53 protein-coding genes, 1 tRNA gene and 3 pseudogenes (1 of these 57 cut by a window edge) are annotated in these 56,263 nt (G+C 61.0%); 26 read left to right on the top strand and 31 right to left on the bottom strand.

What is annotated here, in order from left to right; translation table 11 throughout:
* The 3 genes from cynS to NT26_RS22200 all read left to right on the top strand — a co-directional run.
* Window positions 1-305, top strand: the 3' portion of a protein-coding gene (gene cynS / locus NT26_RS15320; RefSeq protein WP_197570709.1) for a cyanase. Its footprint begins 136 nt before the window's first position; only the last 305 of its 441 coding nucleotides appear in the window; its start codon lies beyond the left edge, outside the window; it ends in the stop codon at window positions 303-305.
* A 43-nt stretch (window positions 306-348) separates the two neighbouring features.
* On the top strand, window positions 349-1,848 hold the full coding sequence (cysG, locus tag NT26_RS15315) for a siroheme synthase CysG (protein WP_052639987.1): 1,500 nt from the start codon (window positions 349-351) through the stop codon (window positions 1,846-1,848).
* A 279-nt stretch (window positions 1,849-2,127) separates the two neighbouring features.
* Complete coding sequence (locus NT26_RS22200; RefSeq protein ID WP_065814546.1) at window positions 2,128-3,336, top strand: IS1595-like element ISRhtr1 family transposase; 1,209 nt, start codon at window positions 2,128-2,130, stop codon at window positions 3,334-3,336.
* An 8-nt stretch (window positions 3,337-3,344) separates the two neighbouring features.
* Here the strand turns inward: NT26_RS22200 and NT26_RS15305 are convergent, their stop codons facing one another.
* Both NT26_RS15305 and NT26_RS15300 read right to left on the bottom strand, forming a co-directional pair.
* Window positions 3,345-3,707, bottom strand: coding sequence for a type II toxin-antitoxin system RelE/ParE family toxin (locus NT26_RS15305; protein ID WP_052639984.1), 363 nt, complete (start codon window positions 3,705-3,707; stop codon window positions 3,345-3,347).
* Entirely contained in the window at window positions 3,707-3,985 is a 279-nt protein-coding gene (locus NT26_RS15300; protein WP_052639982.1) for a CopG family ribbon-helix-helix protein, read from the bottom strand. Before NT26_RS15300 ends, NT26_RS15305 begins: the two co-directional genes overlap by 1 nt.
* A 378-nt stretch (window positions 3,986-4,363) precedes the next feature.
* Between NT26_RS15300 and proV the strand changes: the two genes are divergently transcribed.
* The 7 genes from proV to NT26_RS15265 all read left to right on the top strand — a co-directional run bounded on the left by proV (window position 4,364) and on the right by NT26_RS15265 (window position 12,285).
* Window positions 4,364-5,611 carry a glycine betaine/L-proline ABC transporter ATP-binding protein ProV gene (proV, locus tag NT26_RS15295; protein WP_052639980.1) on the top strand — a complete coding sequence of 416 codons (1,248 nt, stop codon included), beginning with the start codon at window positions 4,364-4,366 and terminating at the stop codon, window positions 5,609-5,611.
* A 24-nt stretch (window positions 5,612-5,635) separates the two neighbouring features.
* Window positions 5,636-6,517, top strand: coding sequence for an ABC transporter permease (locus NT26_RS15290; protein ID WP_052639978.1), 882 nt, complete (start codon window positions 5,636-5,638; stop codon window positions 6,515-6,517).
* Window positions 6,518-6,578: 61 nt separating this feature from the next.
* Entirely contained in the window at window positions 6,579-7,448 is an 870-nt protein-coding gene (locus NT26_RS15285; RefSeq protein WP_052639976.1) for a glycine betaine ABC transporter substrate-binding protein, read from the top strand.
* Window positions 7,449-7,790: 342 nt separating this feature from the next.
* A complete protein-coding gene (locus NT26_RS15280; protein ID WP_052639974.1) occupies window positions 7,791-8,051 on the top strand; it encodes a DUF4212 domain-containing protein in 261 nt (86 codons plus the stop codon).
* Between the two features lie 15 nt (window positions 8,052-8,066).
* Complete coding sequence (locus tag NT26_RS15275; protein WP_052639972.1) at window positions 8,067-9,833, top strand: sodium:solute symporter family protein; 1,767 nt, start codon at window positions 8,067-8,069, stop codon at window positions 9,831-9,833.
* Between the two features lie 85 nt (window positions 9,834-9,918).
* Entirely contained in the window at window positions 9,919-11,745 is a 1,827-nt protein-coding gene (locus tag NT26_RS15270; protein WP_052639970.1) for a DUF294 nucleotidyltransferase-like domain-containing protein, read from the top strand.
* A 15-nt stretch (window positions 11,746-11,760) separates the two neighbouring features.
* Window positions 11,761-12,285 carry a hypothetical protein gene (locus NT26_RS15265; RefSeq protein WP_052639968.1) on the top strand — a complete coding sequence of 175 codons (525 nt, stop codon included), beginning with the start codon at window positions 11,761-11,763 and terminating at the stop codon, window positions 12,283-12,285.
* 108 nt (window positions 12,286-12,393) lie between these two features.
* On the opposite strand, the gene NT26_RS15260 is transcribed toward NT26_RS15265, so the two are convergent.
* From NT26_RS15260 to NT26_RS15235, 6 genes are all read right to left on the bottom strand, one after another.
* Window positions 12,394-13,701, bottom strand: a complete 1,308-nt coding sequence (locus NT26_RS15260) for a TRAP transporter large permease (protein WP_052639966.1) — start codon at window positions 13,699-13,701, stop codon at window positions 12,394-12,396.
* Window positions 13,698-14,213 carry a TRAP transporter small permease gene (locus tag NT26_RS15255; RefSeq protein ID WP_052639964.1) on the bottom strand — a complete coding sequence of 172 codons (516 nt, stop codon included), beginning with the start codon at window positions 14,211-14,213 and terminating at the stop codon, window positions 13,698-13,700. The genes NT26_RS15260 and NT26_RS15255 overlap by 4 nt, the downstream gene beginning before the upstream one ends.
* Window positions 14,214-14,277: 64 nt before the next feature.
* Window positions 14,278-15,393: a C4-dicarboxylate TRAP transporter substrate-binding protein gene (locus NT26_RS15250; RefSeq protein ID WP_052639962.1), complete on the bottom strand. Its 1,116-nt coding sequence runs from the start codon at window positions 15,391-15,393 to the stop codon at window positions 14,278-14,280.
* A gap of 41 nt (window positions 15,394-15,434) precedes the next feature.
* On the bottom strand, window positions 15,435-16,310 hold the full coding sequence (locus NT26_RS15245; RefSeq protein WP_052639960.1) for an amidohydrolase family protein: 876 nt from the start codon (window positions 16,308-16,310) through the stop codon (window positions 15,435-15,437).
* Window positions 16,307-16,777 carry a MarR family winged helix-turn-helix transcriptional regulator gene (locus NT26_RS15240; RefSeq protein ID WP_052639958.1) on the bottom strand — a complete coding sequence of 157 codons (471 nt, stop codon included), beginning with the start codon at window positions 16,775-16,777 and terminating at the stop codon, window positions 16,307-16,309. Before NT26_RS15240 ends, NT26_RS15245 begins: the two co-directional genes overlap by 4 nt.
* Window position 16,778: 1 nt before the next feature.
* On the bottom strand, window positions 16,779-17,582 hold the full coding sequence (locus NT26_RS15235; RefSeq protein WP_052639956.1) for a crotonase/enoyl-CoA hydratase family protein: 804 nt from the start codon (window positions 17,580-17,582) through the stop codon (window positions 16,779-16,781).
* Window positions 17,583-17,692: 110 nt separating this feature from the next.
* Here NT26_RS15235 and NT26_RS15230 point away from each other — a divergent pair, with 110 nt between their 5' ends.
* The 4 genes from NT26_RS15230 (at window position 17,693) to NT26_RS15215 (ending at window position 22,834) form a co-directional block, all read left to right on the top strand.
* Window positions 17,693-19,549 carry a feruloyl-CoA synthase gene (locus NT26_RS15230; protein ID WP_052639954.1) on the top strand — a complete coding sequence of 619 codons (1,857 nt, stop codon included), beginning with the start codon at window positions 17,693-17,695 and terminating at the stop codon, window positions 19,547-19,549.
* Entirely contained in the window at window positions 19,546-20,307 is a 762-nt protein-coding gene (locus tag NT26_RS15225; RefSeq protein ID WP_052639952.1) for an SDR family NAD(P)-dependent oxidoreductase, read from the top strand. Before NT26_RS15230 ends, NT26_RS15225 begins: the two co-directional genes overlap by 4 nt.
* 6 nt (window positions 20,308-20,313) lie before the next feature.
* Window positions 20,314-21,897 carry an acyl-CoA dehydrogenase family protein gene (locus tag NT26_RS15220; RefSeq protein ID WP_052639950.1) on the top strand — a complete coding sequence of 528 codons (1,584 nt, stop codon included), beginning with the start codon at window positions 20,314-20,316 and terminating at the stop codon, window positions 21,895-21,897.
* Window positions 21,898-22,189: 292 nt separating this feature from the next.
* Window positions 22,190-22,834 carry a phosphatase PAP2 family protein gene (locus tag NT26_RS15215; protein ID WP_244467624.1) on the top strand — a complete coding sequence of 215 codons (645 nt, stop codon included), beginning with the start codon at window positions 22,190-22,192 and terminating at the stop codon, window positions 22,832-22,834.
* A 34-nt stretch (window positions 22,835-22,868) separates the two neighbouring features.
* Here the strand turns inward: NT26_RS15215 and NT26_RS15210 are convergent, their stop codons facing one another.
* The 4 genes from NT26_RS15210 to NT26_RS15195 are packed head-to-tail and all read right to left on the bottom strand — an operon-like array spanning window position 22,869 to window position 26,307.
* Entirely contained in the window at window positions 22,869-23,936 is a 1,068-nt protein-coding gene (locus NT26_RS15210; RefSeq protein WP_052639948.1) for a 4-oxalomesaconate tautomerase, read from the bottom strand.
* Window positions 23,929-24,600: a 4-carboxy-4-hydroxy-2-oxoadipate aldolase/oxaloacetate decarboxylase gene (locus NT26_RS15205; RefSeq protein WP_052639946.1), complete on the bottom strand. Its 672-nt coding sequence runs from the start codon at window positions 24,598-24,600 to the stop codon at window positions 23,929-23,931. The genes NT26_RS15210 and NT26_RS15205 overlap by 8 nt, the downstream gene beginning before the upstream one ends.
* A 1-nt stretch (window position 24,601) precedes the next feature.
* Window positions 24,602-25,558 (bottom strand): VOC family protein, encoded by a 957-nt coding sequence (locus tag NT26_RS15200; protein WP_052639944.1) that lies wholly within the window; start codon window positions 25,556-25,558, stop codon window positions 24,602-24,604.
* Window positions 25,559-25,569: 11 nt separating this feature from the next.
* Complete coding sequence (locus tag NT26_RS15195) at window positions 25,570-26,307, bottom strand: PIG-L deacetylase family protein (RefSeq protein ID WP_052639941.1); 738 nt, start codon at window positions 26,305-26,307, stop codon at window positions 25,570-25,572.
* 154 nt (window positions 26,308-26,461) lie between these two features.
* Here NT26_RS15195 and NT26_RS15190 point away from each other — a divergent pair, with 154 nt between their 5' ends.
* A complete protein-coding gene (locus NT26_RS15190; protein ID WP_052639940.1) occupies window positions 26,462-27,349 on the top strand; it encodes an NAD(P)-dependent oxidoreductase in 888 nt (295 codons plus the stop codon).
* Entirely contained in the window at window positions 27,346-28,521 is a 1,176-nt protein-coding gene (locus NT26_RS15185) for a LysR family transcriptional regulator (protein ID WP_052639938.1), read from the top strand. The genes NT26_RS15190 and NT26_RS15185 overlap by 4 nt, the downstream gene beginning before the upstream one ends.
* A 6-nt stretch (window positions 28,522-28,527) precedes the next feature.
* On the opposite strand, the gene NT26_RS15180 is transcribed toward NT26_RS15185, so the two are convergent.
* The 14 genes from NT26_RS15180 to rplU form a co-directional block, all read right to left on the bottom strand.
* The gene (locus NT26_RS15180; protein ID WP_052639936.1) at window positions 28,528-29,055 is read right to left on the bottom strand and encodes an RNA pyrophosphohydrolase; all 528 of its coding nucleotides are present in this window, start codon (window positions 29,053-29,055) and stop codon (window positions 28,528-28,530) included.
* Window positions 29,052-30,257 (bottom strand): divergent polysaccharide deacetylase family protein, encoded by a 1,206-nt coding sequence (locus tag NT26_RS15175; protein ID WP_052639934.1) that lies wholly within the window; start codon window positions 30,255-30,257, stop codon window positions 29,052-29,054. The genes NT26_RS15180 and NT26_RS15175 overlap by 4 nt, the downstream gene beginning before the upstream one ends.
* 66 nt (window positions 30,258-30,323) lie before the next feature.
* Window positions 30,324-31,649 carry a S41 family peptidase gene (locus tag NT26_RS15170; protein WP_052639932.1) on the bottom strand — a complete coding sequence of 442 codons (1,326 nt, stop codon included), beginning with the start codon at window positions 31,647-31,649 and terminating at the stop codon, window positions 30,324-30,326.
* On the bottom strand, window positions 31,639-33,039 hold the full coding sequence (locus tag NT26_RS15165; RefSeq protein WP_052639930.1) for a murein hydrolase activator EnvC family protein: 1,401 nt from the start codon (window positions 33,037-33,039) through the stop codon (window positions 31,639-31,641). The genes NT26_RS15170 and NT26_RS15165 overlap by 11 nt, the downstream gene beginning before the upstream one ends.
* Before the next feature lie 62 nt (window positions 33,040-33,101).
* Window positions 33,102-33,584, bottom strand: coding sequence for a 23S rRNA (pseudouridine(1915)-N(3))-methyltransferase RlmH (gene rlmH, locus NT26_RS15160; RefSeq protein ID WP_052639928.1), 483 nt, complete (start codon window positions 33,582-33,584; stop codon window positions 33,102-33,104).
* A 103-nt stretch (window positions 33,585-33,687) separates the two neighbouring features.
* Window positions 33,688-34,074, bottom strand: coding sequence for a ribosome silencing factor (gene rsfS, locus NT26_RS15155; RefSeq protein WP_052639926.1), 387 nt, complete (start codon window positions 34,072-34,074; stop codon window positions 33,688-33,690).
* Between the two features lie 165 nt (window positions 34,075-34,239).
* Window positions 34,240-34,824 carry a nicotinate-nucleotide adenylyltransferase gene (locus NT26_RS15150; RefSeq protein ID WP_082077718.1) on the bottom strand — a complete coding sequence of 195 codons (585 nt, stop codon included), beginning with the start codon at window positions 34,822-34,824 and terminating at the stop codon, window positions 34,240-34,242.
* Window positions 34,825-34,866: 42 nt separating this feature from the next.
* Window positions 34,867-36,153 carry a glutamate-5-semialdehyde dehydrogenase gene (locus NT26_RS15145; RefSeq protein WP_052639922.1) on the bottom strand — a complete coding sequence of 429 codons (1,287 nt, stop codon included), beginning with the start codon at window positions 36,151-36,153 and terminating at the stop codon, window positions 34,867-34,869.
* Entirely contained in the window at window positions 36,146-37,321 is a 1,176-nt protein-coding gene (gene proB, locus NT26_RS15140) for a glutamate 5-kinase (RefSeq protein ID WP_052639920.1), read from the bottom strand. Before proB ends, NT26_RS15145 begins: the two co-directional genes overlap by 8 nt.
* The gene (gene obgE / locus NT26_RS15135) at window positions 37,318-38,379 is read right to left on the bottom strand and encodes a GTPase ObgE (protein ID WP_052639919.1); all 1,062 of its coding nucleotides are present in this window, start codon (window positions 38,377-38,379) and stop codon (window positions 37,318-37,320) included. The genes proB and obgE overlap by 4 nt, the downstream gene beginning before the upstream one ends.
* A gap of 221 nt (window positions 38,380-38,600) precedes the next feature.
* On the bottom strand, window positions 38,601-39,179 hold the full coding sequence (locus tag NT26_RS15130) for a GNAT family N-acetyltransferase (protein ID WP_052639917.1): 579 nt from the start codon (window positions 39,177-39,179) through the stop codon (window positions 38,601-38,603).
* Window positions 39,176-39,808, bottom strand: a complete 633-nt coding sequence (locus NT26_RS15125; protein WP_052639915.1) for a GNAT family N-acetyltransferase — start codon at window positions 39,806-39,808, stop codon at window positions 39,176-39,178. The genes NT26_RS15130 and NT26_RS15125 overlap by 4 nt, the downstream gene beginning before the upstream one ends.
* Window positions 39,809-39,940: 132 nt before the next feature.
* On the bottom strand, window positions 39,941-40,210 hold the full coding sequence (rpmA, locus tag NT26_RS15120; protein WP_052639912.1) for a 50S ribosomal protein L27: 270 nt from the start codon (window positions 40,208-40,210) through the stop codon (window positions 39,941-39,943).
* Between the two features lie 36 nt (window positions 40,211-40,246).
* The gene (gene rplU, locus NT26_RS15115) at window positions 40,247-40,558 is read right to left on the bottom strand and encodes a 50S ribosomal protein L21 (RefSeq protein ID WP_052639910.1); all 312 of its coding nucleotides are present in this window, start codon (window positions 40,556-40,558) and stop codon (window positions 40,247-40,249) included.
* 292 nt (window positions 40,559-40,850) lie between these two features.
* On the opposite strand from rplU, the gene NT26_RS15110 reads away from it, so the two are divergent.
* Window positions 40,851-40,940 (top strand) — tRNA-Ser (locus tag NT26_RS15110).
* Between the two features lie 44 nt (window positions 40,941-40,984).
* Here the strand turns inward: NT26_RS15110 and NT26_RS15105 are convergent.
* Window positions 40,985-42,175 carry an IS481 family transposase gene (locus tag NT26_RS15105; protein ID WP_052636742.1) on the bottom strand — a complete coding sequence of 397 codons (1,191 nt, stop codon included), beginning with the start codon at window positions 42,173-42,175 and terminating at the stop codon, window positions 40,985-40,987.
* A gap of 272 nt (window positions 42,176-42,447) precedes the next feature.
* On the opposite strand from NT26_RS15105, the gene NT26_RS15100 reads away from it, so the two are divergent.
* The 5 genes and pseudogenes from NT26_RS15100 (at window position 42,448) to NT26_RS15080 (ending at window position 47,329) form a co-directional block, all read left to right on the top strand.
* A complete protein-coding gene (locus tag NT26_RS15100) occupies window positions 42,448-43,281 on the top strand; it encodes a hypothetical protein (RefSeq protein ID WP_052639908.1) in 834 nt (277 codons plus the stop codon).
* 45 nt (window positions 43,282-43,326) lie between these two features.
* Window positions 43,327-43,560, top strand: a pseudogene (locus NT26_RS15095) (transposase); the annotation flags it as partial.
* A 250-nt stretch (window positions 43,561-43,810) separates the two neighbouring features.
* Window positions 43,811-45,150 (top strand): annotated as a pseudogene (locus NT26_RS15090) (IS110 family RNA-guided transposase).
* Between the two features lie 8 nt (window positions 45,151-45,158).
* Window positions 45,159-46,043, top strand: a pseudogene (locus tag NT26_RS15085) (IS3 family transposase); the annotation flags it as partial.
* A gap of 320 nt (window positions 46,044-46,363) precedes the next feature.
* Window positions 46,364-47,329: an IS481 family transposase gene (locus NT26_RS15080; protein WP_052639902.1), complete on the top strand. Its 966-nt coding sequence runs from the start codon at window positions 46,364-46,366 to the stop codon at window positions 47,327-47,329.
* On the opposite strand, the gene NT26_RS22805 is transcribed toward NT26_RS15080, so the two are convergent.
* From NT26_RS22805 to NT26_RS15060, 4 genes are all read right to left on the bottom strand, one after another.
* Window positions 47,326-48,204 carry a hypothetical protein gene (locus tag NT26_RS22805; protein ID WP_152338630.1) on the bottom strand — a complete coding sequence of 293 codons (879 nt, stop codon included), beginning with the start codon at window positions 48,202-48,204 and terminating at the stop codon, window positions 47,326-47,328. The two genes, NT26_RS15080 and NT26_RS22805, sit on opposite strands and share 4 nt — an antisense overlap.
* A 577-nt stretch (window positions 48,205-48,781) precedes the next feature.
* Window positions 48,782-49,630 (bottom strand): GumC domain-containing protein, encoded by an 849-nt coding sequence (locus NT26_RS15070; RefSeq protein WP_152338629.1) that lies wholly within the window; start codon window positions 49,628-49,630, stop codon window positions 48,782-48,784.
* 15 nt (window positions 49,631-49,645) lie between these two features.
* A complete protein-coding gene (locus tag NT26_RS15065) occupies window positions 49,646-50,872 on the bottom strand; it encodes a polysaccharide biosynthesis protein (RefSeq protein WP_052639896.1) in 1,227 nt (408 codons plus the stop codon).
* Window positions 50,869-51,606: an acylneuraminate cytidylyltransferase family protein gene (locus tag NT26_RS15060; protein ID WP_052639894.1), complete on the bottom strand. Its 738-nt coding sequence runs from the start codon at window positions 51,604-51,606 to the stop codon at window positions 50,869-50,871. The genes NT26_RS15065 and NT26_RS15060 overlap by 4 nt, the downstream gene beginning before the upstream one ends.
* 132 nt (window positions 51,607-51,738) lie before the next feature.
* On the opposite strand from NT26_RS15060, the gene NT26_RS15055 reads away from it, so the two are divergent.
* The 4 genes from NT26_RS15055 to NT26_RS15040 are packed head-to-tail and all read left to right on the top strand — an operon-like array spanning window position 51,739 to window position 56,263.
* Complete coding sequence (locus NT26_RS15055) at window positions 51,739-52,773, top strand: SDR family NAD(P)-dependent oxidoreductase (protein WP_052639892.1); 1,035 nt, start codon at window positions 51,739-51,741, stop codon at window positions 52,771-52,773.
* Window positions 52,774-52,777: 4 nt separating this feature from the next.
* Window positions 52,778-53,890 carry a UDP-2-acetamido-2,6-beta-L-arabino-hexul-4-ose reductase gene (gene wbjC / locus NT26_RS15050; RefSeq protein ID WP_052642238.1) on the top strand — a complete coding sequence of 371 codons (1,113 nt, stop codon included), beginning with the start codon at window positions 52,778-52,780 and terminating at the stop codon, window positions 53,888-53,890.
* Window positions 53,887-55,020: a non-hydrolyzing UDP-N-acetylglucosamine 2-epimerase gene (gene wecB, locus NT26_RS15045; protein WP_052639890.1), complete on the top strand. Its 1,134-nt coding sequence runs from the start codon at window positions 53,887-53,889 to the stop codon at window positions 55,018-55,020. The genes wbjC and wecB overlap by 4 nt, the downstream gene beginning before the upstream one ends.
* A 7-nt stretch (window positions 55,021-55,027) precedes the next feature.
* On the top strand, window positions 55,028-56,263 hold the full coding sequence (locus NT26_RS15040) for a glycosyltransferase family 4 protein (protein WP_052639888.1): 1,236 nt from the start codon (window positions 55,028-55,030) through the stop codon (window positions 56,261-56,263).

The following is a 56,263-nucleotide window of genomic DNA, read 5'->3' as shown; positions in this document are numbered from 1 at the left end:
CGCGGGAAAAGGCCGAGGCGCTGGTGCTTAACCTCGGTCTGCCGCAGGAGGCGGCTGTCGTCCTTTCGGAATATCCGACGAAGGTCTTTCCTCAGGCAGTTCCGACCGATCCCTGCATCTACCGCTTCTACGAGATTATCGGCGTCTACGGTCAGACCCTGAAGGAGCTGATCCAGGAGAAGGGCGGCGACGGGATCATGAGTGCGATCGACTTCGACATGAGCGTGGAGAAGGTCCCCTATCCGAAGGGTGATCGCATCGAGATCAGGATGAGCGGCAAGTTCCTTTCTTACAACGCCTGGTGAGCTTCGATCCGAGAGCAGTTCGCCCCGTTCAATGGAGACTCGCATGTCTGAACTGGAACACACCGATATCAAAGGTCGGGCCGAGGTGCCCGGCCGGATCGAGCCGCTTGCCAAGCTTCCGGTGTTCTGGAGCCTATCCGGCAAGAGGGTGGTGGTGGCCGGCGGTTCGGATGCCGCTGCCTGGAAGGCGGAGCTTCTGTGCGCCTGCGGTGCGGAAGTCGCCGTATTCGCGCCAGTCAGCGAACTTTCGCCGACGTTCGAGGCGCTGATCCGACGAAGCCCGCCGGATGGTGGCGGATGTTGCATCCTTCACGACCGACCTTGGGCGGCCGATGTCTTCGAAGGTGCTGCGATGGCCATTGCCGATTGCGAGGACGACACCGGGGCATTCGCGTTCTTCGAAGCGGCGAAGGCGGCGGGGGTTCCGGTCAATGTCATCGACAAGCCGGAGTTCTGCCAGTTCCAGTTCGGCTCGATCGTAAACCGCTCACCGGTTATCGTATCCATCTCCACTGACGGCGCCGCACCCATCCTGGCGCAGGCCATCCGCCGCCGCATCGAGACCCTGCTGCCCGCTGCTCTCAAGGGCTGGGCAATGCTCGCCCATAGGCTTCGTGACGTGGTGAGCGAGCGCCTGCAGCCGGGTGCGCCGCGCCGCGCCTTCTGGGAGCGCTTTGTCGACCGCGCCTTTGCGGAGCAAGATGGACCGGATGCCCAGGCGGAGCTGGAACTGCTCTCACTGACGACGGAGAATACGGCGGGACCGAAAACCGGTCGCGTGACACTGGTGGGAGCCGGTCCGGGGGATCCGGAGTATCTGACCCTCAAGGCAGTTCGTGCCCTTCAGGGCGCGGACGTGATCCTGTTCGACGATCTCGTTTCAGCCGGCGTTCTCGAACTGGCGCGTCGCGAGGCGAAGCGCATGCTGGTCGGCAAGCGCGGAGGAAGGGAGAGCTGTCGCCAGGATGACATTAACCGCATGATGATCGACTTCGCCAAAAGCGGTAAGCATGTCGTTCGGCTGAAGTCCGGTGACCCGATGATCTTTGGCCGGGCAGGCGAGGAGATCGCGATCCTGGAGCGTGAGGGGATCACGGTGGATGTGGGGCCCGGCATCACGGCGGCCAGCGCCATGGCCGCGCGTCTCGGCATCTCACTGACCCATCGCGACCATGCTCAGTCAGTTCGCTTCGTGACTGGTCACGCCCGAGACGGCCGGCTGCCCGCAAATCTTAATTGGCGGAGCCTCGCCGAGCCCGGAACAACCAGTGTCTTCTATATGGGAGGCAGAACGGCCACCCAGATCCGAGATCGCCTTCTGGAGGAGGGGATGCCGGACGCGACCGCGGTGGTGATCGTCAGTTCAGTGGCGCGTCCGCAGGAGCGCCGGTGGATCGGAAGGCTCATCGACCTCGGGGCGGGTATTTTCGAAATTGGCTACGACGAGCCGGTTCTCATTGGTGTCGGCGACGTGTTCTCGGGCGCATTGTCTGCAGAATATCGCGGAGCGGGGAAAGGCGAGCAATATCTGAAAGTCGGCTGACTTCCGTGCAGCATGAGTAGGCGGCCGTCCGCAACCTCATTGGGCAAAATATTCCCAAGGCACCCGCTGAACGAGGATGTTTGAGAATGGAATATCGCGGACTGCGGGTTGTTCGCTGTGTTTTTTCATGGACATCGCAATTTTGTTTCTTTAGACAGGTTAGTGTCTCCTGATGGGATGACGTTTTACGGCTTATCCCGCTAGCTCCGGTTTAACCATATCTTGAGGTCCCGGCGCGGGAGTCTCGCCAAGGCACACTCACTGGTTTAATTGGGGCGAATGGCCCATCAGTCTGTCTTCAGATGGCGCTACGACCGCCCGCTTTCGCTGGAGCAGTTTCAACTGCGTTTTCCTGATGACTACGCCTGCGCGGCCTATCTGGCGAAGAAGCGATGGCCCGACGGCTTCGTCTGCCCGCACTGTGGTTCGACGAAGGGTTGGAAGCTGCGGTCGAAGCCGTGGGTCTGGGAGTGCGGTGGAGAGCAGGCCGACGAGGACGGCGAACTGACCCCGTGCCGCAAACAGACGTCCGTCATCGCTGGCACGATCATGCACAAGACGCACCTGCCGCTGCGGCAGTGGTTCCTGGCAGCGCACCTGGTGACGACGCACTCGAACGGCATCTCAGCCCTTCAGCTCCAGGCCAAGCTGGGCATCGGCTCCTACAAGACCGCATGGCTTCTCCTGCACAAGCTACGTCGCGCCATGGTCAATCCCGACCGAGAGAAGTTGGGCGGCTACGAAGAGACCGTCGAGATCGACGAGACGAGCATTCCCTTCCGGACAAAGGACGAGCCCGTCGGCGGCGGACAGGGCCGCAGCCCCATCGGCAAGCTCAACATCATCGGGGCGGTGGAATGGCGCGACGAAGGCAGGTCTGGCCGCATCCGCCTTGAACCTATCCGCACCAACGGCAGGGAATCCCTGCATCCATTCGTGTTGCGCAACACGAATCCCCACACGACGATCTTCACCGACGGCAACCAGGCCTATCAGGGTATTCCCGACCGCAATCACGCCTCGAAAGTCGTGGGGAAACTGCCCGCGCATCTTTGGTTCAAACGCATACACCGCGTCTTCTCGCTGATGAAGCGGTGGATGATGGGTGTATATCACGGCGTCCGCCGACGTCACCTCAACATCTACCTCCAGGAGTTCGTCTTCCGCTGGAACCGTCGACGGCAATACCGCGCCGCATTCGACAGCCTCGTCGCCATCGGCAACGAGGTCGGCCATGCCAGCCTCCGCGACATCGTCGGCAGGCCGCCGGTCCTCAAGACGCTCATGGATCAAGTGCGTGATGGGATCGAGCTGGATCGCCGCCAGGCGTACCTGGAGGCTATCGCCAAGGGTGTACCCAGTGTCTTTGCGGAGAGACTGCTCGACCCCGACTACGTTGCGCCAGAACCACGCGTCTATCGGCGAAATGTACCGCCGCGACCGATCTTAGCCAAATCACGCTCGGCTTTTGTATACGCTACTCACTGACAACGCATTCAAAGCCCAGGATTAGCGCCACCGCTATACGTATCTTCGTTGTCTTCATCATCATCGTTGTCATAGTCAGCAGCAAGCTCGGCAGGCGTATATGCGTCCTTCTGCCGTGCGTCTCTTATTGCCGCGATTTCAACCATGCCGTCGCGTGCGCGAATCGTGAGGACCAAAGGCGGCATGCTCACCTTGCGCGTACCTTCAAGAACACCTTTCTCGGTCATTTGCGGGAAGGACGAAAGAAGGTCCTTCTGCCTCTCCAGACGCTCAATCAGGCTTCTGGCGGCTGCGGGGTTCACCTCCGAAAGTTCTACAACCTTGTTGAGAAACCAGCGTTCCGCGCTCTTCGATAAACGGACAGGAGGCATCAACCGGCCCGCTGACTACGTCGATACTCGGCTGCATCAACGATAGTTCGAGCCTTATCAAGCACATCTTCGAGATCAACACTTTCGCCGCGATCCAGCTCAGCGATGCCTTGGGCATCCCGAAGAACTTCGGCTCCTTCACCTGCCAAATATTGGCTGAGGGCTTTCTGCATCACCCAAGTCCGATCCCGATCAAGAAGGCCTGCGATTTCATCGAACTTGGCAACCACAGGAGATGGTAGCCGCAGGGAGACCTGCGTTTTTTCGTTGTTCAACATGATGGAGGCTCCGTATTTCACTGCATTACAGCGTAACCCAATAACCATCAAAGTCAATTGCTATCGGCCTTAACGACCCCGACAGAATCGCATAATCCTATTTTGATCAGTAATTTACGAGAATTTTATCGATCATCAATATATGGTAGGACCGGAGCTAAAGGGATAAGCCGTGACGTTTTGTCCGCTGGCGCTCAGCACATCGCATCTCGATTGGGATCTGACGTTCTTCCGTCAGATCCCAATCGAGATGCGGTTAGAAATAGTATGAAACGATCCTGCGTAACTTGAGAGAGTCTGCGCTTGGTCGTTCGTTTGCTGAGCGTATATTTTATACTGATGGAGGTTTGCCTCGTCGTGGTGCGAGGCCGGTGCAAGATGAATGATTTTACTTCTTCCGTGGTGTCCGCTGGCGATGTCGCCGGCGCTGATGCCCCGCGAAAGATCACGTTGAGGAACGTGTTCAAGGTTTTCGGCGAGCGGCCGGAAAAAGCCATGGAGATGGTCGGAGCCGGCAAGTCTAAGCCGGAAATCCACGCAGCGACCGGCTGCGCCATTGGTGTCAACGATGCCAGCTTCGACATTCGCAAAGGCGAGATCTTCGTCATCATGGGCCTTTCCGGTTCCGGAAAATCGACGCTATTGCGACTTCTCAATCGTCTGATCGAGCCGACTGCGGGGTCGATCGAGATCGACGGGCGAGACATCACCAAGATGTCGCGTCGCGAGCTCATCGATATCCGCCGCCGCGATATCAGCATGGTGTTCCAGTCTTTTGCGCTTTTGCCCAACCGGACCGTGCTGAACAATGCTGCGTTCGGGCTGGAGGTTGCCGGCATCGGCGAGCGGGAGCGGAAAGAAAAGGCCATGGTCGCCCTGAAGGCCGTCGGCCTTGAGGGTTATGCCGACAGTCGGCCGAACCAGCTTTCCGGCGGCATGAAGCAGCGCGTGGGGCTCGCCCGGGCGCTTGCCAGCGAACCCACAATCCTGCTGATGGATGAGGCCTTTTCGGCGCTCGATCCGCTGATCCGCACGGAGATGCAGGACGAACTCGTTCGCCTCCAGGCGGAGCATAGCCGGACCATCGTCTTCGTGAGCCACGATCTCGACGAGGCGATGCGGATCGGTGACCGGATCTGCATCATGCAGAACGGCAGCGTGATCCAGGTCGGTACGCCGGATGAGATCGTCACCCAACCCGCCAACGACTACGTCCGGTCCTTCTTCCGCAACGTGGATGTCACGCAGGTCTTCAAGGCCGGGGACATCGCCCGCAAGACGCAGGTGACGATCATCGATCGCCAAGGCGTATCAGCGGCTGCTGCGCTTGAGCGGATGCAGAACTTCGATCGGGAGTACGCGATCGTGGTCGGTCGCGACAAGAAGTACCAAGGCATCGTCAGCCAAACCTCGCTGGTGGAAAAGGTCAGGTCAAAGGCTGCCGATCCCTACCGAAGCGCATTTCTGACCGACATCGAGCCGATCGCGGCAACCGAGCCCCTGTCGGATCTTCTCGGCAGGGTGGCCGGCAGTCCCTGGCCGCTCCCGGTGATCGATGACGAGGGCCGCTATATCGGCTCCATCAGCAAATCAATGCTTCTCGAGACGCTTGATCGCGCCAGCTGAGCAGATCACGGATAGGATGCAATCATGAACTTCGACATTGGTGACGGCGTCGATGCGATCGTCAACTATATCCTCGACAACTTCTCTCCTGCCCTCGACGCGATTGCTGCAGCGATCGGACTGGTTACGGGGGGCATACAGGACACGCTGACGGCCCTTCCGATGATCGTTGGCCTTGCCATCTTCGTTGCACTCTCGCTGTGGCGGGTCGGCCTGGGTTTCGCCATCTTCACTGCCGTCGCACTCTGGCTCGTGGACCAGATGGGTCTTTGGCCGGCGATGATGGAGACATTGTCGCTCGTCATCGCCTCCACGATCATCGCCATGCTCTTTGGCCTGCCGCTCGGGATTGCCATGGCCGCCAAGGACTCGGTGGCATCCGCCGTGCGCCCGGTGCTGGACCTGATGCAGACGATGCCCGCCTTCGTCTACCTGATCCCCGCCGCCATGTTCTTCGGGCTTGGTGCCGTGCCTGGCACGATCGCCACGGTCATTTTCTCGATGCCGCCGGTCGTGCGCTTGACGAATCTCGGGATACGTCAGGTCGACGTGGAATTCGTTGAAGCAGGCCACGCCTTCGGTTGCACGGCGTCGCAGCTGCTCTTCAAGGTACAGCTGCCGAATGCGCTACCCTCCATCATGGCTGGCATCAACCAGACCATCATGCTGGCGCTCTCGATGGTGGTGATCGCCTCGATGATCGGCGCCGGCGGGATTGGCAATACCGTGCTGACCGGGATCCAGCGTCTGGACGTCGGCACGGGTTTCGAAGGCGGCCTGGCCGTCGTCATCCTCGCCGTGGTGCTCGACCGCATCACGCAGAGCTTCGGGAAGGAGCGGCCGGCCTTCTGGCGCACCCTCTTCCCCGTCGTGGCGCGACAAAAGACCAAGCAGGCGAACGCCTGAACGTCGCGCAGACCACACTTGGGCATTCCGCCCTATGCGGACCTTCAAAAAAGGAGCAGACATGATCAAGAAACTCGTATCGCTGAGCCTCGCGGCCGTCATCGCCGGCAGCGTTTCCACAATCGTCCTGGCACAGGATGCCAAGCCGGTGAAGATCGGTTGGGCCGCATGGTCTGACGCGGAGTTCGTCACCAAGCTTGCCGCGAAACTGATCAAGGACGAACTCGGCCAGGAAGTTGAACTGGTGCAGACGGATGTCGCGCCGCTTTACCAGGGCGTCAGCCGCGGCGATCTCGACGCCATGATGATGGCATGGCTTCCACAGACGCATGCCGACTACTACGCGAAGATCAAGGACGACGTGGAGACGCTGGGCACCGTCTACGAGAACGCCAAGCTCGGCTGGGTCGTGCCGAATTATATCCCGGAAGACGCCATCAGCTCGATCGAAGACCTTGCCAAGGATGAGGTCAAGGAGAAGCTCGGCAACACCGTCCAGGGCATCGACCCGGGCGCCGGGCTGACGCGCCTGTCGCAGCAGGCGCTGAAGGATTACGGCCTGGACGACTACAAGCTGCAGATCTCCAGCGAGGCGGGCATGTTGACCACCGTCGACCGTGCCGTTCGCTCCGAGGACTGGTTCGTGGCAACGTCTTGGAGCCCCCACTGGATGTTCGGCAAGTACGACATTCGCTACATCGAGGATCCGAAGACCTCGCTGGGCGAAGCTGAACATGTGGACGTTCTCGCTCGCAAGGGCTTCAAGGAGGACAATCCGGAAGTTGCCGGGTTCCTCTCGAGGATGCAGTTGCCGATCGACGACCTGCAGGCAGGCATGTTCAACGCGCAGGAGACGTCCTACGAAGAGGCCGTGGCGAAGTATATCGAAGACCATCCGGACCAGGTGAACGCCTGGCTCGGCGAAGAGTAATTTGCCAGTGCCGGCCGGCTTGTCCGGCCGGCACTTTCCATCTGGGGAGGGGAGGCCTCGATGGAACTCAATCTTGCGAATCAGGATGGCCTGGTCCGATGCGGCCTTTGCCGCGGACGGCGCACAAGACTTTTGCGGCTGGCGCCTTTCGCGTGTTCCTGTGGAAAACTCGTCTTTCGGCGCTCAAAGTAATGGGCTTTCGAAAACTACGACTATCGGAGAATGTACGCACCCTAACCGATTAGGTACTTCTTGACACTTGTCCATTCGTGTTGGGATTCGGTGAGCGTTTGGACAGGAGGTTGCGTCCTCAGGGGGACGCGAATTTTGGAGGAGGTACACGTGACGGACAAATCATCGTCCAATGCCTATTGGGCAGCAAATATTCGCATCATCACCATCTGCTTGGTGATCTGGGCGATTGTATCCTACGGCTTCGGCATCCTTTTGCGTCCCATGCTTTCGGGGATCCCGATCGGGGGGACCGATCTGGGCTTCTGGTTCGCGCAGCAGGGCTCGATCATCGTCTTCATCGCGCTGATTTTCTACTACGCAGCCTACATGAACCGGCTCGATCGCGAGTTCGGCGTGGACGAGCAGTAAGGGACGGGGGGAACAATGGACCAGTATACACTCAACCTGCTGATCGTGGGCGCATCCTTCGCGCTCTATATCGGCATCGCAATCTGGGCCCGGGCGGGCTCTACCGCTGAATTCTACGCCGCCAACCGCGGCGTTAACCCGGTCATGAACGGCATGGCCACCGCCGCTGACTGGATGTCGGCTGCATCCTTCATCTCGATGGCCGGCCTGATCGCCGGCGTCGGCTACGCCAACTCCACCTACCTCATGGGCTGGACCGGCGGCTACGTCCTGCTCGCGCTCCTGCTTGCTCCGTATCTTCGCAAATTCGGCAAGTACACGGTGCCACAGTTCATCGGGGACCGCTTCTACAGCCAGTCGGCCCGCCTGGTTGCGGTCATCTGCCTCATCATCATCTCGGTCACCTACGTTATCGGCCAGATGACCGGTGCCGGCGTCGCCTTCTCGCGCTTCCTCGAAGTCAATGTCTCGACCGGTCTGTGGATCGCGTCCGCCGTGGTCTTCGTGTATGCCGTTCTCGGCGGTATGAAGGGCATCACCTACACGCAGGTCGCCCAGTACGTCGTGCTGATTATTGCCTATACGATTCCGGCGATCTTTATCTCGATGCAGTTGACGGGCAATCCGCTTCCCTGGCTAGGCCTGTTCTCGACCCATACGGAATCGAGCCTGCCGCTGCTTCAGAAGCTCGACCAGGTCGTGACCGACCTCGGCTTCACCGCCTACACCGCTCAGGGTTCCCTACTCAACATGACCCTGTTCACGCTGTCGCTGATGATCGGTACGGCTGGCCTGCCGCACGTCATCATCCGCTTCTTCACCGTGCCGAAGGTGGCCGATGCCCGCTGGTCGGCTGGCTGGGCGCTGGTGTTCATCGCGCTTCTCTACCTCACGGCTCCGGCCGTCGGTGCCATGGCGCGCCTCAACATCATCGACACCATCTTCCCGAACGGCCCGCAGGAGCAGGCGGTGGAATACGAGCAGCGGCCTGACTGGATGCGCAACTGGGAAACCACCGGTCTGCTGAAGTTCGAGGACAAGAACGGTGACGGCCGCATCCAGTACTACAACGATAAGGCAGCAGGCTTCACCGAAACTGCCACTCAGCGTGGCTGGTCTGGCAATGAGCTCACCATCAACAACGATATCCTGGTTCTCGCCAACCCGGAAATCGCGCAGCTTCCGGGCTGGGTCATTGGTCTGATCGCAGCCGGCGGTCTTGCCGCCGCTCTGTCGACGGCCGCCGGTCTCCTGCTCGCCATCTCGTCGGCTATCAGCCACGACCTGGTGAAGGACTGGCTCGTCCCGAACATTTCGGAAAAGGGCGAACTGATGGTCGCGCGCATCTCGATGGCCGGCGCGATCCTCGTGGCTACCCTGCTGGGTCTCAACCCGCCGGGTTTCGCCGCACAGACCGTGGCACTCGCCTTCGGTCTTGCTGCAGCGAGCATCTTCCCGGTTCTGATGATGGGCATCTTCTCGAAGCGCATCAACTCAGCCGGTGCCACCCTCGGCATGCTGGTCGGTCTGATCGTGACTTGCCTCTACTTGTTCGCTTACCTGGGCTGGTTCTTCATCCCCGGCACGAACATGCTCGAGAACGTTCCGGCCAACTACCTGTTCGGCATTCCGCCGACGGCGTTCGGCCCGATCGGTGCGCTCTTGAACTTCGGCACCGCCTATGTCGTCTCGATGATGACGCAGGCACCGCCGCAGCACGTGCAGGATCTCGTCGAGTCGATCCGCGTACCTCGCGGTGCGGGTGCGGCGACCCACCACTAACAGCCAAGCTCTCGGAAGGCGGCGGTATCTCTGCCGCCTTTCTTTTTTCAGTCGAGGGTTGCCGATACGGCCAGATGAGGGCTTCATGGGTGTAGAAACCCACGACATAGCGGGATTTCTGCAAACAGTTCATCCCTATGACAGCCTACCCCGGGACGAACTCGACAGACTGACGCCGCGCTTCGAATGTCGCCATGTGTCTGGCGGAGATCAGATTTATTCCCGCGGTGAGCCGCTGCCCGGTCTCTTCCTCATCATGGAAGGTAGCGTCGAGGTTCGCGACGCGTCCGGCACGGTGATCTCGCAGCTTTTCCCTAGAAACTCGCTTGGTGAACGAGGTTTGCTGGCCGATGGCCGCGCCGCGACGACCGCCAATGCGCTGTCAGATGCGATCCTGCTTGTTCTGCCGACGGCCGAGTTCAAGAGGCTGATGCTGGAACAGGCTGTCTATGCCCGCTTCTTCACCCGCGGACGCACCAACGACCTTCGACGCGCTGACGTGACGATGCGGAAGGTCGGCGAACTGATGTCGGCGCCACCGCTCACGTGTTCGCCCGAAGACAGCGTACGCCACGCCGCTGAGATCATGCGGGACGGAAGGGTCTCGAGCCTGGGCGTCGTCGATGGCGACCGCCTTGTCGGTCTGGTGACGACCCGCGACCTGACCTCTCGCGTCCTTGCCCAGGGGCTTGATCCGATCCACACGAGGGTCGGCGCGATCATGACCGCGGAGCCACTAACCCTCTCGGAAAGCCACCTGGGGTCGGATGTTCTCAATCTGATGCTGGAGAAGAGGATCGGACACCTTCCGATCGTCAGCGGTGGACGCCTGACGGGGATGATCACCCAGACGGACCTGACGCGGTTCCAGGCGCTCTCCTCGGCGATCCTCATCCGGGAGATCGCCAGTGCGGAAGGCGTGGCCGAGCTTCGTGCGGTGACGGCGAAGATCCCGCAGCTGCTGGTTCAGTTGGTTGGGGGCAACAATGCACATCACGTGGTCACGCGGCTGATCACGGACATCACGGATGCGGTGACGCGCCGACTTGTAGCGTTTGCGGAGGCGGATCTCGGCCCACCCCCGGTCCCCTATCTGTGGCTTGCCTGTGGCAGCCAGGGCCGCCAGGAACAGACGGGTGTCAGCGACCAGGACAACTGCATCTTCATTGACGACAGTTTTCAGGAAAGCCAGCGCCCGTGGTTCGAAAAGCTTGCCCGCTTCGTCAGCCATAACCTGGATGCCTGCGGCTATTTCTTCTGCCCCGGCGACATGATGGCGACCAATCGCCGGTGGTGTCAGCCGGTCAGCGTGTGGAAGGGATATTTCGGGAGCTGGATCCGGGAGCCGGAGCCGACGGCCCAGATGCTCGCGAGCGTCATGTTCGACCTGCGGCCAATCGTTGGGGAAACACAGCTCTACCAGGACCTGCAGGCCGAGACCCTGGCGCAGGCGAGTCGGAACTCGCTATTCGTCGCTCACATGATCAGCAACTCCCTGAAGCATGCGCCGCCGCTCGGCTTGCTGCGAGGATTTGCGACCGTCCGGGTAGGTGAACATCGCAACCAGATCGACATGAAGCACAGTGGCGTCGTTCCAGTGATCGACCTTGCCCGTGTCTATGCGCTGACGGGACGGCTGACCCCGGTCAATACCCGCGCGCGCCTGCTCGCGGCCGAGGACGCGGGGATTATCTCCAGCGCCGGAGGGCGGGATCTGATTGCCGCCTATGATCTGATTGCCGACTTCCGATTGCGCAACCAGGCAAACCAGATCAAGGCTGGCGAAAGGCCAAACAATTATCTCGGACCCTATGAGTTCGGAGATTTCGAGAGGTCGCACTTGCGAGACGCCTTCGTGGTGGTGCGGACCATGCAGTCTGCGCTCGCCAATTCTGGAAGTGCTCCGGTGTAAAGGAAGAAGTCGGAAATGTTGTTCGAGTTGATTGCCGCCGTGGTGGCTGGTGTGGCACTGGCCGGTATCGCCATGAGCGTGAGATGGATCAGCCGGGGACGGCTGCCGAAATGGATCGTCCCCGCCGCGGCTGGCCTCGGGATGATTTCCTACGCCATCTGGAGCGAGTATAGCTGGTTCGACCGGATGCGGAATTCGTTCCCGCAGTCCGTGGTAGTGACGTGGTCGAACACCGAGCGCGCCATCTGGAGGCCGTGGTCCTATATCCGCCCGCTGACCACGCGGTTCATGGCGGTCGAAACCTCCACCGCCAAGCGGCATCCCCAACAGCCCGGCCAGGTCATGGTGTCGATGATCCTGGCCGCACGCTGGCAGCAGACGACCGTGATCAAGGCTGTTTTCGACTGCGATAACAACCGCCGCGCCGACCTCGTCGGCGATGACGTATCGATCGCCGATGACGGCTCGGTTACGGGTGCGCAGTGGATCGACCTGCCGGCGGACGATGCAAATCTTGAGGCGGCCTGTCGTCAGCCGTAATGGCTCATACGGATGAAGCGCCGAGCGGTAGGCGAGGCCGTTGCAGTCGTTCCGAGGGAGCGATTGCAGCATTTAGCGAGCAATCCTCTTAAGCCGTACCCGCCTTCCTTATTGCAATAGCAGCGGGAGGCTAAGGATGACACCGGGAAAGGCTATGACCGCCGCGACCACCAATATGTCCGCTAAAAGGAAGGGCACTATACCCCGGAAGATCTGGATGACGGTAACGTAGCTGGATGCGACGTTCCTGATGACGAAGACGTTCAGCCCCACGGGTGGCGTGATCATGCCGATCTCAAGCATCTTGACGACGAAGACGCCGAACCAGACAAGGCTGATCCCTTCCGCCTTCAGTAACGGCAGCAGAACCGGAAGCGTTACCAGCATGGCCCCGAAAGGTTCCATGAACATGCCTAGAACGAGGTAGATCAGCACGATGATGCACATCAGCTCGACGTAGCCGAGCTCCGATCCGGCGACCATCGAACCGATGAAGCCGGACAGCCCCGTAATCCCGAGGAAGCGGGTGAACATGGACGCGCCGATGCCGATGATGAAGAGCGAAGCGCAGGTCGTCAGCGTCTCGAGCAGTGATGTACGCAGAACGTGCGTGGTGAGCTTGCCCGTCACCAGCGATAGAAGGATCGCGCCGCCGGCGCCGACTGCGCCCGCCTCCGTCGCTGTGAAATAGCCGGAAAACAGTCCGCCGAACACGAGAACCACGAGGATTGCGAGCGGCCAGATCCTCAAGATTGCCGGCAGCCCGCCGGCTTCGCGGAAGGTGCCGGCGCTGTTGCGTGGTACCACGTCAGGTCGCAGCCACCAGAAACCCAGCACCACCAGGCAATAGAACAGAGCGGTCAACAGACCGACGCCAATGCCGCCGATGAAGACCTGGGTTATCGAGGTTTCGGCAAAGACGCCGTAGATGATCATCAGGATGGACGGGGGGATCAGCGCGCCGATCGTTCCGCCCGCTGCAATCGAACCCGCCGCGAAGCTTGGCCTGTAGCCGGCCCCGACCATTTCCGGAATGGCGATCCGCCCCATGGCGGCCGCACAGGCGATCGAAGAGCCGGAGACGGTCGCAAACCCGGTGCAGGCGAAGATGGAGGAGATGGCCAACCCTCCCGGTACCCGCCACAGGATCGCCTTGGCGGCGCCGAACAGGCTGGCGGTCAGCCCGGCGTGAAAGGCGACGAAGCCCATGAGCAGGAACATCGGGACGGCGCTCATCGTCCAACTGGCGACAAAGCTGTAAGGTGTCGAGGTGACGATGCCGAGGGCCGGCCTGATGCCGAGGAGGCTGGCAATGCCGCCAAAGGAAACAGCGATCATGGCGAGCGCCACGGGTACGCGCAACAGCAGGAGCAGCAGCAGGATGCCGACGCCGTAGAAACCAACCTCGACATTCATTCGGGAGTACCCCAGTCGGCATCTGTCTTGCCGTGAACGATCTTCAACAGCTGTACGATCATGATCAGCGCGGCGAGCGCGAAGCCGATCGGTGGCAGGAAATAACCTGGCCAGGTGACGATCTTCGTCTGCAGTGCGATGACGAAGGTGCCGGTCTGGTAGTTCTTCACCGCAGTCAGCCAGCTGGCATAGGCAATGACCGCGTAGACGGTGATGGAGAAGAGGACGACGGCGAGGTCCGACACACGCCGCATGCGTGGCGTCAACAGGAAGTCGAGAAGCTCGACGGAGATCATCCCCTCCTTCCGCTCCACCCAGGCCAGCGGAAGAAAGGCGACGAGCACCATGTAGTAATAGGATACGACCTCTACAGTTGCGGGCAGCGACGCGCCGGTCATTGCGCGGGAGGCGACGTCGGCGCAGACATGCACCATCATCGCGAGCACGCCCGCTGCGCCAACGAAGGCGAGTATGCGCGCGAGCCTGTCAGTGAACCTGGTGACGAGCAGCATCGCCGATCCCATTGAGAGTGGTCAGACGGGGGTGGATCGCGGAGACGAGCCCCGCGACGGCGCGTTACATGCCGTAGGTCTCGAAGTCGACCTTGCTCCAGACTTCCTCGTCCAGGCGCTTGGCGATCTCCTGCGGATCACTGTTGGTCTCCTTGACGATGCCTGTCCACTTCTCGACGAGGTCCGAGAAGCGAGCGACCCGCTCTGCGGCATCGGCGAAGCCGAAGCGTTCCTGAGACACTTTTGCGGCCGTCTCCTTGTCCGCTTCGGCAAAGGCCTCTACTGCCTCGACGAATGCCGGATCGGGCTCGACGAACTCAATGTCGGCCTTCTCGGCGGCGGCCTTTGCTTCCGCGGCCATCTCGTATCCCCACCTCTGGGTGAAGATGACGTTGGCCTCATTGGCGGCAGTCGCCAGTTGCTTGCGCTCCTCGGCGCTCAGGCTTTCCCAGGTCGTGTTGGCGACGGTGAAGTCGGAGGTGGCGTGGTAGGTGCCCAGCGGCACGAAAGTGATGTTCTTCACCAGTTCGACGAGCCGGAAGGACAGAAGGTCCCCGATCGACGCCATGGATCCGTCAATGACACCCTGCGACATGGATTCGAAGGTATCGCCGACGCCGATATTGGCGGGGACAGCACCGAAGTTCTCAGCCCACCGCGAGAACGGCGCTCCGCCGCTGCGCAATCTCAGGCCCTTGACGTCTTCTGCCGTCCGCACCGGCTTGTTGGTGAGCAGGGCATAGACATCCGACGATCCCGAACCGAGATAGGTGACGCCGAACTTCTTCAGCTCTTCCTGGCATGTGTCGCAGGTGACCATGTATTCGGTCATCGCCGCTGCCATGGCATGCGGTTCGCGACCGGAGAGAGCCAGCTCGCCGGCAAGCGACATGTTCGGAAGATCGGCGGGGAAGTACAACGGCAACAGGTTGCCGATCTCGACGAGCTGGCTCTGGAGTCCATCCTTCATCTGGCCGAGGCCGACAACTTCGGGCCCCAGAACCTGAGCCGTAAGATTGCCGCCGGAAACCTCCGGAAGGAGTTCCGCCAGTTTCGAATAAAGGTGGCTGTGCGATGGATGCGCCGGCGGTGCGCCGGGTGCAATGCGAAGTTCACGGGCATCGGCGGTGGTTGCGGCAAGTGCCGCTATCCCCGCCAGCATTCCAAGCATGCGTCTCATGTTCGTTCCCTCCCAGTTGGAACATGTTGCAGATGGCAGTTCTAAAGCTTCAGCAGTTTGCGAGCATTCTCCTTGAGGATCAGCGGGCGAACTTCGTCTCGGATCTCGATCCCTTCGAAATCGGCGAGCCATCGGTCCGGTGTAATTGCCGGCCAGTCCGAGCCGAACAGCATCTTGTGCTTCAGCATGGTGTTGGCGTAGCGGACCAGGATCGGCGGAAAATACTTGGGGGACCAGCCTGACATGTCGATGTAGACGTTCGGCTTATGGGTCGCGACCGACAGCGCCTCCTCCTGCCAAGGAAAGGATGGATGCGCCAGGATGATCGGCATGTCGGGGAAATCCGCCGCGACGTCATCGAGATAGATCGGGTTCGAGTATTTCAGGCGCATGTTCATGCCGCCGCGCATTCCGGCGCCGACGCCGGTCTGGCCGGTATGGAAGAGGGTAATCGCCCCTTCCTCGGCGATCGCCTCGTAAAGCGGGTAGGCACTGCGATCATTCGGATAGAAGGCTTGCATCGTGGGGTGAAACTTGAAACCCCGGACCCCGAATTCCCGCACGAGCCGCCGCGCCTCGCGGGCGCCAAGCCTTCCCTTGGCTGGGTCGATCGACGCGAACGGGATCATGATGTCAGCGTTCCGCGCGGCAATCTCGGCCACTTCCTCGTTCTCATAGCGTCGGAAGCCGGTCTCGCGTTCGGAATCGACCGGAAAAATGACGCAGCCGATCCTGCGCTCGCGGTAGTACGCAGCCGTCTCCTCGACCGTCGGCAGCATGCCCTTGGCGCCGGCAGGGTTCTTGAAGTATCGGGCCATCCCGGCCTGGAACTCGTCGTAACCGTCATCCCGCGGCCCACAGCAGGGCTCCTCGGCATGGGTGTGGATGTCGATCGCGATCAGGTCATCGACGTTCATCGTGCCTCTCCCTCCCGCAGTCCAACATACTTCTGCAGAAGCGATATCAATTGCGTGCGCTCACCGTCATTCAAAGGTTCGCCCGTGGCTTCCTCGTAGGAGAAGAACTCGGTGCTCGACGTCTCCACTGCCTGCCGGCCCTTGGCGGTGAGCGTGAGCTCCACGGCCCGGCGGTCGGCCTCGGGGGTCCGGCGCGACACCAGTCCGAGATCCTCCAGGACGCGGATCAACTTCGTCATATGGGCGCGCTTGATCATCAGGCGCTGGCCGAGAAGGCTCTGCCGGATGCCGGGATTGCGCGCGATTACCCACAGGACCGAGAACTCCCCGGGCTTCAATCCGCGCGGGCCACGATCGGAGAAGAAATCCTCGAAGGCTCGCAACTGCGCAAGGCGCAGGAGGAAGCCGAGCGAGCCGGAAAGCTCATCAAGCTTCACCCTTTCGATGCGTCGCGAGGAGACATCCATGTCAGCCGCCTCCCGCCGTTCCGGGCGCCTTCACCCGCGCAGCCCGTTTATCGAGAAAGGCCCGAAGCCGTTCCTCCGCTTCCGGGCTTGTGGCGGTAAAGGAGGCGATGAAGGATTCGACGAACAGCCCGTCCTCCTTTGCCATGTCCTGAATGCGCGGAAGGGCGTTGATGACGGCATAGTTGGAGATCGTGGCATTGCCGGCCGCCGCCAGGGCAAGTTCGTGCGCTTTCCGGCGCGCTTCTCCGGTATCGACGACATACTGGACCAGGTTCCACCGTTCGGCTTCGTCGGCAGTGGCAACGCGACCCGTCAGCATCATGTCCGTCATGCGGGCGGCGCCGGCGAGGCGCGCCACGCGGACGGAACCGCCGCCGCCAACGAAGATGCCCCGCTGTCCTTCCGGAAGCGCAAAGAACGCAGACCGCTCGGTAACACGGATATGGGTCGAGGCAGCCAGTTCGAGGCCGCCGCCGACCACGGCGCCATGCAAGGCCGAAATCCAGGGAATGGTGCCGTGCTCGATTGTGCCGAAGACGGCGTGCCAACGGCGAGAGCCGCGTATGCCTTCGATGGGCGTTTTCTTCACATGTTCGGCGAGGTCGAGGCCGGCGCAGAAGTGATCGCCATGACCATAGAGCACTGCCGCCTTCGCCTCACTTTCGGCGCGTGCGACCGCATCTGCGATCATCTCCACGAAGCTGTCGCTGATCGCATTGCGCTTTTCGGGCCGGTTGAGCCCGATGTGCGCAATCTCGCCCTGAAGTTCGTAGCTGACGAAATTGCGTGCCGGCTGGTCGGCCATTCTGTCGCTTCTCCCTCGTCACGGGCTCACCCGTTCTTCGTATAATTGTTTACGAGGAGATTGTTTCCTTGTAAACAAAAAATCGGCAGCAATCTCTGGGAGGAGGTGTCATGGCCAACAAAGCCGTGCGCGAGGCGCAGCTGTGGTCCCCCGTTCTTCGTTGGGAGAACCGTCCGAATGGCGAGATCCTGATCTGGCGGGAGGATCAGCTCGGACCCTATCCGGCGAAGATCAACGAGCGGCTGGTTCACTGGGCCAGGACGGCGCCCGATCGCGTCTGGATGGCGGATCGCGAGGGAACGGGCGAGTGGCAGACCGTGAGCTATCGAGACGCGCTCAAGTGCGTCCGCAGCATCGGCCAGTTCCTCCTGGATCTCGACCTTTCCGTTGATCGGCCGCTGCTGATCCTCTCAGAGAACTCGATAGCGCATGCGCTGATGGCGCTCGGTGCCCAGCATGTCGGCGTGCCGTCGGCGGCGATCGCGCCGGCCTATGCAACCAGTGCAACAGGTCTGGCCAAGCTGGAGGATATCGTCCGGCAGGTCACGCCAGGGCTCGTGTTCGCCGAAAGCATCGATGCCTTCCGCGATGCCGTCGATACGGTTTTCGGTTTCGAGTTTCCCGTCGCAGGTGTCAGAGATCTTCCGGCCAAACGGGCGAACACCTACTCGTTCGACGACATACTCCGCACCCAGCCTGGGCCCGAGGTCGACCGTGCATTCGATGCCGTCGGGCCGGATACGGTGGCGAAGTTCCTCTTCACCTCGGGGACGACCGGTTCACCCAAGGCGGTGATCCAGACCCAGAGAATGCTGTGCTCGAACCAGGAAATGATCGCGGACTGCTATCAGTATTTCCGCGAGGAGCCGCCGGTCCTGGTCGACTGGGCGCCCTGGAACCACACCGCGGCAGGCAACAAGTGCTTCAATATCGCGATCTACAATGGGGGGACCTACTACATCGATCGCGGCAAGCCCGCTCCTGCATTGATCGGCCAGACGATCGCCAACCTTCGTGACGTGTCGCCGACATGGTATTTCAACGTTCCCGCCGGGTTCGAGATGCTGGTTGAAGCCATGCGTAACGATGAACCGCTGCGGAAAAGCTTTTTCAAGGATCTCAAGATGCTGATGTATGCCGGTGCGGGTATGGCGCAGCATACCTGGGACGCACTGCTCGAGCTGTCTGAAAGCGCGATCCAGCAGCACGTGCCCTTGTGCACAGGAATTGGCTCGACGGAGACCGCACCCTTTGCGCTCTTCTGCACGGAGCCGCAGGATCGGCCAGGCAATATCGGGATCCCGGCACAGGGCGTCACGATGAAGCTCGTTCCCTTCGATGACAAATACGAACTTCGACTGAAGGGACCGAACGTCACGCCCGGCTACTGGCGCAATGAGAAGCTGACTGCGGAGGCGTTTGACGACGAAGGCTTCTATCGCATCGGTGACGCGGTCCGCTTCGCCTGCCCGGGCGATCCGCGCAAGGGTTTCTACTTTGACGGCCGAACGGCCGAGAACTTCAAGCTGCAGACCGGTATCTGGGTGGCGGTCGGCGTGTTGAGAGCCCAACTGGTCAACCAGTTTGGCGGCCTGGTGCGCGATGCTGTGATCGCAGGCGAAAACCGCATGGAGCTGGGGGCGCTTCTCGTTCCGTTCATGCCGGCGCTGCGGGCCTTGGTCGAGGATGAGGCGCGGATGAGCGACGAGGAGATACTGGACCATCCCGCGGTGCGGACGGCGATCGCCGGCAAGCTTGCCGAACATCAACGCGCTGCCAGCGGTTCGGCAACCCGTGTGATGCGCGTCATGCTGATGCGTGAGCCGCTGCGCTTCGAGAAGGGCGAGGTGACAGACAAGGGGTCGATCAACCAGCGGGCCGTTCTTGCGCATCGTGGAGAGCTCGTCCAGGCTCTTTACGGCGATGATCGAGACGTCATCCGGGCAGAAAAGGAGCTTGCCGCATGAAGATTGAAGGATCGAGCGCGATCGTCACCGGTGGCGGATCCGGACTGGGCGAGGCGACCGCCCGACTACTAGCCGCTCACGGAGCGATCGTTCATGTCTTCGACAGGAATGAAAAAGCCGCACAGCAGGTTGCAGAGGATATCGGCGGCGTGCCGCTGGTTGGCGATGTCGCGAACGAGGAGGATGGAAAGCGGGCTGTGGACAAGGCTGCTAAGGCCGGAGATGGCCTGCGCATCCTCGTCAACTGTGCCGGCATTGCCGCTGCGGGACGGATACTGGGACGCGAGGGAACGCTGCCGCTTGCGGACTTCGATCGGGTCATCCGTATCAATCTCGTCGGCACGTTCAACATGATGCGGCTGGCGGCCGAGCGGATGGCGGCTGCCGACGAACGAGAGGACGGTGCGCGGGGCGTGATCGTCAATACGGCCTCGGTTGCCGCGTTCGAGGGGCAGGTCGGCCAGGTGGCCTATTCCGCGTCCAAGGGAGGCATAGTCTCGATGGCGCTGCCCGCCGCCCGCGAACTCGGGCGCTTCGGGATACGGGTCAATACAGTCGCTCCTGGGATATTCCTGACGCCCTTGCTACTGGCGCTGCCGAAGGAAACGCAAGACAGCCTTGGGACAGCCATCCCCTATCCCTCCCGGCTCGGAAATCCTGCCGAATTCGCCGAGACCGTCCGGTTCCTGATCGAGAATCAATACGTCAACGGCGAAGTAATCCGTCTCGACGGTGCCCTTCGGATGCAACCGAAGTAGGCGCGGATGTCGTTTCGGGACCAGGTCGACAGGACGCTTGCCGCGCTCGCGGTGACGCCTGGCTGGCGGCAGCTGCAGCAGTACCGGCCAGACTGCGACGACGAGACCATCGCCGAAATCCTCCGTCAGGCGGGAGGCTTTGCAGAGCGGGTGCTTGCGCCCCTCAACGGTCCCGGAGATCGGCACGGAGCACAACTGTTCCAAGGACGGGTCCATACGCCCGCAGGATTCCGTGAGGCCTTCCGCAGCTATGCCGAGGCTGGCTGGCTCGCCGTCGATCTTGCCGAGGACGTTGGCGGGCAGGGACTGCCGCTGACGGTTCAGGCCGCATGCGGGCCTCTGTTCGAACGCGCCTGTGTCGCGCTCATGATGGTGGTCGGGTCGACCCGTGCCGCAGCCCACCTGATCTGGGAGGCCGGGGACGAACAACTCATCCGGGAGTGGGTGCCGAAGCTCGCCACGGGAGAGCATACCGCGACAATCTGCATCTCGGAGGCCGACGCCGGCTCAGATGTGGGACGGCTCCGGACCAAGGCGGAGAGGGTAGGGGAAGACTGGCGGATCTCCGGCCGAAAAACCTGGATCTCTTTTGGCGACCACGACCTTACCGAGCGTATCGGTCACTGCCTGCTGGCGCGGACGGGGAGCGAGCCAGGCACAAGGGGGCTAAGTCTCTTCCTGGTTCCGAATATGGCCGAAGGGCAGCCGAACGGCATCACTGTAGAGCGGCTAGAGGACAAGATGGGGCTCCATGCCTCGCCGACCTGCGCGCTGAACTTCGACCAGTCACGAGGGACGTTGATCGGCAGCGAGGGGCGAGGGCTCGCGCAGCTCTTCCGCATGATCGAGCTGATGCGCCTGCAGACGGCCTGCCAGGGGCTAGGGCTCGCATCGGCCTCCGTTGATATTGCCGAGCGATATGCGAAGGAAAGGCGTCAGGGAGGTCACTCGAGCAGTCCTCCGGTCCCGATCGCGGAGCATCCGGATGTTCGGCGCCAGCTGGAGGAGATGCGTAGACGAACGGAGGTTCTGCGGCTGGCAGTCCTGGAACTTGCAACCGCCATGGATCTTGCGGCCTACGAACCCAATGACGAGAGGCGCCGACAGCTTGAGAATTTCTGCGCCTGGATGCTGCCGCTGATCAAGAATTTCGGCGCGGATGCCGGCTTTAGCGTCGCCAATGCTGCGATCCAGGTGCTCGGCGGCGCAGGCTATACGCGCGACTGGCCGCTCGAGCAGTATCTCCGTGATGCGCGTGTCATGACCATCTACGAAGGCACGACGGGCATGCAGGCGCTGGACTTCCTCACCCGCCGGCTCTGGCGGGACCAGGGGAACGGTCTGCGACAGCTCAAGGCAAGAGTGCGGGCCGATCTGTCGTCAGCCGTTGATCTTCATCCGAAGGAGGTCAAGGTCGCCCAGGAGAGACTGGAGGCCTTCGACGAGTTCAGCCGAAGGATGATGTCGTTGCAGGCCGAGCCCGAGAGGGCGCTCTATCTTGCTCATGACTACTTCCTTGCCGGGTGGGAAACCGTTTTGGCATGGATGGACCTAAGGCTCCGCCGCATCGAGGACCATCTTCAACGGTAATGGTGGACGGGCTCAAAACCAATGGAGTTCTGTTGAGGGGGGCAGCCGCCATTGCAAGCGGCGCGATATCTTCCTATCAGCATCATCGGAAGCTATGGGAGAGCACATGGGCGCCGCATTGGGGGATAGCAGGCCGAGGATAGCCGCAGGCTTCGAACGCCTGTTCTCTCCCCCTGTCGTGTCTTACCCGAAAAGACGGGCACCGCTGGAACGACCCGTCCTCATCCTTGGCATTTTTCTGTTGCTTTCAGTTTCGCTGATGCTTTCGGCAGATCTCACTCTAGGCCGCTGGATGAAAGACTTTCCCGCGGAACTTCGCCCATTCGCCCAGTGGATCACGGACCTGGGTGAAGGCGTCGAGATTCTGGTGACGAGCGGTATCGTGCTTATCCTCAGCGTTCTCGTCCCCTCCAGCCGATTGCGTCGACGGGTGGTGGTCGGCGCGAATTCCATCACTGCGGCAGCAGCCTTCATCTTTCTGTCAGTCGCCGGAGGCGGGCTGACGGCTGCGCTGGTCAAGAACGTGATCGGACGTGCACGGCCCAAGCTTCTTGAAACCTACGGGCATCTTCACTTCGAGCCCTTCACCTTCGACTCCGACTTCGCCGCATTTCCATCGGGACACTCGGCGACGGCCGGTGCGATGGCGATGTCGCTGGCGCTGGTCTTTCCCCGACTGCGCTCGCTTTTCATCCCCGTCGGCGTGTTGATCACGTTTTCACGGCAGCTGGTCGGCGCGCATTGGCCCAGCGATACGCTGATGGGCTGGGCTGTCGGAGTGGCTTTCGCGCTCTGTATGGCGCATGTCTTCGCCCGCCGCCGCATGATGTTCTTCTACGACAGGGATGGTTGCCTGCGGCGCAAAGGGGGTCGTCGGGTGATGCAGGCGCTCTGGAAGGCCGTGGCCGGAGGCGCCGGAGTGGCGAAGCCAGGTTAAACCGAGCACATCGTTTTTGGATCGCGATCCGTGTTCACGGCGCCGGGAAAACTCTGCCGTCGAACAGCTTGCGCGCCGTGCGGAGCGTCCCTACTCCGGTGATCTTCCCGTCCGGATCGCGATGAACGAGAACCTCGGCCGCGCCGCTCGGATGCTCCACGAGAAATCGTTCGTCATCAGGCAGTTCGGCAATGCCGGCTGCGACGGAGCCGGGGAGGGTGCAGGCAGTTGCGACACTGACGGCTGCGAAGACGCCGATCGAGGCGTGGCAGCGGTGAGGGATGAAGCTGCGGGTGCTGATCGTCCCACCCTGTTGCGGAGCCGAAACCAGTGTCATCTTCGGGACCGATTTCTCGGCAACGTCGCCCAGGTTCATCAGCGGCCCCACCGCAAGCCGTATCGTCTCCAATCTCCGCTTCAGGTCGGCATTGCCATCCAGATCCTCCTTGCTTTCGGTGCCGGTGAGGCCGAAGTCCGAAGCGCGGAGGATGACGATTGGCATGCCGTTGTCGATCACAGTGCATTCGACGCCTTCAATGGTGTCTCTGACGTTTCCCGATGGAAGGAGCGCTCCGCACATGGAGCCTTCCGTGTTCTGAAACAGGAGGGGGATTGCTGCATGATGACCAGGAACGCCGTCGATGCGCGCGCCGCCCCTGTAGCTCACCCTGCGACCCGGAGTACAGACCTTTGCAAGCGATACCTCCCCGGTGTTAAGCATGTGCACGCGGACCGGTGTCACGCCATCTTCGGCAGAGACGAGGCCTCGCTCGATTGCTGCCGGGGCCGTGGCTGCCAGGATATTGCCGCAACCCTGGGCATCCGTGACCACCGCCTGATCCACGAAGACCTGCAGGAAGAGGTAGTCGATGTCCGCGTCGGGCCGCGAAGAGGGGGAGAGTATGGCCACCTTCGAGGTGAGCGGATCGGCTCCCCCTATGCCATCGATCTGCCGTGCGTCAGGAGATCCCATGATCTTCAGGAGCAGGCTGTCTCGCGTTTTCGAGTCGGAGGGTAGATCCGAGGCAAGGAAAACAGCTCCCTTCGACGTTCCCCCCCGCATCCAGAGACATGGGATGCCGTCCGCGCAAGGATCAGACATATTTCAGTCCTTTCTCCGCAAGCCTTTCGCGCATGGAGTAGATGTCGAGACCGAGCTCGCCGGACGCCAGGCGCTTGCGCTTGGCCTCTTCGGCAGCCAAGCGTTTCTCGGCGGCAATCGCGACAGTTTCGGCCTCGGCCCGCTTGACGACCACCACGCCGTCGTCGTCCGCAACGATGATGTCGCCGGCTTCGATGGCAGCGCCGGCGCAGACGATGGGAACGTTCACGGAGCCAAGGGTCTCCTTTACCGTACCCTCGGCAGAGATCGCCTTGGACCAGACAGGGAAGCCCATCGCGGTCAGGTCGCGAATGTCGCGCACGCCGGCGTCGATCACCAGACCGCGGCAGCCACGGGCCTTGGCTGAGGTCGCCAGAAGATCGCCGAAATAGCCGTTGTCGCAAGGCGAGGTGGGTGCGAGCACCAGGATGTCGCCTTCGCGGAGCTGCTCGATTGCAACGTGGACCATCCAGTTGTCGCCGGGAGGGGCAGAGATCGTCACCGCTGAACCGGCGACCTGTGCACCGGCATAGATGGGGCGCATGTAGGAGGCGAGGCAGCCGCGTCGGCCCTGCGCCTCATGAACCGTCGCCACGCCAGCTGTGGCAAGCCGGTCAATCACGGAGGGATCGGCGCGCTCGATATTTTGAACCACGACGGCCATCTCAGTGCTCCTTCCTTACCGGCGGCGTGCCGTGCGTATGGAATGTCTCGATCGTCTTGAGACCCCAGGCCTGACCCTTCTTGCGGTCCGCCTCCGTCCATACAACGGGCTTCCAGTCGGGGGCGAGGATCAGTCGAGCGCCAGCATTTGCCAGCTCAATCCGGTTTCCTGCGGGTTCCCAGACATAGAGGAAGAACGTGCCCTGGATGGCGTGCTTGTGCGGACCTGTCTCGATATGGACCCCATTCTGCAGGAAGATGTCGGCAGCCCGGAGAATGTCCTCACGCTGGTCTGTCGCATAGGTGACGTGGTGCAGGCGTCCGCTGCCCCCGCCGTGTTCCTCAGTACAGGCGAGGTCATAGGTCTTGTTGTTCACGGTGAACCAGCAGCCGCCGATACGCCCATTGTCGAGCTGGATCATCTCCGTGACGCGGGAGCCGAGGCAGGTCTCCATGAAGCGCCTGAATTCGGTCACGTCGCTGGACAGCAAGTTCAGGTGGTCGAGCCGGCGCGGCGCGGCGCCGGTGAAGGCCGACGCAGTGTTCTTCAGTGCAGCCCGCTCCGCCTCGATCTGCGGCTGGTACCAGTTGGTATCCCAGTAGATTTCGAAGATGTGGCCGAAGGGATCCTCAAACCGGAACGCCCTGCCGTGACCGAGATCGCCGTCGGTCCAGCCATGGACTGTGTAGCCCGAGGCTTTAATCGCCTCTACTCGCCGCTCAAGCGCTTCGGGTGAGGTCGCCCGGTAGGCAACGTGGCCTATGCCGGTTTGATGATGGCGCGTCAGCTTCAGCGAGTGGAACTCGTAGTCATCCCATGCCCGAAGATAGGCAGACGTCTCGTCCTCACCCGAAAGCTTAAGGCCGTAGACACGGGTGAAGAAGTCGAGGCTTTCTTCGTATCTGTCGGTGTACATTTCCACATGTGCGAGATGCGCGATGTCGTGGCAGGGCTCCATGCTCGCGCTCCTTACAGCTCATCCACTGTTCGCGGAAAGATCGACTGGAAGCCCTCCGCATACTTGCAGTCGCGGCCACCGGACTGTCCACCGGAGTTTCGTTTGAAGTGATTGGCGCGATTGATGGCAACGCGCGTGTAGTATTCCCACAGGTGCTCCTGACCCTCCATGCACTCGATCGCCGCCCGCTTCTTGTCCCAGACCGGGGTGATGTCGAGGAAGGTGTCCGGCTTCCAGCCCATCTGCTCGGTCTGATGCGGTTCGAACAGATAAAGTTGCGGTGCGCCAAGAACCTTCTGGCCGGGATTGTGGCCCCAAGCCTGGGCAATCATTCGGCACTCGAGCGCGACCTGCGTCGCATACATATGATCTGTGTTATAGGGATCGTACTGCGAGTGGCTGAGCATGAAGCGCGGCTGGACCTGTCGAATGACATCAACCAGCGCGTTCTTGTTCTCGCGCGTCAGTTCCAGGGGATAGTCGCCGAGATCCATGCAGACGAGGTCGTGTACGCCAAGAGCCTCGGCAGCACGCTCGGACTCTGCGCGCCGGGCATCCTTGACGCGATCGAGCGTCATGCCCTCCTGCTTCCAGAGCTTGGCGCTTTCACCGCGCTCTCCGAACGAGAGGCAGACGACGGTAACGTTGTAGCCAAGTTGCGCATGAAGCGCGATCGCGCCACCGCACCGCCAGACAAAGTCGGCGGCATGGGCACTGATGACGAGGGCAGTCTTATTCTCGCTGGGCATGAAGGCCTCCCCGGTTTTCCATTAGCTTAGGGTTGTTTCGTGTGCTCATCCAGATCAAATGGAAAGACGTCGGAAGTTCATAACTTCAAGCTATAGGGTCTGGATTTGCTCGCTGCGCCTTGCCACACTCACCCGCCAATGGAGGAGACGGCTAATGACCGATACCGCAGGAAATTTCCCAAGAATCACCTTTGTGGGATTCGGCGAAGCAGCGCATGCGATCGCCTCCGGCTGGCAAGCCGCGCCTGCACGAGGTGTTCGCGCTTATGATCTGAAGCTGCAGGATACGGAAGCCGCCGAGCAGGTGAAGACGCGGTGTGAAGCGGCGGGCGTAGAACCAGTCGCGCATCTTGAAGCGGCTCTCGATGGGACAGGTCTGATCTTCAGCCTCGTGACGGCGGACCAGGCACTGGAAGCTGCCCGTGCAGCCGTGCCCTATCTGACGCCAGGCGCCTACTGGCTGGACTGCAACTCCTGCGCGCCGCAAACGAAGCAGAAGGCGGCTGCGCTTATCGAGGAAGCCGGTGGCCGCTATGTGGATGTTGCCGTCATGGCGCCCGTCTATCCGAAAAGGCACCAGGTGCCGCTTCTGCTGGCAGGGCCGCATGCAGGTGCGGTGGTTGGCCTGCTCGATCAACTGGACATGCGCCCGCGCCTCACGGGGGAAAAGGTGGGCGATGCGTCGAGCGTGAAGATGCTGCGCTCGGTGATCATCAAGGGCCTGGAGGCGCTGACGACCGAATGTCTGCTTGCGGCGCGAAGGGCTGGGGTCGAGGATGCGGTGCTTGCCTCGCTGCAAGCCTCCGATCCGGGCATAGACTGGCGCGCCCGGGGATCCTACAACCTCGAACGGATGATCGTTCATGGCGCCCGGCGGGCCGCCGAGGTCGAGGAAGTCTGCGTGACGCTGCGGGAATTCGGGTTGCCCGACTGGATGAGCAGCGGCACGGTCAGGTGGCAGCGGATCATCTCCGACCTCCGCCTCGATCCGGGCGACGACGATCTGGCACAGCGCTGCGACGCAGTCCTCCGCACCCTATGATTCCCCGCAATCTCAGACATCTGAGGTTCTTCGCCGCCGTTGCGGAATTGAAGTCGCTGACGGCGACGTCGGAGAAATGGCATCTTTCCCAGCCGGCGGTCACCCAGGCGATCAACAAGCTGGAGCGGGAGGCGGGCGGGCCGCTCTTCGATCGCACCCGGCACGGGTTCTTTCTTACACCGCGTGGAGAAATCCTGCTGAAGCGAGTCGAGAGCGCATTCGCTCTCCTCGACCCGATCCTTGGGGAAATCTCGCCGCGGCTGCGGATCTCCCTGACCTATGCTCAACTGCAGGCTCTGATCGCTGTCAGCGAAAGCGAGAACTTCACCCTTGCGGCGCGGCGCCTCGGTCTGGCCCAGCCCACCGTCCATCGCGCGGTGACGCAGATCGAACAGGAGGCCGCGCGAACCCTGTTCGAGCGGACATCCTTCGGGATCCTGCCGACGCGCCTGTGCCAGGCGCTGGCGCAGGCAGCGCGCCTTGCCATCTACGAGTTCGACCAGGCCGATGCGGAACTCGCGCAGTTCGATGGAAGCGAGGCTGGTGCGGTCGTGATCGGCGCAATGCCGCTAGCCAGGTCGATACTGCTGCCGCGCGCCCTTGCGCGGTTCCGCCAACAGTATCCCACATTCGCGGTCCGCATTATCGATGGAACCTATGATGCCCTTCTGGGAGACCTGCGGCGCGGCTCGATCGACTTTCTCGTGGGCGCCCTGCGCGAGCCTGCTCCCATAGAGGATGTCATTCAGGAAAGGCTGTTCGACGACCGACTTGCGCTTCTCGCCCGGCCGGACCATCCGCTCGCAAAACAGACCTCGGTGAGCGTAGATGATCTTCTTGCCTATCCCTGGGTGGTGCCTCGGCTCGGGACGCCTACACGAACGCAGTTCGAGACGCTGTTCACATCAGAGGGCAAGGCGACACCGCAGCGGCTGATTGAATCCGGATCGCTTCTCTTGATGCGGGGCGTTCTCAGTGAAAGCGATCATCTCGGCTGTATCTCCCGCCACCAGTCGAAGCCGGAATGCGATCACGGGCTGCTTGCGCAAATCCCTTTCTCCACCGATCACCTCATTCGTCCGATTGGGCTCACCTATCGCGGGAACTGGCAGCCGACCCGGGTACAGCAGCAGATGATGGAGATCGTCTCGGAGCTTTCGCCGGACGGCTGAAGTTCGTCAGGCTGCCGTCTTGCCGAGGTGAGCGAACTCAGAGACGACGCGCTCATAAACCGTGCGCTTGAACGGGATGATCAGGCCAGGAAGCTCGTCCATGGGCTTCCATTCCCAAGCATCGAATTCGGGGGCGTGGTCGCCCGGCGGCGGGTTGATCCGAATTTCGCGTTCGTCGCCTTCAAAGCGGAAGGCGAACCAGCGCTGTGTCTGGCCGCGGTACTTCCCTTTAAGTCCGATGCCGATCAGGTGGGGCGGGAGGTCGTAGTTGATCCAGTTGCGGCTCTGCCCGAGCAGAGAGACAGTCTCGATGCCGGTCTCCTCGTAGAGTTCCCGGTAGGCAGCCTCCAGCGGATCCTCATCCTTGTCGATGCCGCCCTGAGGCATCTGCCAGAGCTGCGGCGAGCCGTCATACTCGGAATTGCCCTCGGGAATGCGACGCCCGGCCCAGACCAGTCCTTCGTGATTGAGGACCATCACGCCGACGCAGCGTCGGTAGGGGAGGTCTTCGGCGGCTTTAGGGAGTTGGTTCATTGGTTCACCTCTGCGCGATAGCCGGTCGGGTCGTCGGCCAAAGCCGAGACCCCCACGATCTCAATCCCGCGGCGGCTCGCCTCCTGAACCCATTGGCGAATTGCCTGCACGGACTCGTCGAAGGCCGAAGCGACACCGATAGCACTTCCCTTTCGCAGCGCAAGACGCTCCAGGTCGTCAAGCTTGCGCAGGATCGCCGCGGTTTCCACCTGACCGTCCAGCGTCATGTCGGCAAAGGCATGGGGCAAGTCCATTGTCTTAGCGAGTGTGCCGCTTGTGGATCGTGCGGATGAGCCATCGTCAAGGAACAGCAGGCCGCGGGCGCTCACATCGCGCAGAAGGGGTTCCAGCGCATCGACGTTGGAGAGCAACCGTCCACCGAGATGGTTCATGATGCCTGTATAGCCCGTAATGCGTGCCATCGCTTCATGCAGCCGCTCCAGGTTCTTCGCCTGCGGCGCGTCGACGAGCAAGGTGTTGGGATCGCCTTCCGTATCCGAGGAGCCGAAAGGCTCCATGGGGACCTGAAGCAGAATCTCGTGGCCCTGGCGGCGAGATGCCTGCATCCACCGCTGGAGGCTGTTTCCGCTTGCGGCGAAGGCGAGGGTGATCTCCGACGGCAGTTCTTCGATTGCGCGCTGCGTCCCCGTCTGGCTCAAGCCGAGTCCGCCGACGATGATGGCAATCCGAGTCCCCCGAGCACCCGACCACGGGCGGGCATAGTGATCCATGGGCCGCAGTCCATCGGTGCCGACCACGGGCAAGGGACCGTAGGGAGAATCCTCCAGGAGCTCCTCGTTGGGCGTACCGGCCAGCCTTGGGTCCTGTCCGACACGTGGCGCCTGGAGGATGAGCGGCTCGCTACCGCTGCGTAAGCCCGGCGAATACTTGGTCACCACCGCCCCGTCGTCGGTCGTCAGGCGTTCGACGTTTGCCCCTGTACCGGATCCGCTTCGAAGGGCGTCATCGCTTAGGGATGTGGCAGATTGCACGACCTCGGATCGGAGGGTCTGTTGCTGTTCCGACGGGGCGCCGGACGAGGAAGCGCGAATGCGGCTTTCCTCCGACATGGTGTAGAAGGAGAGGGCCAGAACCGCCGTCGTAACGGCTGCGCCCCCGGCAAGCGAGGGTGTGACGCGAATCCATCGTCTTCTTCCGGCCGGTCTCTTCTGTCCGAGCGGGGCGTGCAGGTCAGGGTCCAAGGGAAGGTCCGGGGATGGATATGCCGAAGGTGAAGAAGCCGGAGGTTTGCTCCGGCTTCCAAGATCTTACTGCTTTACCGCTGCCGCCTTGTCCGGGCTCGGCGGGAAGCTCGGGTCGGTCTTGTTGCCGCGCAACAGATCGAGGGCGTAGTTCAACTGCACGTCGTCCTTTGCCTCCGGCGGGACGTAGGCGACCGAGCCGGAGCCTTCATCCGTCTCGTTCTGACCGGGGATATGGCCGCGCAGGCTCGATTCGCCTTCGGCACGCACCTTGCCCTGAAGCTCTTCGGGCAGCGGCTGATCGACCTTGATGTCCGGGTTGATACCAGTGCCCTGGATCGAGGTGCCGGAAGGCGTGTAGTAAAGTGCTGTCGTCAGCCGGAGCGCGCCGCTTTCGCCAAGGGGAATGATCGTCTGGACGGAACCCTTGCCGAAGGAACGGGTGCCGAGCACCGTTGCCCGCTTCAGGTCCTGCAGGGCGCCGGCGACGATTTCCGATGCCGAGGCAGAGCCACCGTTGATCAGCACCACGACCGGCTTGCCATCCGTGAGGTCGCCGGGCCCGGCATTGAACCGGCGGGTCTCGTCGGCATTGCGGCCGCGCGTGGAGACCACCTCGCCGCGCTCAAGGAAGGCGTCGGAGACGTTGATTGCCTGATCCAGAAGGCCGCCCGGGTTAAGGCGCAGGTCGAGGACGTAGCCCTTCAGCTTGTCGGCCGGGACTTCCGTCTTGATCTTCTCGATCGCCTTCTCGAGGTCGTCATAGGTCTTCTCGGTGAATGAGATCACCCGGAGGTAGCCTACGTCTCCCTCGACGCGCGACTTGACGGCGCGAACCGCGATGATCTCGCGCGTGATGGTGATATCGAGAGGCTTGTCGGCGCCCTCGCGAAGAATGGTCAGCTTGATCGGCGTGTTGACCGCACCGCGCATCTTCTCGACCGCTTCCTCGAGCTTCAGGCCGCGCACGGCCTCACCGTCGATTTCCGCTATCAGGTCGCCGGCGAGGATACCGGCACGGGATGCCGGCGTATCATCGATGGGCGCGATCACCTTCACTAGTTCGTTTTCCATGGTGACTTCGATGCCGAGACCGCCGAACTCGCCGCGAGTCTGGGTCCGCATGTCCGCGGCGTCCTTCGCATTCAGGAAGCTCGAATGCGGGTCGAGGGAGGTAAGCATGCCGTTGATGGCGTTCTCGACGAGTTTGCTCTCGTCGGGTGGCGTCACGTACTGTGCCCGCACCCGCTCGAAGACGTCACCGAAAATGGACAGTTCCTTATAGGTCGAAGGACCGGCAGCCTGCGCCGGCACTCCCGCCGAGTAGATGACGCTCATGGCCGTGGCACCCATCAGAGCGCCGACGATCACCAGAGAAGCCTTACGAATCATTTCGTGCCCTTCCGAGTTCCTTGGCGGTCCACCATGGCCTAGAATCGACCGGAGACCCATCCTTCCTGAATTCAATGTAAAGTGTCGGGCGATCCGTTTCCAGCGTCAATGCCGTAGCGCTCGCCACTCTTTTGTTACCCATCACGGCGATCGGTTCGCCGGCAACAACGAACCTGCCCTGCCGCGTACGAACCTCATCCATTCCCGCCAGAACAAGATGATAGCCGTCGCCCGCATTCAGGATGACCATCTGACCGTAGCTTCGAAAAGCGCCGGCAAACACCACCCATCCATCAGACGGAGCTGTCACGACTGCACCAGGGTTTGAAGCAACGGTCATGCCCACCGCAGAATGTCCCGTCCCGTCTGGTTCACCAAAGCTCCGCAAAATCTCACCCGTTACCGGAAGATCGAGCTTCTGCCTCAGGCTGGAAAAGGCATATGCGGGCGTAATGCGGTTTTTGTCAGGCAGAATGCTCTCGGCCCGTTGCTTCGCCCGCTCCCGTTCTTCCTCCGAAAGGCGACGCTGGCGCTCCTCTTCGAGTCGTGCCTGCTCCATCGCCTCGCGTACGGAGGATATCTCCCCTTCGAGGGATTGGATCAGGCCTTCCAGTGAGGTAGCCCGTCCCGCCAGTTCCTCCGACCGGCGGTGCTCGGCTGCCAGTTCCTCGGCATTCTGCCGGCTGAGCTTTTCCTTCTCCGCCAGCAGCATGTCCATGCGCTTTTCCTCCTCGAGTCCTTCAGCCATGGTCTGGGACGCCGAGGCCTTCTCAGCCGTCGCTTCTGTCTGCAGCTTTGCAAGGGCCTCCAGGTCCGCCACCAGGCGATCCGCCTCGGCCCGCATGCCCGGCACGACGGCTCCAAGCAGGATGGCGCTCCGCACCGAGGCGAGCGCGTCCTCGGGGCTAACGAGGAGGGCGGGTGGTGGATTGCGGCCCATGCGCTGCAAGGCCGCCAAGACTTCCGCCAGAAGAGCGCGCCTTGCCACAAGCGAATGTCGGATTTCTTCTTCCCGCAGCCGAAGCCGCGCCAGTCTTTCCTCGCTATCCTGGATCTTCTGCTCCAGCTCCTTGCGGCGGCTCGCCGAGTCGACGAGCGCCTGGCGCAGGTTGGCTGTCGTTTTCTCCAATTCGGCTATTGTCTGCTCGATCGCGTCCGTCTTCTCGACCGAGAGGCTGATCGTGTTGCCGAGGACGTTCAACTCCTGGCGCGCCTCGTCCCGCTTACGCTGGAGTTCCAGCGTCGGATCCTGAGGCGTCATCGGTTGCTCGAGAACCTGGGCACGTGGCGCAGATAAATGAAGCGTCGGCACCGTGAGAAGCGCCGTTGCTATCCCGGTTATTAGGACACGGCCCCCGCGCCGAATTGTCTTTCGTGACGTGAAGTTCATCTCTCTACCGTTCGCCGCGCCGTCAAGGTAAGCTGATTTGCGCGACATGACCACATGGCGGCCTAGGCCCTGTGATACGGGTGGCCGGCGATAATCGTGACCGCCCGATAGAGTTGCTCGGCGATCAGGATGCGGACGAGCTGGTGCGGCCAGGTCATGATCCCGAGATTTACCACGGCGTCGGCCCTGGAATGGAGATCCGGATCCAGTCCGTCCGCGCCACCGATCGCGATCAACATGTCCCGTTTGCCGCTGTCGTTGAAGCGGCCGATCATCTGGGCGAAACTCTCGCTGTCCAATGATTTCCCGCGCTCGTCGAGCAGAACGAGGACGCCTCCTTCCGGCAAGGAGTTCCGGAGGTTGGCGGCTTCTTCTTTCTTGCGGGTGTCGGCATTTGATGCGCGGCTTTCCGGCACCTCGATTAATCGCGAAAATTCAAGGCCAACCGCAGGGCCGGCCTTGGAGAAGCGATCGAGGTACCGAGACGCAAGGTCTTTCTCGGGGCCGGATTTCAGCCGTCCCACGGCAAAGAGGCTGATGCGCATGTCCTGTCCTGCAAGAAGGCCGACCAAGTACTGGCGGCTCGCGGGTGAGCGCAGCCGCGCACTACGATCGGCTTTACCGGGTCAGGGCAGCCCTAACAACCGGTCAGTGAAGTGTTTCTTCCTCGAGGTCGGGAGCGGCCCACATCTTTTCGATGTTGTAGAACTCCCGGACTTCCGGTCGGAACACATGGATGATGACGTCGCCCGTATCGAGCAGAACCCAGTCGCCGCTCTCCAGACCCTCGACCCGAGGGGCGCCGAGGCCTTCCGCCTTCAAATCGCGGATAAGGTGATCGGAGATGGCGCTGACGTGCCGGTTCGACCGCCCGGTGACTACGACCATGTAGTCTCCCAGTGCTGATTTTCCGGCGATGTCGATGGTGACGATGTCTTCGGCTTTGGAGTCCTCAAGGCTTGCGAGGACCAGTTCGAGAGCGCGGGCCGCGGCATCGGCGCCACGTTCCGGTCTCTGCGGGAGGATGCCAGGCATCTTTCCCTTGGTGTGCACTGTTGTCAGGGTTCTTCCTTTCTTCCAAATAACAGCTACAGCACTGTCAGCGAATCCGGACTCTCCGGCCGCTACCTAAAGGTGGCATCGAAGGGGCCATCTTTCAAGCAAGACGTGAGAAACGTGATGAAGGGCTGGTGCGGGAGACTAAGTGCCCGCCAACCTCAAGCTCGTCGAACTGAGGCCGGAGCGGGGGCCATGGATGAAAGTCCATGCAGGAGCGGTTTTCCGCCACAGAATGCCAGCATCGTCCTCGTCAACACGCGCGTAGTCGAAGGTCCGCGTCATTCGTGACGAGAGGAAGGAAAGGGTGGAGCCGGGACGATCGATGACGGCGATCGGAAAGGTTTGGACGATAGAGCGCCACTTCTGCCACCGGTGGAACGTCCGGAGGCTGTCTGCGCCCATGATCCAGATGAAATGGATGCCGGGCCTGTGCCTCCTGACATGGGCGAGCGTGTGGGCAGTATAAGGGCTCCCGAGGGCCTGCTCGAAGGCAGTAATCTTGATCCGCGGATCCTGCGCCAGCTTTTCGGAAAGGGTGATACGATCGGCAAGCGGCGCCAGTTCGGTTCGGCTTTTCAGCGGGTTCCCCGGCGTCACCATCCACCAGAGCTGGTCAAGGCCGAGGCGGCGAAGTGCAATCTCCGCCACCAGCAGATGGCCCTCGTGGGGAGGGTTGAAGGAGCCGCCGAAGAGGCCGACGGCCATGCCGCGCTCCACATGCGGCATTGACAGATAGCGAGGGGCGACGGAGGCGCTCTCCACAGGCGGCTAGGGCCGGATTTGGCCGGTGCCGTGCACCAGGTATTTGAACGAGGTCAATTGTTCGACGCCAACCGGTCCGCGCGCGTGCATCTTTCCGGTCGCGATCCCGATCTCGCCGCCCATTCCGAACTCGCCGCCATCAGCAAACTGGGTCGAGGCATTGTGCAGCAGGATCGCCGAGTCGATCTCGTTGAAGAACCGCTCTACGACCCTCGGATCCTCGGCAATCACTGCTTCGGTATGGTTGGAGGAATAGGTGTTGATATGCGCAATGGCGCCCGAAATGCCGTCGACAATGGCGACGGAGATGACTGCGTCAAGATATTCCGTCCGCCAGTCGTCCTCTGTTGCCGGCTTCAATCCGGGAAATACCTTCAGGACCGCAGCCGAAGCGCGGATCTCACAACCGGCCGCAGTCAGCGCCTCCAACAGAGGCATAAGATGGGTGCCGATTGCGGCACTATCGATCAGCAGTGTTTCGGCGGCCCCGCAGATGCCCGTCCGACGCATCTTCGCATTGACCACGATGCGCTTCGCCATCTCGAGGTCGGCTGAGGCGTCGACATAGACGTGGCAGAGGCCTTCGAGATGTGCGAACACTGGCACCCTGGCCTCGTTCTGCACGCGTGCCACAAGGCTCTTGCCGCCGCGCGGCACGATGACGTCGATTGAACCGTTGAGACCGGTCAGCATGGCGCCGACTGCAGCGCGGTCACCCGTCGGTACGATCTGGATTGCATGCTCTGGCAGCCCGGCTAAACGCAGGCCCTCAACGAGGCAGCGGTGAATGGCGCGCGAGGAGTTGAGGGAATCCGAGCCGCCGCGAAGGATGACTGCGTTGCCGGCCTTCAGGCACAACGCGCCGGCATCCGCCGTCACGTTCGGGCGGCTCTCATAGATCACACCAATCACGCCAAGCGGCGTCCGTACCCTTTCGATCCGGAGACCGTTCGGGCGCTCCCAGGCGGCGATCGTCTCCCCGACGGGATCACGCAGCTCTGCGATCTCCCGCAATCCCTGCGCCATGGCGGCAATGGATTTCTCGGAAAGCGTCAGGCGATCGACGAAGGATGCCTGGAGACCCTTGCCTTCGACTGCGCGCAAGTCCTCTGCATTGGCGGCCAGAATTGCATTCTTCGAAGCGAGCAGCGCATCCGCCATCGCATTCAGCGCCCGGTTCTTGGTCTCGCTGGATGCCAGCGCAAGCTGCCTGGCAGCCGCCTTTGCATGGCGGCCGATTTCATCCATGAGGGCTGTCACGTCGTCGGTCTTCGTGGTGACGAGGTCAAGCATGGGCAGGGTCCTTAACATCACTTTGGTGCTCCCCCAGGCTGCCGCACAGGGTCACCACGAGATCATCGCGGTGAACCATGGCAGCGCGTCCCGGATAACCGAGGATGGCTTCGATCTCGCCAGACTTGCGACCGGCAATCTGTCGGGCTTCGTCGGCATCGTAGCTGGCGAGCCCGCGGGCGACCTCGCGTCCATCGGTTCCTATCACCGCCACCGTGTCTCCGCGGTGAAAATTCCCCGCGACCGAGACCACACCGGCAGGAAGCAGGCTCTTTCCGCCACCAAGAGCGGCCTGCGCACCGGCGTCGACCACGAGTTTTCCCGCCGGCTGCAACTGGCCGGCGATCCACGTTTTGCGTGCGGCCACGGGGCTGCCCGAGGGCGCAAACCAGGAGGAGCGAGCGCCCTTGTCGATAGCGCCGAGGGGATGCTTGTCCTTTCCGGACGCAATGATCATTGCGCAACCGGCGCTCGTGGCGATCTTGCCGGCATCGATCTTGGTGCGCATGCCGCCCCGGGACAGTTCCGAAGCCGCGCCCCCCGCCATTGCCTCTATCTCCGGCGTGATTGCGAGGATTGAATCCAGGAAGCGCGCTTCGGGATCGAGATGTGGCGGTGCTGTGTACAAGCCGTCTATATCCGAAAGAAGCACAAGCAGATCGGCGCTGGTCATGGTCGCGACGCGGGCGGCGAGACGGTCGTTGTCGCCGTAGCGGATTTCGGACGTCGCGACAGTGTCGTTCTCGTTGATGATCGGAACGGCGCCGATCTTGAGCAACTGGTTGATTGTTGCGCGGGCGTTTAGGTAGCGGCGCCGCTCTTCCGTGTCGCCCAGGGTCAGGAGGATCTGCCCGGCTATCAGGTCATCGCGGGAAAGGCTTTCGGACCAGGCCCGTGCGAGCGCGATCTGCCCGACGGCCGCCGCTGCCTGGCTTTCCTCCAGCTTGAGAGCCCCGCCCGGCAGGCCAAGCACTGTGCGTCCGAGGGCAATTGCGCCTGAGGAGACCACGAGGATATCAATGCCCCGGGTCTTGAGCGCAGCGATATCCTTGCAGATGGAATCCAGCCATTCCGATTTCAGCCCGGTGTTCCTGTCGACGAGGAGCGCCGAGCCGATCTTGACGACAATGCGCCGGTGGCTCGTCAGTGGCTTACGAGAGGTGCTCATCGCGTTTCCCCGTCCGCGTCGCCAGGCGCCCAACGAGAACTCCGGTCGGGTAGTGCCGTGTTCTCGCCTGCCTCTTCGACAATGACATCGCGAAGCGCTCGAAGGACCTCGGTCATACCCTTGCCCGCTACAGCAGAGATCAGGAAGGGCTGCGAGCCGGATGCCTTCGCCAGTTCCTTGGCCTTCTTCTTCAGTTCCTTGTCGTCCAGGACGTCGATTTGTGACAGCGCCACGATTTCTGGCTTGTCTTCAAGCCCACCATCATAGGCTTCCAGTTCATGCTTGACCGTCCTGTAGGCCTTGCCAACGTCTTCTTCCTGAGCCGAGATGAGGTGGAGCAGAACGCGCGTACGCTCGACATGGCCGAGGAAGCGATCGCCTATGCCGACGCCCTCGTGTGCACCTTCGATCAGGCCGGGGATGTCTGCCAACACGAACTCGCGACCGTCGATCGTGGCGACGCCAAGGTTAGGGTGGAGCGTCGTGAAGGGATAATTTGCGATCTTGGGGCGGGCGCGGGTCACAGTGGCCAGGAAGGTCGACTTGCCCGCATTCGGCAGGCCGACAAGACCGGCGTCAGCAATCAGCTTCAACCGCAGCCAGATCGTCTTTTCTTCGCCCTCAAGACCGGGATTGGCCCAATTGGGTGCCTGGTTGGTGGATGATTTGAAATGAGTGTTCCCGAAGCCGCCATTGCCGCCCTTGGCGAGCCTGAAACGCTGCCCCTCCTGGGTCAGATCGACGATCAGCGTCTCGCCGTCCTCTTCCAGAACCTGGGTCCCCACGGGGACCTTGAGCGTCACGTCATCGCCGTTGGCACCGGTTCGGTTCCGACCCATGCCGTGCATGCCGACCTTCGCCTTGAAGTGCTGCTGGTAGCGGAAGTCGATCAGCGTGTTCAGACCGTTGACGGCTTCCACCCAGACATCTCCGCCGCGACCGCCGTCGCCTCCGTCCGGACCTCCGAATTCAATGAATTTTTCCCGCCGGAACGATACTGCTCCCGCCCCGCCGTCACCGGAGCGTATATACACCTTCGTCTCGTCGAGAAATTTCATCGTGCTGCCATTCGTCTCGTGTTGGCGACGGTTCCACCGGGTGTGGAACATCGTGGGTTCGATATAGGCCGTTCAGGCGGAGGTCAAAACATATCACGAAGCCCGTCAATAACACACCGTCCGGAATGGGCTGAACCGGTGGCGGGACAAGTACCTTCCGCTGCAAGGCGTAGCTGTTGCCGTGGCAGCCGACCAGACTGGCCAGCCGCCAGGGCTGGAATTCATGGCCGGCGGAGATCTTCAGGTTCGAGAAGCGTATCTATGTGTGCGACCATGGCGTTCCGTGAAAGGCTGTACATCTCGCTGCAACCGGTAATACGGAAGCCGAGCTTCTGCTGAATCTTGAGGGAAGCGGCGTTGTCGGCGAAGGCGCCGGATTCGATCGCAACGTCCTGCATGCGCCGGAGGAAGCGATCCAGAACGGCGCCGGTCGCCTCGGTCATGATCCCGCGTCCCCAGTAGTAGCGGTTAAGCCAGTAACCGAGGCGCCAGGCACCAGCCCGTGGCTCGAGTGAAACGGTACCGATATGGACATCGTCCCCCATCGTGATCGCAGCTGACCAGCCGATACCGGAGGCTGAGACCTGAATCTGCAACCAGTCGAGCGCATCCTGCCGATCGTAAGGTTGCGGCACCCGTGCCAACATTCGGGCCACCGAAAAATCGCCAAGCGATTCCGTGATGCTGCCGGCATCCGAAAGCCGGTGCGGGCGCAGGACGAGACGCGACGTGGCGACGACGGGGCAGGGCCCCGGCGTCCTTGCTTCCACGCGGTGGCGCTCGAGAAGGGCAGAGCTCATCGGAGTTCTCCCCAGCTTCTGAGCGACATCCAGGTCTTCCGGTCAAGCCGGAACCACTCGACCGGAACCATGCCGCCTAGCGCCAGCGATCCGATCATGCCGGAGCTCTGGAACTGGAAGCCGCACTTCTGGATCACCCTTCGTGACGCGACATTGGTCACCCGGCAGCGCGCGTCGATATGGTCGATGTCGCGGGTACGGAAGGCCATGTCGATCAGGACATGGGCGGCCTCAGTCGCATAACCCTTGTTCCAGTGCGGCTCGCCGAGCCAGTAGCCGATCTCGACTGTCCTCTCGTCTTCCTGCGGCTCCAGGCCGCAACAACCGAGGAACGCGCCATTGTCGCTGCGCGTAATGGCATAGACGCACTTGCCGATCTCGCCGCTGTTCGTGCGTCGCACGAAGTCGGCCGCGTCTCTTGCCGTGTAGGGATGCGGCATGCGGGACACCATGGTGGCGATGTTCGCATTGTTGGCGAGATGGGCAAGGGCGTCGATGTCTTCCTCGTGAGGAGCGCGCAGAACCAGTCTCTGCGACAGTAAGACAGGGCAATCGCTCCTTGACCGCTCGGGTCTCAGCCGTTCCTCGGGCGGCCGTGATTGGCTCACCCTTATCAATTCGCCTTGCATGGTTCAGTCCTCCTTGTGGATCAAAAGAAAAAGGGAAGATGGGTGGCGCCCCATCTTCCCTTTCTTCTGGACTGAAACCTGGTGGTGCCAGCCGGGTCGATGAGACGCCGGCTGTTTTAGAGCGCTACCGGCTTATTCCGCTGCTTCCGCTTTCGGCATTACGGACACGTACACGCGGCCATTGGCCTTCGTACGGTAGTTCACATTGCCGGCGGTCAGCGCAAAAATGGTATGGTCCTTGCCGAGGCCGACATTGGCGCCCGGATGCCACTGCGTACCGCGCTGGCGCACGATGATGTTGCCCGCGATGACGGCTTCGCCGCCGAACTTCTTCACGCCAAGGCGCTTGGACTGGGAGTCGCGACCGTTACGCGACGAGCCGCCAGCTTTCTTGTGTGCCATTGGTGTTCTCCTTAAACCTTAGAAACCCTGATCGACTTAAGCCAAGATGTCCGTGATGCGGACAACCGTGTGGTGCTGGCGATGGCCGCGAATCCGCTTGGAATTCTGGCGGCGACGCTTCTTGAAGGACAGGACCTTCTTGCCGCGGTTGTGCTCGACCACTTCGGCCTTGACCGTCGCACCCTTCACGAAGGGAGCGCCGAACTTGGCATCGGCGCCTTCGCCGACCACCAGGACTTCGTTGAATTCGATCGTCGAACCGGTTTCGGCGTCGAGCTTCTCGATGGTGACCACATCGTTTGCCGCGACGCGGTACTGCTTACCGCCGGTCTTGATGACTGCGAACATTTTTTATCCTTTCATGTTCGTTCCGGCTCTGCCCGAAGGCGGCCGTCTTTTTGTCAGTCGTTGAGCGGTCGGTCCTTACCTTCCGCCGGTGGAAGTCGGGCGCTTGCACATCGGCTTGCGCACAAAAGAAAGCGGCATGGAATCCATTCCACGCCTGATCGCTAGCGGGCATAGGCGAGGGTGGCGAAACTGTCAAGGAAAAAGCATGGCTGGACGCGGATTTGCTGCTTGCCAGCCTCGGCTTTCATCGCTAAGAGACAGCCCGCGCTTCAAGAGCGCCGACCAGCGAAGCGGAGAGGTGGCTGAGTGGTCGAAAGCACCGCACTCGAAATGCGGCATACGGGCAACCGTATCGTGGGTTCGAATCCCACCCTCTCCGCCATGGGTTGGTCTGTCCGACCCGGAGACATAGGTAACGGTTTGTCCCTAAGACATGGGTGACAACCTCGTGCCGAACGGGTTGTCGATGGTTTGCAATGTTCTCTGCTCCAGGTCGATATATCCGAGATCATAGTGCATGAAGCTGACGAGCCAAATGCCGTCGTCGACTTCCTTGAGCCCGAGCCTCTGTCCGGCCAGCACCGTCGAGATATTGATCTTCTTGCGATGGATGCAAAGCCGCCCGCAGTTGGTGACGATGGCGTCGCGATCGTGGAAGGGATAGTCGATGTCCGGCAGGCCCTGATAGAGTCTGGGCGATGTGGTGTAGAGCTCTGCCGGTACCTTCATAGACAGCGCCTCATGCGGCCGTTCTTCATTGAATTCGCTGACGAAACCGTCGAAACGCATCTGCTGCTGCAGGATATTGCGGCCCGGCGGCCTCGTCGCTTCCTTCTTGAGCGTCAGGTGCATGCGCTCGTGGCGGCCGTTCTCCTGCGGGTGGCCGGGACGGATGCGCTCGAGGGCGATGCCGAGCCTGAGCCACCAGACCGAGAGCTTTGACAGATTGTAGAGCCCGTTGGGACTGGCGAAGGGCAGGCCGTTGTCGGAGCGGATCGCGGCCGGTAGGCCCCGCTCGGCAAAAACCCGCCGAAAGGCCTCGAAGACACCCTGTTCGCGCGTCGATTCGAAGGCCTCGCAACACAGAAGATAGCGCGAGAGCTGGTCGGTGATCGTCAAGGGGTAACAGTATTGGCCGTTGCCCAGCTTGAACTCGCCCTTGAAGTCGGCGCACCAGAGATCGTTGGGACCAGGTGCTGCCGATAGCTGCGTGCCGACGGCCTTGTTCGCCCGGTTCCTCTTGCGGGCCTGGCTCACAAGGCCATGACGATCGAGTACGGCGTGTACGGTGCTCTTTGCCGGAATGCGCACATCGCCGGCCAGCCGTTTGACGAGCAGTTCCCTGATCTTCCTGGCACCCCAGTAAGGCTTCTCCTTCTTGAGGCGAACAATCATCGCCTCAACCGTATCCGGCAACTGGTTGGCATAGCGCACCGGCCGTCGGGATCGATCGGTCAGCGCTTCTAGGCCATCATCCTTGTAGCGGTTGAAGATCTTGTAGCCGGTCTTGCGCGAGATGCCGAACGCTCGGCACACCTCGCTCATGCCTTCGCCCTCAAGCAGCCGGGCGACAAATCGTAGACGTTCCTCCATGACCGAAGTCTCTCTCCACGGCATCGACACCTCCCGACAAAGTCGAAAAGTGTTACCCATGTCTCCGGTACGAAATGTCACCTATCTCCCAGGTCGGACAGTCACTCTCCTCCAGTTATCGCTAAGCTCCTGTACTTCCTGGCTTAATTCCGGCCCAAGGCCCGAACATCAGGAGTCTCGCGATGAATGTAACAAGCTATGTCCACCCTCATGTAACAGGTCGTGAGTGCGAATCAAAGCCGCCGCGCCGACTTGGCAAGCGGGGGTTGGGCTCTTATCTCGCTCGGCAGGGGACCGTGTATATCTTCCAGATACGCCTGCCCAAGAAACTCGGTGGAACGGCCGACATGCCGCCGGTCCGGTTGAGCCTTGGGGCATGTGCCTATCAGCAGGCGCGCTATCTGGCGGATATCCTGGCTGCGGAAGCTCGGTTGTTTTGCGAGGGGTTAACGGCATTGGACACGTCAGACGACACGCATTTTCCAATCCAGCCGCAGGAGCTGCTGACAGAGGAGACGCCCGAGCACAATCTCGTTGCGCTGAAGACCCTACTGAAGATCAAGCATCATGAGATGCGGTCAAGTTTCGATCCCCGGTCGCCGTCGCAGAAGGCGGCCATGGACGCCATGAAGGGGATCGTCCGGGTTCGGAGCGAAGCACGTAAAAGGGAAGCAGGAGAGCCGTTCGACGAGGTCATCGTAGACAATGCCGATCTCCTCATCGACACCTATTCCAAGAAGCTGACGGCTTCGGTATCACCCGAATCCGTTGCTTCAGCGACGTCGGACCAGACGGTATCGGTTGCGCCTCTGCAGCCTCCACTCATTCTACCGTCTCCACCCGCCGTTGCCACGCCTTCTCCGCCAGTTCCTCCAATGCCAGCGGCTCCGGTAAACGTCCCGTTCGCCGTGTGGGTCAAGCAAGAGGAGCTGACAAAACTTGGAAAGCGGGTGCCTGACGTCCTGCTTGATCGCCGTTATGTTCCCCGTCCTCCTTCGACTGCGCCTTTGTTCAGTGAGGTTGCAGACGAGTATCTCTCTGCCAGGGCAGGCGCGAATGAAGGCGACAACAAGGACATCGGGACCGCCAGAAAACGCCTCAAGCTGTTTATTGACGTGAATAGCCCCTAGATTTGTAGACGCCTTCTTCCCTAAGACTGAGGCAAGGAGGCGTTCATGGGCAAAGGCAATTTCACGGAAGAGTTCAAGCGTGATGCGGTGCGTCAGATCACCGAGCGCGGCTACCCCGTAGCGGAGGTTTCGCAGCGGCTCGGGGTCAGCCAGCATTCGCTCTATGAGTGGAAGAAGAAGTTCGGCGCATCGAACGGGAAGGCCGGCGACGAAGCCGACGAGATTAGGCGACTGAAGAAGGAGTTGGTTCGTGTCACCGAGGAGCGCGACATCCTAAAAAACGATCACGGGCTTCGGTTCGCCTGTGCGCGGTAGAAACAGGCTGTGCTACGCTGCCCGCCGGAGGGGAGTTGCCGACTGCTTATTGGAGGCGATCGACCCCGTTAAAAAACGTGGCACATGGGTTGTTGCGGACTTGAGAGTGGTGACGCCGCCTCGGCGGTGATCCCGGTTAGGAAAATGTCGAACTTGCGCAGCCCAGCCCCTCCCGATCCACAGGAGGAGAAGCCATGCCAAGCCAAGTTCATCTATGCCGCAAAACCTCACCCGCATGAACCCTGGAGCAGCGGCTATCGACATTGGGTCCACGATGCATATGGCTGCGGTCAATCCGGATAGTGCCGATATGCCGATCCGCGCATTCGGCACCTTCACCCACGACTTGCATGATCTGGCTGCCTGGTTCAGATCCTGCGGTGTCACGAGCGTGGCGATGGAGTCGACCGGCGTTTACTGGATACCGGCTTTCGAGATCCTCGAGCAGCACGGCTTCGAGGTGATCTTGGTCAACGCCCGCTATGCAAAGAACGTCCCGGGTCGGAAGACCGACGTCAGCGATGCGGCGTGGCTTCGCCAGTTGCATTCCTATGGCCTGCTGCGCGGCAGCTTTCGGCCGAACGCGCAGGTCGCAACTCTGCGTGCTTACCTGCGTCAGCGAGAACGGCTGGTCGAGTATGCGGCAGCTCATATCCAGCATATGCAGAAGGCCTTGATGGAGATGAACCTACAGCTCCACCATGTTGTCTCCGACATCACCGGCGCGACGGGCATGAAGATCATCCGTGCGATCGTCTCCGGCGAGCGCGATCCCGACGTTCTGGCATCGTTGCGTGATGTTCGCTGCCACTCGTCTGTCGAAACAATCAGAGCATCCCTGATCGGCAATGATCGTGATGAGCACGTGTTTGGCCTTTCCCAGTCACTGGAGCTTTACGACTTCTACCAGGCGAAGATGCTCGAATGTGACCGCAAGCTTGAAGCGTCGATTGCTTCCATGACCGTGGACCCTGAAGCTCCGCTCCCGCCGCTACCAAAGGTCCGGACGAAGACCAAACAGACAAATGCACCGTCCTTCGATGTACGAGCTGCACTCTACGGTCTCACCCGGACAGATTTGACCCAGATTCACGGCCTCGGCCCCTCGCTCGCGCTAAAGCTCATCGGCGAATGCGGAACGGATTTGAGGACATGGCCCTCTGCCAAGCACTTCACATCGTGGCTCTGCCTCGCACCCGGCAACAAGATCTCCGGAGGCAAAGTGCTGTCATCACGAACTCGTCGCTCGTCCAGTCGAGCGGCAGCATTGTTGCGGTTGGCTGCGACCACGATCGGGCGAAGTGACACTGCCCTCGGTGCGTTCTACCGACGGTTGGCAGGGCGCATCGGTAAGCAGAAGGCAGTGACAGCGACGGCGCGGAAGATTGCAGTCCTGTTCTACAATGCGTTGCGATTGGAATGGTCTATCGGGACCCAGGAGCTGCGGCCTACGATGAACGGCATCGCGGTCGCGTCATTGCGAACCTCCAGCGTCGCGCCCGGTCCATGGGCTATGAGCTGGCACCCATGACGGCTGGAGACTATGTTTCTTAGGAAGCGGCCGCGTACTTCGCCAGGGATGCAAAGTGAAGTATGCGTTCATTGCCCTGCATCGCCTGAGCTTCTCGGTACGGACGATGTGTCGGCTTCTCCATGTACACCCGAGCGGCTTCTACGCCTGGCTGAAGAACCCGTTGAGCAAACGGGCCAGCGAAGACAAACGACAGACCGATCTCCTGCTTCAGGCTTGGGAGGAGAGCGGCAAGGTTTACGGCTATCGCAAGCTGCACGATGATCTGCTCGACCAGGGCGAAGCGTGCTGCCCGAACCGCGTCGCGCGTCTGACAAGGCTTGCCGGGATCAAGGCGCAGATTGGCTACAAGCGTCGTCCCGGCATCTATGGCGGCAGGCCTTCCGTCGTTGTCGACAACACGCTTGACCGGCAGTTTGACGTAACGGCTCCTGACAAGGCCTGGGTGACGGATATCACCTACATCAGGACCTGCGAGGGCTTCGCCTATCTCGCCGTCGTCATCGATCTTTATTCGCGCCGGGTGATCGGCTGGTCAATGCAGAGCCGTAAAACCACCGACGTCGTGCTGCAGGCTTTGCTCATGGCGGTTTGGCGACGCAAGCCCAAGGATCAGGTTCTGGTCCATTCGGATCAGGGCTCGCAGTTCACCAGCATGGACTGGGCCTCGTTCCTCAAACACTACAATCTGGTTCACTCGATGAGCCGCCGCGGCAATTGCCATGACAACGCAGTGGCTGAGAGCTTCTTCAATCTTCTGAAGCGGGAGCGGATACGTCGCAGGGTCTACCGTTCACGCGACGAAGCTCGTCAGGACGTGTTCGACTACATCGAAATGTTCTACAACCCGAAATGCAAGCACGTCAGAAACGGGATGCTGTCGCCCGTTGAGTTCGAGCGCGTGCAGAAAACATAGACCCGACGGTTGTCTACGAAACTCGGGGCTATTCACCACGAGGATAGACTCTTCAGTGATCGTGTACTTGTCAGGCGGCTGCTTCGGCTGACTATGTGAAGCGAATGATGTACGCCCCCATTTGGCTGGAAGGCTGAGACATGCTCGTGTAGTCGGTCGCGATGGATCTTGATCTCTTGTGATGGCATGAGTGCTCCCTGCGTCGGAGAGGCCTCCAGACGCGGCAAATGAAACGAAGACGGAAGGTGGAAGGCTCGGACTAGATGTTTGATCCCAGACTTTGATGGTGCACTCTTTTCGCATGAATGGAGGGATGCACTATGGGTCAAGTTCTTCACGGCAGCGCCACGACGACAGAGGCGGTCCGTCGAGCGATACAACATAGTCAAGAGAGCCTGAGGGCTCTGGCCAAGCGCTACGGGATCAACCAGAAGACCGTGGCGAAGTGGAAGAAGCGGTCGTCGGTCGCCGATGTGCCGACCGGGCCCAAGGAGGCCCATTCCACGGTGCTGTCGCTGGAAGACGAGGCGGTTGTCGTCGCCTTCCGCAAGCATACGCTGCTGCCGCTCGACGACTGTCTCTACGCGCTCCAGCCGACCATCCCGCACCTGACGCGCTCATCGCTGCACCGCTGTTTGCAGCGTCACGGCATCTCGAGACTGCCAGACGTCGAGGGCGACAAGCCGGCGAAGAAGAAGTTCAAGAGCTACCCGATCGGCTATTTCCATATCGATATTGCCGAGCTGCAGACCGCCGAAGGCAAGCTCTACCTCTTCGTCGCAATCGACCGGACCTCCAAGTTCGCTTTCGTTCAGCTGGTCGAGAAGGCAACCCGCGTCACCGCGTCAGCCTTCCTCGTCGCTCTGATCGAGGCGGTGCCTTACAAGATCCACACCGTGCTCACCGACAACGGCATCCAGTTCCGCTTTCCGCCGCGCCACGCCAACGGGCCGACAGCGCGATACATGACCCACATGTTCGACATGCGATCCCACGAGAACGGCATCGAGCACAGGTTCACCAAGATCAACCATCCGTGGACGAACGGACAAGTGGAGCGCATGAACCGCACCATCAAGGATGCCACCGTCAAGCGCTTCCACTACGACAGCCACGATCAGCTGCGCCGGCATCTCCAGGACTTCATCGACGCTTACAATTTCGGTCGCCGTCTGAAGACACTCAAGGGCCTCACGCCATACGAGTTTATCTGCAAACGGTGGACTTCAGAGCCGGATCAATTCATCATCAATCCGATCCATCAAATGCCGGGACTGAACACCTAGTGTGCCAACTTCGCGTTGGGCCTGAAGATGCCTACGGTTACCGGCCGCACAGGCCTTCGTTCAGACGCACTGCCGCAAGCACATCGCACTGGATCATCTTCCAGAGATTTCTGGACCGGATCCCCAGTATCCTGCTTCCTGTTCTCAGATGCGACAGCAGATCTCCATCGCGTCTTTATACACTGGCGGAAGGCATCGATAGTTGCGAGGGCAGCCGCACCGGCACCTTCCACACTCAGCAACTCATCTATCTGCGACAGGCCCCAGATGCCCTCGTCAATCTCGTCGCAGGTCCTCGACGCGTCGATGATAGCGATCCCTACCGTTTCCACGACCGTTCGCTGATGATCCCGCCATAGCAGTTCAGGGAGCACGCAGGCGGCCGCCTCCATTCGCTGCCTGAGCTTCAGCAGGCTGCCGCTTCCGTTGTAGCCGCCGAGCGACCGTTTGACATCAAGAACGATCGCGCTTCGCCGTGACCTGTCAACGAGGACGAGGTCAGGATGGTAGGAGGTGCGGGTATTACTATCTGGATCAACCGATAAGCGGCTGTACTCTGCGAGCCTGTTGCGCCGGACGAGCTCTGCCGCGACTGGCAAAACGGGCAGCTTCATGCCAACAAGTACAGCATGGTTGACGCTTTGTCGGGCAAGCGTAGTGACAATTGCTTCGATCAAACGGCCTTCTGCGACGGCGAGGCTACGGCCGGTGGCTTCGAGCGCCGTCAATTGGCCAGATGCGGCAAGTCTCATACTGCTAGGATCACAGGACTGTTCCAGAGCATGTGTTATGAGTGGTTGGAGAAGGTGTGAAAACGCAGTTGAAGGCAGTGGTGATGGATTGGCCAGTAGGCCATTAGAATTCGGATTGATCATGTGGATCCCGTTCTGGTTTTGCGTGCACGCGCAGATCACGAGATGCGGCCCTGGGGCAACATCGGCGGACTCGGGCGCAGAAACGCTAGAAGTGGTGAGTGAAGAGCTGCAAGCGCCTAGATAGGCAGCAGCGCATTCGCACCGCGAACGGAATGGAAATATGCGGGCACTTTGCCCGAGGGTCGAATCTCGATATGAATCTTCATAGCCCAATGCCTTTCGGAAGAAGGTTGAGGGTCAGGTTCTCGTCGGTGTTACCAGCACCGGCGGGGACCGCTTGGAGTGCACACGCTTGTGCACTCCACCAACATAAGGTGGTACCAATCGATTATTCAAGCACAATGACGAGTTTCAGAAAACGTGGTTAATTTAGTGAGAACCAAAGCTGTCTGAAGCGCCTTCCGGATTAGCTGACGGAACGTTTTTCTTGCCAAGCGGGAGCATCCACATACGCCCTGGGGTTGTCAGACGCAGTTCATTGACGCTGGGGGCCAAGCCGATGCGTCGTATACTGCACCGCAGCTTTGCCTGGTGCCATGTTGCCGACGGGCTCCAGACGGACCATTGCGGCTATCTGTCACGGTCGCCGGGAGAAGGGGAGAGCAGCCTTGATTCGCTTAAGATCGTGTAAAGCCAAGAGATCCTCAGGCGCACGTCGAACCGTCTCGCGTACAAGTACGATAAACGTTATGAGGAGACCAGCCGCTATTGCTGCCAAAGCCGAGAAGGTGAACCGATTCTTGACCTCTGCTTCAGCCAAGGTGGGTTCCTGCAGGATATCGTCTTTGGGAAGTCCCTCAAGCGTACGTTGAAGTTCAGTTATGTCGTCCTGCTTCTCCAAAATCTCACGAACAAGCTCCACGTAGCCCAGGGCCGCATCCCCAGAACCGCCTGTGACAACTTCGGAGGACCGCCTCTCACTTTGAAGTACTTGGGCATATTCCCACAGTTGCTCCAAGGCCGCGCTACGTGCGGCAATCTTTCCTTCAATCTGTTCCCGCTCCTGCCCACGGGGGGCGATCTGACGAGCATAATTCCTGATGACCGTCGTCAATAATAACTGCGTGCGCTCGGCATCTCGATCCATGATCGATACCTGGATAATATCCGGTGCAACTTCTTTGATCGAGAGTCGTCGGGAAAGCACCTCAATGGCATCGTTCATGCTCGATCCCAGCTCATCGCGCATGTTAAGCTCTTCGATGGTCGGCCCCAAGACGAGAGGTGAGTTCAAAAGAGCGGCGGCTTCATCGCTTTTCAAGATAGCTGTCGATTGGTGGTCTACCCCTAGCTGTAGAAGGATTAGATACACGGAGAGGGCCGCTGCGAGCGGTATCGTTACGAACCACTTCCAAGCTTCAACAACCGCCGCGATCAGCGCCAGCAGCGTCACTTCTCCCGGTCTGCTTTCTATATCCCTAGTCACTCCTACCTCCATCTTCTAAAGCCTCTGATCCAAATTGGCGATGGCATCCTTGTGTGTAGCTAGAAAACCGGGTTCAACCATAGCAAGCACATCCTTCAGCTTCTTCTTACTCAAGGAGCCAGCGAAAGCGCCGCTCATTAAGCCTTCCGTCGCTCGTAGCATAGCGTCAATGGCCGCGCGGTCAGCGGCGAGGTATTCGACTGCGAGTAGGTTGGGTAGCCCGATTTCGCACGTTCGTTCGCGCGGTGTTGTGAATTCTTCGTAGGGCTTTTCCCCTGAGGTATCGAGAGCCGTTAATAGCAGCGGCCAGCGACCTTTCTCCGCTTCGTGCTTCACGGCTGCGCAAGCTTCGAGTTCGTCGAAATAATGTACCGGCTCATAGCCGTGATAGCGGAGGAAACTTTCTGCTATCGTCTGTAGCGGCACGAGGTGTCTTTCTGGGTCGAGACGAGGGATGACGATAGTGCGGTCCGGCGCCAGCGCTGCGGCAAGCACACACAGTTCGCCGGATTCACGTAACGATACGAAGTAGCGCCGGGTATCACGCGGCGCTGCCAGCGGTTCAATACGAGCGAGACGGTTCTCGAAACCCTGGAGCAGCGACCCATTGGAGAAGGCAACATTTGCAAAACGCGCGGAAGTTTTGGTGCCGGATAGTGTGGCCGCCGCGGCAGAGTTGAACAGAACATGCTCCATTGCACGTTTGGATGCTCCCATCATCGAGGATGGGTTCGCTGCCTTGTCCGTGGAGACAGTGAAGAAACGACCCGCAAAGCCCGTTCCAGCAAGCCAGTGCATCAATCGCTCTTGCTTCAGGAGGTTGGTCTCAAACATTTGTAGGGTTGAAAACGGGTCCTTCTCAGATCGCACGTGCTTCAATGCGGCGAAATTTAGCACCAGGTCGTAAGGGGGCTGCGATGCCAATAGGTGCCTCATGGCGGCAGAACCATAGTCGAGTGGAAGCGTTTGGAAGTCGCGGGCCGACCAGAGGTCAGGCTGCGAGCGCAATTGCCGGACGAGTTCGGCGAGGCCGTTCTCGTTCTGGTCGATGACATGGAGAACTTCGGGATCACGCATTGCAATTTGGAGGACGGTAGAGGAACCGATGGAGCCGGCCCCTCCGATCGCAAGTACCCGTTTGCCCGTGATGGCTGCCCGTAGCGGTGCTTCGGACTGTGTGATGTCCGCTTCAAAAAGCGAATCAGCGCGGCCAGTTGCAAGTTCGTGCAGGGGGTGCTTCATGTTGTGGATCCATTGTCGGAGAGGCTGGCGATCCGCTTGGATTGAAATCGCAGCATTAACGCTTCGGCGCAGACAAAATCTGCCTCGTTGTCGATGTCTATACTCCGCTCCGGTGGCATCACGTAACCCAGAGCACCGGACGACACGACCGTCTGGCGCTGTCGAAAGCTGTGGGGGCGTATAGCGTACACCGCGCCATTGACGTGGAAAAGTGGCTCCATGTCCTGGGAGCGACGATAGCCTGTAGCGGGCGGCAGGAAATTGGACGCTTTTCCGTTATCGGCAAGGCGGTAAATCAGTTCCGGATGTGTCGCGACGGGTGATACGGAAAACGCGCTGTCTGCGTCTGATTCTGCAGCCAAAGTGACCGTTTTGTCGATGTCCTCGCCTGTCCGCAGGGGGGAGGTCGGCTGGAGAAGGCATAGAAAGTCTGGCAGTGACCCTTCATCCGTCTCAATCCAGTCAAGCGCATGTGCGATGACTTGGTAGTGCGACGAGTTGTCTCCCGCTAACTCGGCAGGTCGTATGAAAGGTACTTCTGCTCCTGACGCGCGGGCCGCGTCAGCAATGTCAGTACTGTCGGTGGAGACGATTGTTCGACGGACGACTGCAGCGGCGTTGGCAGCCTCGCAGGTCCACTGGATGAGCGGTCGGCCGGCGAACCGCATTATGTTTTTTCCCGGTAGTCGCTTGGAGCCACCGCGTGCTGTGATCAGCGCTATGCAGTTCAACATAATGCCCTTCCTTTTGTCCCTACTAGGATTTCTGTGCCTAACAAGGAAGGCATTTTTGCCGCAAGGCCAAGCTGCAACTTGATTCTGCCAAGGTGCCCGCGGTACTAGCCGAGTGAGAAGAAAGGTGGCTTCATGTTCTCAGATAAAGTTCTGCTGATTACCGGAGGAACAGGTTCATTTGGTCGGGCAACCGTTCGGCGGTTTCTGGACACGAATATCCGTGAGATTCGAGTATTCAGCCGCGACGAGAAAAAGCAGGACGACATGCGCAAGCATTTCGATAACGGGAAACTCAAATTCTATCTGGGCGATGTGCGCGACCGCCACAGCGTCGAGCGTGCGATGCGCGGGGTAGACTACTGCTTCCACGCCGCCGCGCTTAAGCAGGTGCCGTCCTGCGAGTTCCACCCGATGGAAGCCGTGCGCACCAACGTGCTGGGCACGGAGAACGTGCTCGAAGCCGCGATCTCGGCGCGCCTGAAGCGGGTCGTCTGCCTGTCGACAGACAAGGCGGTATACCCGATCAACGCCATGGGCATCTCCAAGGCCATGATGGAAAAGGTGATGGTGGCTGCATCGCGCAACCTCGACGCCACCCGTACGATCATCTGCGGTACACGATATGGCAATGTAATGGCCTCCCGCGGCTCCGTAATCCCTCTCTTCGTTGAGCAGATCAGGGCTGGGCTGCCGATCACGCTGACTGACCCGACCATGACGCGTTTCATGATGACGCTTGAGGATGCCGTGGAGCTCGTGCTCTACGCTTTCGAAAACGGAAACAATGGTGACATCTTCGTGCAGAAAGCGCCGGCAGCGACCGTCGAGGTGCTCGCGCACGCCGTCAAGCAGGTGCTTGGCAAACACGAGCATCCGGTGATCGAGATCGGCACGCGCCATGGTGAGAAGCTGTTTGAGGCGCTGCTGAGCCGCGAGGAACTGGCGACTGCGATCGACGAGGGCGGCTATTTCCGCATACCAGCGGACGGACGCGACCTGAACTATTCGAAGTTCGTGGAGCAGGGTGAGAAGCGCCTCAACCGCACTGAGGATTACAACTCGCACAACACCGAGCGGCTCGACGTGGAGGGCATGAAGGCGCTCCTACTGAAGGTCGAGTATGTCCGACGCGCCGCAAGCGGCGACACCGCCGGTCCGGAGAACTGAGGCCGTGCGGATTGCGATCACCGGCGCTGAAGGCTTCATCGGGCGCAACCTGGATGTTCGACTGGGAGAGACCGGCCAGACCGACATCGTTAGGATCGTGCGGAGCACGCCGCGGGACGAACTTTCACGCCGTCTCGCGGGTGTGGACCTCGTCTTCCACTTGGCGGGTGTGAACCGGCCGACCAATCCGGCGGAGTTTGCGACCGGAAACGCCGACTTCACCGCGGAGTTGTGCGATGTGCTGGCAGGCTTGGCGAAACCGCCCCGGATTGTGGTCTCGTCCTCGACACAGGCAGCGCTTGACAATCCCTACGGGCAGAGCAAGCGCCGCGCCGAGGAGATCGTCAAAGCCTACGGCGCCAGGACAGGCGCGGGCGTCAACATCTTCCGACTAACCAACGTCTTTGGCAAGTGGTCGCGCCCGAACTACAACTCGGCGGTCGCGACCTTCTGCCACAACATCGCGCACGGCCTGTCGATCACCATCAACGACCCGGGGGCGCCGCTTCGCCTAGTCTACGTCGACGACGTCGTTGAGGCATTCCTTTCGCTCGCGCGTGACGAGGCTGCGCCCGGCGGGTTCCTCGAAGCTGCGCCCGTCTACGAGACGACGGTCGGCGCGGTCGCCGATATGATTCGCTCGTTCGCGGCAAGCCGCGACGACCTGACGACGCCACCCGTTGGCACCGGCCTCGCTCGCGCGCTGCACGCGACCTATCTGAGCTTCCTTGCACCTGCCGCCTTCACCTATACCGTACCGGTTCATACCGACCCGCGTGGCAGCTTCGTGGAGATGCTAAAGACGCGCGACAGCGGGCAGTTCTCCTATTTCACCGCCCATCCTGGCATCACCCGCGGCGAGCACTATCACCACTCGAAGACGGAAAAATTCCTTGTCATCAAGGGGACGGCGAGCTTCGGTTTCCGCCAGATCGTTACCGGCGAGACCTTCGAACTAGTGATCCATGGTGGCGAAGCGACGATCGTGGAGACGATCCCCGGCTGGGCACACAACGTGACCAACATCGGTGACGACGAGTTGATCGTCATGCTGTGGGCGAATGAGATCTTCGACCGCACCCGTCCCGACACCATTGCAGCGAAGGTGAAGCCGTGAAGAAGCTCAAGGTTATGACCGTAGTTGGAACGCGGCCGGAGCTCATCCGGCTGTCGCGCGTGATGGCAGCGCTCGACCACCACTGTGACCACGTGCTGGTGCATACCGGCCAGAACTATGACTACGAGCTCAACCAAGTGTTCTTCGACGACCTCGGCGTCAAGAAACCGGACCACTTTCTCAACGCGGCCGGCGCTGGCCCGTCCGAGACGATCGGCAACATCATAGGGGCGGTCGACAACGTACTGGTCGAGGAGATGCCGGACGCGATGCTGGTGCTGGGCGACACCAACTCCTGTCTGTCGGTCATCCCCGCCAAGCGCCGCAAGGTGCCGGTCTTCCACATGGAAGCGGGCAACCGCTGCTTCGACCAACGCGTGCCGGAGGAGATCAACCGGCGGATCGTCGACCACACGGCGGACGTTAACCTGACCTACAGCTCGATTGCTCGCGAATACCTTCTGCGCGAGGGCCTGCCGCCGGACCTGGTAATCAAGACCGGCAGCCCGATGTTCGAGGTATTACATCACTACCTGGACTGCATCGACGCCTCCGACGCGCTTGCCCGGCTCGGCCTTGAAGAAGGCCGCTACTTCGTGGTCAGCGCGCACCGCGAGGAGAACATCGACACCGACCGCAATTTCGGTCGACTGGTGGGCATCCTTAACGGTGTCGCCGAGGATTATGGGCTACCCGTGGTGGTCTCGACCCATCCGCGCACTATGAAGCGCGTCGAGGCAACGGGGTCTAAGTTCCACGAGTTGGTGCGCCTGATGAAGCCGCTTGGCTTCCACGACTATGTGCGGCTGCAGAAGTCAGCTCGCGCGGTGCTGTCGGACAGCGGCACGATTAGCGAGGAGGCCTCGATCCTCAACTTCCCGGCGCTGAACCTGCGCGAGGCGCATGAACGGCCGGAGGGTATGGAGGAGGCCGCCGTGATGATGGTCGGGCTGTCGCCCGACCGCGTGCGCCAAGCCCTTGCCATTCTCGACACACAGCCGCGTGGCGCCGAACGCGGCCTGCGCCTCGTCGCCGACTACTCGATGCCGAACGTCTCGGATAAAGTCGTGCGCATCATCCACAGCTACACCGACTACGTGAACCGCGTCGTCTGGCGCCGCTACGACTGAGGCCGCCTTGCGCATTCTCATCCTAACGCAATACTTCTGGCCGGAGAATTTTCGGATCAACGATCTCGCGTCCGACATGATCGCGCGCGGTCACGAGGTCACCATTCTCACCGGCCTACCCAACTACCCGTCGGGTAAGGTGTTTGGAGAGTACAGGTCGAGCCCGCAAGAGTTCGCCCGCTTCAACGGCGCTGAGGTTATCCGTATCCCCATGCTGTCGCGCGGGAAGGGCAGCCTGCGCCTGATAGCGAATTATGCAAGCTTCGTTTTGTCCGGCCTGACCGTCGGCGCCTGGAGGCTGCGTGGCCGCAGGTTCGATTCGATATTTGTCTTTATGATCTCGCCAATCACGGCCGTGCTGCCGGCAATCCTCCAGCGCCGGTTGAAGCGGGCGCCGCTGTTCGTGTGGATCCTCGATCTTTGGCCAGATACGCTGGAGGCGGTTGGCGCTGTGAAGTCGCCGCGCCTGCTGGCGCTGGTTGGCAGACTGGTGAGCTACATCTACCGCCGCACCGACCACATCCTCGTTCAGTCGCGTTCTTTCATGGACAATGTGCGCACCTATGCGGGCAAGGATGCGACGGTGAGCTATTTCCCCGGCTGGGCCGAGCCGATCTTCCAGCAGGGCGCGAAGGAGATTGCCAAAGCGTCGGAAGTCCTCCGGTACGCTGACAGCTTCAACGTGCTTTTTGCCGGCAATGTCGGCGATGCGCAGGATTTCCCCGCAATCCTAGATGCGGCGGAAGCGCTTCGCTCCGACGCGAAGGTGCGTATCCTGGTCGTCGGTGACGGACGGATGAGACCGTGGGTGGAAAACGAGATCGAACGGCGCGGCCTTTCAGACCGCGTGATCCTGCTTGGACGCTTCCCGCTGGAGCGAATGCCCTCCTTCTTCACCACCGCCGACGCGCTGTTGGTCTCGCTCAAGCGCGAAAAGATCTTCGCCATGACCATACCCGGCAAGGTGCAGAGCTATCTTGCCGCCGGTGTGCCGCTTGTGGGCATGCTTGACGGCGAGGGGGCTCGGGTGATCGAGGAGGCAGGCGCCGGTGTGGTTAGCCCGTCGGGGGACGGCGCTGCGCTCGCACGTAACATCGAGGCCTTGGCCGCTATGCCGCCAAAAGATCGCGCCGCCATGGGCGCAAACGCGAGGACCTACGGCCTCGCCGAATTCGACCGCACACAGCTTCTCGATGGTTTGGAGGCGAAGATGCGAAATGCGGGGATGGGCAGCGAAGCGTGA

This window comes from Pseudorhizobium banfieldiae, assembly GCF_000967425.1.
GTDB lineage: Bacteria > Pseudomonadota > Alphaproteobacteria > Rhizobiales > Rhizobiaceae > Neorhizobium > Neorhizobium banfieldiae.
This window is presented reverse-complemented; position numbering and strand designations above follow the sequence as displayed.

Bases quoted from the DNA above. Each gene is read 5' to 3' on its own strand.
- NT26_RS15285 (WP_052639976.1), top strand. From the start codon at position 6,579: ATGATCAAGAAACTCGTATCGCTGAGCCTCGCGGCCGTCATCGCCGGC.
- NT26_RS15150 (WP_082077718.1), bottom strand. From the start codon at position 34,824: ATGCCGCATGTGGAGCGCGGCATGGCCGTCGGCCTCTTCGGCGGCTCC.
- NT26_RS15260 (WP_052639966.1), bottom strand. From the start codon at position 13,701: ATGAATGTCGAGGTTGGTTTCTACGGCGTCGGCATCCTGCTGCTGCTC.
- NT26_RS15200 (WP_052639944.1), bottom strand. From the start codon at position 25,558: ATGGAGCCCTGCCACGACATCGCGCATCTCGCACATGTGGAAATGTAC.
- NT26_RS15205 (WP_052639946.1), bottom strand. From the start codon at position 24,600: ATGGCCGTCGTGGTTCAAAATATCGAGCGCGCCGATCCCTCCGTGATT.
- NT26_RS15145 (WP_052639922.1), bottom strand. From the start codon at position 36,153: ATGCTTGACCTCGTCACCACGAAGACCGACGACGTGACAGCCCTCATG.
- rlmH (WP_052639928.1), bottom strand. From the start codon at position 33,584: ATGCGCATCAGCCTCTTTGCCGTGGGACGGCTGAAATCCGGCCCCGAG.
- NT26_RS15230 (WP_052639954.1), top strand. From the start codon at position 17,693: ATGGCCAACAAAGCCGTGCGCGAGGCGCAGCTGTGGTCCCCCGTTCTT.
- NT26_RS15130 (WP_052639917.1), bottom strand. From the start codon at position 39,179: ATGAGCTCTGCCCTTCTCGAGCGCCACCGCGTGGAAGCAAGGACGCCG.
- NT26_RS15305 (WP_052639984.1), bottom strand. From the start codon at position 3,707: ATGCCTCCTGTCCGTTTATCGAAGAGCGCGGAACGCTGGTTTCTCAAC.
- cysG (WP_052639987.1), top strand. From the start codon at position 349: ATGTCTGAACTGGAACACACCGATATCAAAGGTCGGGCCGAGGTGCCC.
- NT26_RS15220 (WP_052639950.1), top strand. From the start codon at position 20,314: ATGTCGTTTCGGGACCAGGTCGACAGGACGCTTGCCGCGCTCGCGGTG.
- NT26_RS15270 (WP_052639970.1), top strand. From the start codon at position 9,919: ATGGGTGTAGAAACCCACGACATAGCGGGATTTCTGCAAACAGTTCAT.
- NT26_RS15060 (WP_052639894.1), bottom strand. From the start codon at position 51,606: ATGTTGAACTGCATAGCGCTGATCACAGCACGCGGTGGCTCCAAGCGA.
- NT26_RS15170 (WP_052639932.1), bottom strand. From the start codon at position 31,649: ATGATTCGTAAGGCTTCTCTGGTGATCGTCGGCGCTCTGATGGGTGCC.
- NT26_RS15245 (WP_052639960.1), bottom strand. From the start codon at position 16,310: ATGAACGTCGATGACCTGATCGCGATCGACATCCACACCCATGCCGAG.
- proB (WP_052639920.1), bottom strand. From the start codon at position 37,321: ATGAGCACCTCTCGTAAGCCACTGACGAGCCACCGGCGCATTGTCGTC.
- NT26_RS15275 (WP_052639972.1), top strand. From the start codon at position 8,067: ATGGACCAGTATACACTCAACCTGCTGATCGTGGGCGCATCCTTCGCG.
- NT26_RS15105 (WP_052636742.1), bottom strand. From the start codon at position 42,175: ATGCCGTGGAGAGAGACTTCGGTCATGGAGGAACGTCTACGATTTGTC.
- NT26_RS15235 (WP_052639956.1), bottom strand. From the start codon at position 17,582: ATGGCCGACCAGCCGGCACGCAATTTCGTCAGCTACGAACTTCAGGGC.
- NT26_RS15195 (WP_052639941.1), bottom strand. From the start codon at position 26,307: ATGCCCAGCGAGAATAAGACTGCCCTCGTCATCAGTGCCCATGCCGCC.
- proV (WP_052639980.1), top strand. From the start codon at position 4,364: ATGAATGATTTTACTTCTTCCGTGGTGTCCGCTGGCGATGTCGCCGGC.
- NT26_RS15290 (WP_052639978.1), top strand. From the start codon at position 5,636: ATGAACTTCGACATTGGTGACGGCGTCGATGCGATCGTCAACTATATC.
- NT26_RS15300 (WP_052639982.1), bottom strand. From the start codon at position 3,985: ATGTTGAACAACGAAAAAACGCAGGTCTCCCTGCGGCTACCATCTCCT.
- NT26_RS15065 (WP_052639896.1), bottom strand. From the start codon at position 50,872: ATGAAGCACCCCCTGCACGAACTTGCAACTGGCCGCGCTGATTCGCTT.
- NT26_RS15055 (WP_052639892.1), top strand. From the start codon at position 51,739: ATGTTCTCAGATAAAGTTCTGCTGATTACCGGAGGAACAGGTTCATTT.
- NT26_RS15190 (WP_052639940.1), top strand. From the start codon at position 26,462: ATGACCGATACCGCAGGAAATTTCCCAAGAATCACCTTTGTGGGATTC.
- NT26_RS15080 (WP_052639902.1), top strand. From the start codon at position 46,364: ATGGGTCAAGTTCTTCACGGCAGCGCCACGACGACAGAGGCGGTCCGT.
- NT26_RS15240 (WP_052639958.1), bottom strand. From the start codon at position 16,777: ATGGATGTCTCCTCGCGACGCATCGAAAGGGTGAAGCTTGATGAGCTT.
- rplU (WP_052639910.1), bottom strand. From the start codon at position 40,558: ATGTTCGCAGTCATCAAGACCGGCGGTAAGCAGTACCGCGTCGCGGCA.
- rsfS (WP_052639926.1), bottom strand. From the start codon at position 34,074: ATGCCTGGCATCCTCCCGCAGAGACCGGAACGTGGCGCCGATGCCGCG.
- NT26_RS15265 (WP_052639968.1), top strand. From the start codon at position 11,761: ATGTTGTTCGAGTTGATTGCCGCCGTGGTGGCTGGTGTGGCACTGGCC.
- NT26_RS22805 (WP_152338630.1), bottom strand. From the start codon at position 48,204: ATGATCAATCCGAATTCTAATGGCCTACTGGCCAATCCATCACCACTG.
- NT26_RS15215 (WP_244467624.1), top strand. From the start codon at position 22,190: ATGAAAGACTTTCCCGCGGAACTTCGCCCATTCGCCCAGTGGATCACG.
- NT26_RS15185 (WP_052639938.1), top strand. From the start codon at position 27,346: ATGATTCCCCGCAATCTCAGACATCTGAGGTTCTTCGCCGCCGTTGCG.
- NT26_RS15225 (WP_052639952.1), top strand. From the start codon at position 19,546: ATGAAGATTGAAGGATCGAGCGCGATCGTCACCGGTGGCGGATCCGGA.
- NT26_RS15125 (WP_052639915.1), bottom strand. From the start codon at position 39,808: ATGCAAGGCGAATTGATAAGGGTGAGCCAATCACGGCCGCCCGAGGAA.
- NT26_RS15180 (WP_052639936.1), bottom strand. From the start codon at position 29,055: ATGAACCAACTCCCTAAAGCCGCCGAAGACCTCCCCTACCGACGCTGC.
- NT26_RS15210 (WP_052639948.1), bottom strand. From the start codon at position 23,936: ATGTCTGATCCTTGCGCGGACGGCATCCCATGTCTCTGGATGCGGGGG.
- rpmA (WP_052639912.1), bottom strand. From the start codon at position 40,210: ATGGCACACAAGAAAGCTGGCGGCTCGTCGCGTAACGGTCGCGACTCC.
- obgE (WP_052639919.1), bottom strand. From the start codon at position 38,379: ATGAAATTTCTCGACGAGACGAAGGTGTATATACGCTCCGGTGACGGC.
- NT26_RS22200 (WP_065814546.1), top strand. From the start codon at position 2,128: ATGGCCCATCAGTCTGTCTTCAGATGGCGCTACGACCGCCCGCTTTCG.
- NT26_RS15165 (WP_052639930.1), bottom strand. From the start codon at position 33,039: ATGAACTTCACGTCACGAAAGACAATTCGGCGCGGGGGCCGTGTCCTA.
- NT26_RS15250 (WP_052639962.1), bottom strand. From the start codon at position 15,393: ATGAGACGCATGCTTGGAATGCTGGCGGGGATAGCGGCACTTGCCGCA.
- NT26_RS15255 (WP_052639964.1), bottom strand. From the start codon at position 14,213: ATGCTGCTCGTCACCAGGTTCACTGACAGGCTCGCGCGCATACTCGCC.